This window comes from Rheinheimera sp. (genome assembly GCF_036782235.1).
Taxonomy (GTDB): Bacteria; Pseudomonadota; Gammaproteobacteria; order Enterobacterales; family Alteromonadaceae; genus Pararheinheimera.
Window position 1 is genome coordinate 1 of record NZ_DAIPZL010000001.1, and the last position, 57,671, is coordinate 57,671.

Sequence of the window (57,671 nt, forward strand, 5' to 3'; positions counted from 1 at the left end):
CTCTTTGAGTTAGTTTATCTAACTGAAAGGTGTCTAGGAAATTAGTGGCGATTCATTTTTATTCGCTGAAACGAGAAAAACCAAACAATTGGATTATATGTGAAGGGATAACTGAAAAAATTTACTTAGAGCATTTCCTTAAGGATGTTATTGCAAGGCTTAATCTTAGGATACTTCCGATGGGTGGCTCTAAAAATGTAACTAGACTGTATGAGTACCTTAAAACTCCGATAAGAGAGGATGATCTTAATGGCAAAGTTTTTTGCTTAGTCGATACAGATAACGTAAGACCTGAAGATATTGGAAATGGGTCATCTAATTTAGTTATCAAGAGATTTAATAATTCGGGCACAACTCAACAGACTGCATTGGTGAATTTGAATCATGGGGAAATGTATCTTACTGATGTAGAAAGATCTTTAAACCCCTTAGTGTTTAGAGAAACCATTAATGAATTGGCTCAAGATGATGAATTTAAAGTGACATCTATAGAAAATGAAAGTGGCAATTCTGATTTTATACATAATTTTAGAAATACATACATTCAAGATTTTTTTAAGATCAATGAAGGTGCAAATAAAATTATCTTCGCAAAAAAATACGTTGAGAAAGAAATCGAACTTCGAGAGGTCGGAAATTCAACAAATTTAACTCCAAAGTGGGTATCGACCATAGTTGAGTTATTTGATAAGAAATCATTTGTTTGAATTTGCATTAATTATATTTGGATGTTTTTTCATTTGCGCGAAGTCGAATTTAGTGAAAATCTCAGTAAAGTTACAGAAATGACAAATGTATGCCTAAATTTTGATGGAGGGAACAATATATGGCACTAGCTGATGTTCATTCGCTGGAAGCTGAACTTATTGGGGTTTTTCGTCAGCTTTCAGCGTTGCAAGCAAACATACATAAGCGCTTAGAAGCACAATCTGACGGGAAGACACTGAAGGGAAATGAACTCGTTGGCTGGCTTGGTGAAATTTATGGAAAACTTATTTTAGACGGCAAGCTGGTTAGTGATCGTGAAGAACACGATTTCGAATGTTATGACGGGAGAACGGTATCAGTTAAAACGAGAAAAGGCTGGGGATCTGGTTGGAAGCAAACTAGCGCGATACCCAAGATCGAAGGTGAAGATTGCCCGTCTCACTTGATGTTTGTTCATTTAGACGATGACTATAAGTTAGAGCGAATCTGGTTATACCCATGGTCCGAACTACTCAGTTCTGGAAGATTTACAAGCCACAAAGTTCGAGGTCAGCACAGATCCTTTATCTTCAGGGTTGATGATAAAAAGGACAACGCATTTTTGCTATATCCGCTTATGACAGCTAAAGAGTAGTTTGTTTTCATCTAGCATCACTTGCAATTACTTGGAACCGGGCGCAATTAAAAATGGTAAAAAATCAGTCTAGAATGTAAATATTTATCAATGCTTTACATTACTCTATAACGACAGATAACTGATTCAAAATCCGCCGGTAGAAATATCGTGTCGGTTCGAGTCCGACCCCAGGCACCAAAATCACCACTGCCAATACTGATTAAATATCCACAAATATTTGCCCGGATTAGTACCGACATTTTTCACCCTGACAGCTGTCATGATTTATCTGAACGTTTTACAGCACTTTGCAGTTACCGCTGTGCATACATCAAAACAGCTTGATTCTCAGGCATTTCAACAGCAGCAAAACACATAATTCATCAGCTCCATTTTTATTGAAATTTCCGCTTGACCTCAAGTTAACTTGAAGATTTATGCTGCAACCGAACTTTAACTTTGTGAGGTGATGTGATGCAAAATTCAGCGCTTGAACACTTTATTAGCCAGGTGAAAACAGCCTGGTCCGGACTGAATACTGAAACTGTGGAATCGGTCAGGCAATTGTTGATAAACCTGACCAGAGCCGCCAAAGATGAACCATGGTTTAAGGACATGCTGAGCGGGAAGCCTGCCGCCAAAGAGCTGTATCGGGACCCTGAACATGGCTTTATCTTATTGGCACACACTGAAGAAAAAGGCACTTACCGCCAGCCTCACAATCATGGTGCCGGTTGGGTGTTTTATGCCGTGTTATCTGGTGAAATGGCCATGCGTACCTATCAGCAAGTGACCACTGTGACGGGTGAAACTCATTTGGTGTCCAGAGGCACAGATTTGATGCAGGCTGGCCAGTGCCGGGTATTTTTACCAGGGGATATTCACGACACCCGGTGTTTGTCGGACGCTTTTGTGCAATTGCGTCTTACCAGCACGGATTTTCAAAAAGAAATGCAGGAAGGCCGTTTGGTCAGGTTTAGCAGCCCATCCGCTGCGCCGGTATAAAAATCTGAACCCGGGCTTATAAGGAAACAGCAAAAGTTTATTTTGCCCCTTTTGCTGTTTCCTTTTTAGCTGTAGTACCACTTGTTGTTTTGTGTTTTCTGGCCTGATCTTTACCGGCCACTCTTAATAACTGCTGAAACCTGGGACATTCGCTGTGGCTGGGTGCCGTGCATTTTGCTGCGTGCTCCAGACAATGTTGTATCGCCACCAGCTGTTTAACGCGCTTTGCTATCTCATTGGCTTTTTCTAATAACACCTCTCTGTTTACCTCAAAACGTCCTTTGGTGGTCAACATCGACTGGATATCTTCAAGTGCAAAACCCGCCCTTTGCCCCAGCGCAATAAACTGCAGCTGGTCCAGCACCTGAGTATCAAATAAGCGTTTTAAACCCACTCTGCCCACAGATTTGATCAATGCTTTTTCTTCGTAATACCTGATAGTCGAAGCTGGAACGCCTGATTTTTTGACCAATTGTGAAATATCGATATCACCCATGACAAAGCCCTTGACTTAAAGTTCGCTTGAAGTTGTACCTTACAAAAACGGCCATGCCGCTGCAAGCAGATTGAGTGCTTGTTACATCTTTGAGGTATCACTATGTCTGATAACATCGCCCATCCGTTGAATAACCCGGCGGCAAAAGCAGGTGGCAGCAACGCAGCACTGCTCAGTCTGGCTTTTGCTGTATTGCTGCCGTCGCTTGGTATGAGTATTGTAAATGTCGCACTCCCCACACTGGCCAGCAGTTTTGCCGCTTCTATGGCTTTGGTAAATTGGGTGGTGATTGCTTATTTACTGGCGCTGGTCACTTTTGTCATAGGTGCAGCAGTGCTTGGGGACATTGTTGGCAGAAAACTGCTGCTGTTGAGCGGTATTGGTATTTTTGCCGGTGCGTCCATGATGTGTGCTGTCTCGACAAACCTGTGGATGTTAGTGGCTGCCAGACTTATCCAGGGGCTGGGCGCCACTTTTATTTTGTCGCAAACACTTGCCCTTGCCAGCTCTGTGCTGCCCAAAACACAAACAGGTTCAGCCATTGGCCTGCTTAGCAGCACTGCAGCTATTGGCACTGCGCTTGGGCCTGTTGTGGGCGGCTTGCTGCTGGAATTTTTTGGCTGGCAAGCTATGTTTTGGCTGCTGTGTCTGCTTGCTGGCCTTAGCTTTATTTTGTGTGCCCGTTTGATTGCTGCGGATGAATATCAGTCGGCCCGTTCGCTGAAACACTTTGATATAACCGGAACCCTGTTACTGGCATTAAGCTGTTTGTTTTATGCCATGTCGGTCACAGACAACGGCCAGGTTCTGCCTCTGTCCGGTCCCCTACTGCTGTTATTCGCTTTGCTGCTGTTTATTGTATTTTTGCGAACTCAGCTTAAGCGTCAGTATCCGCTCATCGATCTGCGTTTTTTCCGCCAGCATTTACGTAACCTGACGCTGGCTGCCGGTTTTGTCGTCGATGCCATTGCCATGTCAACATTGCTGATCGGGCCTTTTTATCTGACTTATGCTTTAGCCCTGTCGCCACTTGAAGTCGGTTTATTAATGTCGGTTGGGCCGCTGGCTGCCGCCTGCTCGGGCTATCCGGCCGGCAAATTAGTGGATCGGCTTGGGGTAAAAAATATGATGTTTTTCGGTTTGACTCTGATGAGTCTCGGTGCTTTTTGTTTTGCTTATTTGCCTGTGTTATTTGGGGTTTATGGTTATATCGCAGCTTTACTTATCATGACGCCTGGCCGGCAGTTTTTCCTCAATGCAAACCACAGTTATGTGATGAACAGCGTTTGTGAACAGGATAAAGGCCTTGCATCCGGCATGCTGAACCTGACAAAAAATCTTGGACTGATGACGGGCGCTGCGCTGATCACCGGCCTGTTTAGTGCGCTGTTACACAACACAACAATGGCAGAGGCAAGCCCAGAGCAGTTAGGTTTTGCGTTAAGCACCTGCTTTACGCTAAGCGCCGCTGTGCTTGTGCTGTTGCTGCTCAGCATTTATCTGCTGAACAGGCACCATCATAAACTCCATCAAACAACGGAATAAGCGAAAACCACAATACCCAAGCCCAGGCTAGCAGCAACCTAACCGCAATTGCAGGCGGTTAGGTGATGCTCCGGACACAAACGCAGCAGCAGGCCAGGTTTTAAGCCACCTTAAACTGCGCCGCCAGTTGCTGCAGCTCTGTGCCAAGCCGGCTTAAGTCGGTACTGGCGATGGCGGTTTGTTCACTGGCAATGGCAGACTGCTCAGCCACATCGCGGATGCTGTAAATACTGCGGTTAATTTGTTCGGCTACTGTCGCCTGCTGCAGCGCTGCTGCAGCAATTTGCTGGTTCATATGCTGAATACTGCTAATGGCCTGATTAATGGCGTTAATTGCGGTACCAGCTTCGTCAGCACTTTGTAATGTGTCGCCGGCCAGGTTGGAGCTTTTATGCATATTGGCCACCGCAGCTTCGGCTTTTTGCTGCAGATTGCTAATCAGCTGCTCAATCTGGCCGGTGGATTCCTGAGTTCTAAATGCCAGCGCCCGTACTTCGTCGGCCACCACAGAAAAACCACGGCCGGCATCCCCTGCCCGCGCAGCTTCAATAGCGGCATTCAGTGCCAGCAGGTTGGTTTGGTCGGCAATACTTTTAATCACATCCAGTACAGCGCCAATGTTATTGCTCTGATCTTTCAGCTCAACAATAGCCTTTGCGGAACTGGCCACTTCATGCGCCAGTGCTTTAATTTGACTGGTGGTTTTTTGTACAACCATCCCCCCCTGAGTGGCCTGCTGCGCTGACTCAGTGGCTGAAGCTGATGCTTCTTCGGCATTTTTTGCCACATCCTGCACAGTTGCCGCCATTTCGTTCATGGCCGTGGCCACCTGCTCGGTTTCTTCTTTTTGCTGGCTAACACCGGCAGAGTTTTGCTCTGAAATAGCGGCCATTTCTTCAGTGGCCGCCGCCAGCTGGGCAATACCGGAAGTAAGACTGTTGATCAGCACCCGAAGATTCACCGTCATTTTTTGCATAGCCTGCATCAGCTGACCTGGCTCATCCAACCGGTCTGTCGGTAAATTGCCACTTAAATCACCTGAGGCAATTTTTTCTGCCACCTGCACCACCTGCCGGATTGGAGTGACCACCAGACTGGTGATCACAGAAGCGGCCAGCATGCCAATCATCAGTGCAACCAGCGCACACGCAATAATCAGCCGCTCTTTATTCTTTACTTCATCACGCATAGTGGCAATCTGACGTTCCACCGAACGGGTGCCAGCCCGATCTGCGGCACGGGCCGCTACCCGCATTTTATCTTCAACTGCAAGGGCAGCCTCTTTGTTGTTTTGGATATCAATAGCAGCCAGCTGAGACAACAGCTGCTGGTAAGTGTTGAGCTCAGCTAACAACTCACGCATTAAAGCAATACTCTCAGCAGTGGTAAAAAGAGTCAGGCTGGTTTCACCCAGTTGTTTGGCTTTATTGCTAAGGTCTTGCGCTGCCTGGTAATACTGGCGGTCATTGCGCAACAGAAAGTTTTTTTCCTGCTGCCTTGCTTCGCTAATCAGCAGATTGGTTTCGCTGACTTTGGTCACCATTTCAAAACGGGCACTTAAGCCTTGTAATGATTGATAACTCAGCGCAGAGATAAACAACAGGATCAACAGCACTAAGCCAAAACCGACAAGAAGTTTGATTCTGATACTCAGGTTTTGTAATAAGGTTATGATTGAAAGCATAAAAATCCTCATTCTCGTACATGGTTTAAAACAGAGTGCACTATCAACTGCCGCTGCATGCCATTGCCCGCTATACAGTTCTGTATTGCTTTGTTTGTCGCTCCTTGCCTTGGCACTTTGTTCGTTTAAAGACAACTACTGCGTTATGGCCAGCTGCAAAAGCGGCACGCCCTATGCCTTAGCAACCTCACAACTTGTAACAAACTGTAGTCTGTCAGATGACTGATTGTGTTTTTATTCCATATATTTATGATTTAAAAGCAAAAATTAGTGTTGCAACCAATGCTCAGCCCGCATCGGCTGGCCATACAAATAGCCCTGAAAACGCCTGCAACCAAGCTGCTGCAAACTTTGCCGGTGCAATTCGGTTTCAACCCCTTCAGCTATCACTTCCAGATCCAGACCGCCTGCCATCAGTAAAATAGCGCTGACTATGCTGCGATCGGACATGTTGTCGGGCAAATCTCGCACAAAAGATTTGTCAATTTTCAGCTCATGCAGAGGCAATTGTTTCAGATAAGCCAATGATGAATAACCGGTGCCAAAATCATCCAGCGAAAAAGTGATGCCACAACGATTCAGTTGCTGCATTTTGGCGACCACATCTTTGGGATTCTCCAGCAATAAACGTTCGGTCAACTCCAGATGCACTCTGTTTGGGGCAATGCCTGAGCGCCGAATTTCAGTCAGTACTTCGTCGGTAAAATGGGCACTGGCGAACTGGCGGGCACTGATATTCAGCGACACCCGGCACTGTGCCAGCGCAGGGATACCTTGCGCCTGCCGGATAAACTGGCAGACCTGCTGCAACAACCACTTACCCAACATAAAAATGGCACCATTACGCTCCGCCAGCGGTATAAAAACATCAGGTGCAATGGCTTGCTCCTGATGGTGCCAGCGCATCAGGGCTTCAAAACCTAATAACTGGCCTGCCACGTCGTATTGTGGCTGATACACCAGATAAAACTGCGACAGAATGTCGGGTGTTCTTAAATACTGATCCAGCAGCGCATTTTGCCGCTGATGTTGATCAAGCCGGTGATCATAAAACGCAATACTGCCTTTACCGCCGGATTTTGCATAATGCAGCGCCAGTTCGGCGCTGCGGACCACTTCAGAATAAGTAAAATCTGCCGTCGAAAAACAAAAAGCGCCGACGGTGAAATTACAGCTGACCACATCACCAAACACCTGCTTTGGCCTGGCCAGAGCCTGTACTATAGACCCTAACTGTTGTTCCAGCGCAGGCCGTCCTTGATTGGTTTCCAGCAACAGCGCAAATTCGTCTTCGCCTGTTCTGGCCAGAAAATACAGTTCAAAGTCGCTCAGTACCCGCGCACATTGGCGTAAAAACTCATCCCCATGCTCAAAACCATAACCTTCATTAATCAGCTTAAAATCATCGGCATCCAGGCAAATCAGACAATACTGTGTGGGATTTAATGCAAGATTATCGATGCATTGATTAATTCTGCGGTTCAGCGCGGTTCGGTTTGGCAAAGCGGTCAGCGTATCTTGTAATGTCAGCTGATCAATAGCCTGCTGTTGCATCATCTTGTGACTTAAATCACGCATGACGCCCAGATAACTGCGGCCATGGGTGTTATCGAGTTCGCAGATCCGCAGCTCCACCGGGATCAGCGAATTATCTTTGTGTTTGGCCTGTACCACTCTGTTGCTACCGATAATGCGTTGCTCTTTGGTACTGGCGTAATGTTGCAGATACTGATCATGCTGACTGGCATGGTGTGCACCCATCAAACAGCTGACATTTTTACCAACTAATTCGTGAGCCTGATAACCAAATAAACTTAATGCAGTTTGATTGGCATACATAATGATGCCTTGCTGGTTGATGCTGACCACTGAGTCGAGCATATTGTCCAGAATAGTGCGCGACAGCTCAGAGGATTTAGCCAATTGCGACAGCGCCAGCTCCCTTGCCGTCACATCATAAACAAAACCTGTCCAGACAATATCTCCGTCCGGCGTGACTTCAGGTGAAGAACGCGCCTCCAGCCAGATTTGCGCTCCGTCCGGTTTATGCAATGCAATACAACCATAAAACTCGGTTAAGTGCTGGCTTGAGTGCAAAATGTCGCGCATCAATACGTCACGCTGTTCGGCCGTCATACAGTTAAATAACAGACTGGCATCTTGCAGCAAAGCCGCCACAGGTAAACCGGTGATCAAGCTAAAACGATCACTGAGTTTTACAAAACGGAACTGCTGGGTTCGGCTCATCAGGAACTGGTAAAACACACCAGGCGTAAATTTTGCGAGCGTGTCGAGAGTGTAAAAACTGTCGAGTGTGTCGCGCATAATTACCCTTCCTGAAAAGTTGAGAACTGTGTGCAAAAGCTGCTGGTTTTTAGTCGCGACAAGGTCGTTTGCAGCTGACACCATCGGAAATATCAGCCTGTATTAAATTAATTACGCGTCTGTCTGCAAAACGATCAACCTTTTAGCGGTTTATTTTTTTACGGTGATTTTAGCCGGCCTGCCGGCAGCCTGCTGCTGTGATCTTTAGCATCTGCTAATTTTCAGTCTGCCCCCAGTTGCCACATAAAATCTCAGCAGGCATAGTGCTTAAACGAAAGTGGCCAGACCAACCTGTTATGCAAAAGCCTTACCTGTCTTTTGTCCTGATGAGTATTTAAATGCGTTTATTTTTTCTGCTGTTGTTGCTGTTTTATACAGTATCTGGTGTTGGCTCTGAGCATATGAGCGATCATGAAAGTTTTTGTGCCAACAACAAAAGTATCAGCTGTGATTTATATCTGCAGCAACAGCTGGCTGGAACTAAACCCTATTCGGCACAGTGGTACAAAATCACCGCTTATCAGTTCGACTATTTATTTGATCATCACAAATTTACCGAACTGCAGCAGAGCATAGAACCATTGCTGGCACAGCAGAAGTTGCCGGAAAGTTTTGCGGTGCAGCTGTATTTTTATTACGCCAAAGTGATGAATCTGCAGCAAAAGCGTGAGCAGGCTGAGTTATATGCCAACAAAGCCATGGCGGGTCTGGAACAGATTTACCAGATGTTTGGTGAACCTTTCCGTTTGCTGGAGCTTGCTAATCTGCAGCATCAATTTGGTGCAGCAGATAAAGCAGCTGAAATTTTAACTTACACCGAACAACGTTTTGCCAAAAGCAAAGATCCGTTATTTCGCTTTGAACTGAACGCAAATAAAGCTTTGTTAAGCCACGCTGCCGGCAATTTGGAAAAAGCAGCAGCCGAGCGCCAGCTGTCACTGCAGGCAGCACTTGCCCTGGGCCATAACGGCAAACTGATAGTGGCCTATGGGAATCTGGCCCGCACTTTTCAGTTGCTGGGGCAGCTGGAACAGGCGCGTGATTTGTATCTGACGTCATTACCTTATCTGCAGGCGGAAAATAATCTGATTATGGCGGCTATTTATCAGCTGCGGCTGGCAGAAATTTATTGGCAACTCAAGGACAACACTAATGCCCGCCATTATCTGGCCAGAGTTAATCATCTGAAGTTGTCGGATGCTCATCTTCAGCTTTATCAGCAACTCAGCCGTGCGCTTGAACCGCCGGCAACACTTTAATTTGTGTTTTATCAGCCGAAAAGCTGGAGAGCAAAACCATAGTGCCAGCAACTTAACCAGCTTGCCCTGTTGTGGTCTGGCAGCGACAATACCTTTTTTTGCCCAATAGGATCTATATGGATTTTGATGATGCACAAGACTGGGCATGGTGTGACAGCCAGCTGGCCGCAGTAGAAGCTTATGTAAAAGCACAACAGTTACCACATGGTGTGATTTGTGATAGCCCAGAGTGGTTTACCGCACCTTATGTGGCGCTTTGGGCGGTAGAAGATGTGGCAGACCCGGGTTATGTTGGTTTTTGGGTACTTTGTGGCGACAGCAGCGGCAAGCAACCACAGCCAGTGCCTTTTGATCATTTGCCAGCCACAGACATCAATGAGCCGAGGGAGGCCATAGCAGCTTTTGCCAAAAAATGGGCGCAACTTGCCGCTGCAGCGACCAAAGGACTAGCCTGGCAAGGCAGCCCGGAACTTGACGGCGATCTGCCACAACAAGCTAAACAACTGGCTCGCCAGGCACAGTTGCTGCAACTGTGGGCCAGCGATGATGAACTTTGGGATTTAGATTAATAATGTCAACCCAAACTGAGTGCTCGCGGACAACCAGCTTGTCGTCTGAACAACTAAAAGCCAGCCGCTAAAAGACCGCGGCCGGCTGCGCAGCTTAACGCTGGAAGGTGTTGTAGCTGGTGATCAAATTACGGTAGTCCGGAATATGGTTGGAAAACAAGGTGCCCAAACCTTCCACATCATTGCGCCAGTCCCGGTGCAGCTCACAGGCGGTGCCAAACCAGGTCATCAGCTGGGCACCAGCTGCTGCCATCCGCTGCCAGGCAGCGTCACGGGTCATCGCATTAAAAGTGCCGGAAGCGTCTGTGACAATAAACACCTCATAACCGGCTTCAAGTGCGGACAAAGCCGGAAAAGCCACACAAACTTCAGTCACCACACCGGCAATAATCAGCTGCTTTTTGCCCGTTGCTTTAATAGCCCGGACAAAATCTTCATTGTCCCAGGCATTAATTTGACCCGGGCGGGCAATATAAGGAGCTTCAGGGAACATTTGTTTTAATTCAGGCACCAGCGGGCCATTGGGGCCCTGTTCAAAACTGGTGGTTAAAATGGTGGGCAAGGCAAAATATTTTGCCAAATCAGCCAGCGCTAACACGTTATTTTTGAACTTATCAGGTTCAATATCACGCACCAGCGACAATAAACCGGCCTGGTGGTCAACCAGCAGTACTGCCGCATTGTTTTTATCCAAACGCTTATAAGAGTTGCTCATTTCTAATCTCCTTGCTGTTCAGGCAGGCCAGGCCTGCCCGGTTTTGCCCTGTGCTTTAAAGCACAGAACAAGTGTAGTGCCAATAGCTCATAGGAGCTGCGCTGCAGCGCAGCACTAAGGCCTCAAAAGGCAAAACAATGCTAGTCAGTGGCACAATGTTTCGGTAGATGGTTAAATTGGCACTCATCGTTTTAAATTTGGAACAATCAAGATGCCAGATCTGAATGACCTGTATTTATTTGCCAAAGTAGCGCAAGCCGGTGGTTTTGCCGCCGCCAGCCGGCAGTTACAACTGCCTAAATCCACTTTGAGCCGCCGTATTGCCAGGCTGGAACAACAATTAGCAGTGCGGCTTATTCAGCGTTCGACCCGGCATTTTGTGTTAACCGAACTTGGACAGATTTATCTGGAGCACTGCAAAGCCATGCTGGTGGAGGCTGAAGCGGCGCAGCAGGCCATTGACCGTTTGACCCATGAGCCCAAAGGCATTATCCGGCTCAGCTGCCCTGTGGGTTTATTGCATTTTCATCTGGGGCAGATGCTGGCCGATTTTATGTTGTTGTATCCGGGCGTGCAGATCCACCTCGAGGCCACCAACCGCAGAGTGGATGTATTGGCTGAAGGTTTTGATTTAGCAGTCAGGGTGCGGCCGGCGCCGCTGGAAGATTCAGATTTGGTGCTGAGGATTTTATCCGATCGTGGCCAGTGCCTGGTGGCAAGTCCCTCTTTAGTGCAGCAGCAAGGTCTGCCACAACAGCCGGAACAACTGGCAAGCTGGCCGGCACTGAGCCGCACCAGAGTAAATGAACCCCAGCAATGGTGCCTGCATCATGCCGATGGCCAGATAAAAAAAGTCGATTACCAGCCGAGGCTGATCACCACAGATATGGCTACTTTATTGTCAGCAGCACTGGCCGGTGTGGGTGTGGTGCAATTACCACAACTGATGGTTGGCCCTTATCTGGCGTCAGGTCAGTTGAGCCAGCTACTGCCTGACTGGACGCCAAGGCGGGAAATGATTCATCTGGTGTTTCCAAGCCGGCGTGGTTTATTGCCTTCGGTGCGCAGCCTGATTGATTATCTGGTACAGCGTTACGAAAAAATGCATGAAGACTAATCAACAATGGCATTAAATCAGACTAAAATTAACGATTATTTACAACAACTTAGCTCTAACCATTATCCATCATAAGTTATTTTTGCCCTAGACTGAGTGCAAAGTGCTGCTATGGTCCGCCCGTAATGAAAACACCTGCTGACTGGCAAAAAAACCGTTCATCACCCATAGTAAAAATCCCGATTGCGGGGCCAACTGATTTTTTCATTGATCCAGCAGGAGCAACAGGATGAACAATAAACAACGGATGGTGTTTATCAACTTACCGGTCAGCCACCTTCAAACTGCCATAGCCTATTATCAGGCACTGGGGTTTGACAACAATCCGCAATATACCGACGACACTGCGGCTTGTATGGTGTGGAGCGAAAGTATTTATGTGATGTTATTAACCCACGACAAATGGCGCAGTTTTACCAGCAGACCTATACCGGCGCAAAACAGTAGTGAAGTGATGCTGGCGCTGTCTTGTCAAAGCCGCGCTGAAGTAGACACCATGCTGACCAGGGTACAAAAAGCAGGTGGCGTGATTGATGTCAATCCGCTTCAGGATCATGGTTTTATGTATAGCCGTAGCCTGAGCGACCCGGATGGTCATGTCTGGGAGTTGTTCTGGATGGATACAATAGCCGCACAGGGCTAAATAAAAAAGCAGGCAGCAGCTGCGGTGTGCCTGCTTTTACTCTGGCCAGCAATTGATAATGCCAGCTTAAACCAAATGTGCATCTAAACTGTCACGCCAGATATTGGCTTCCAGCTGCCGTCTTTTTACTAAACCCGAAGTGACAGGCCAGTATCTTTTCATTTCCAGCAACTCATCAGCCACCGGCAGTAACATCTGCTTCAGCTCTGCACCGGTTTTGCCTTGTTGTCTGGCCTGTTCGGCTTGGTCGAGGATCCGGCGGATATTGGCCATTTCTTCTCTGTTATGACCACTGAGTGCCGGCCCCCTGTTATACACCAGACTCACCAGCACCGAAGCACAAAGGCCGGGCAAAGCGGCCAGCGAAGGGTAGGCTATCAGTGTTTTTTTATAAAAACCAGGTAAGGTTTTACGGACAAATACCTGCCAGGCCGCATAAAAAGGCACTTCAATGCCCAGGGCTTTTAGCGCCTCTGCCCTTGCTGCACTGCCCTGTTTGCCAATGTCTTTCTCCAGCTCCTGCAATGTTGCTTTGGGCAAATAATCACTCCAGTCACTGTAAAACTCATCTGCAGTGTGAAAACGCAAATCGTACCCCACGCCAATAGTGATGCCACTCTTTCCCCCCGGATAATGCGGGAACCGGGTCACTCTCTGGTAATAAGCCAGACCACCGGTTTCTTCCAGCGCAATAAAAGCCACACCATTGGTGTCAAGCGGGGCAAAAGGTTGTGGCTGCTTGTGTAAAAAATCCCATAAAGCGGCGTCGGCCACGCCTGTGACCTGCTGGCGCGCCACATCCTGCGCATAACGGATAGCTGCTGTGGTGCCGGGGCCATAATCGCCGTCTACTCTGAGCATAGCGCCCACTTTGTTTAATAATGTCTGTAAAGCACTGACATCTTTGCCTTTACTGCCCTGTGTTAATTTAGGGTAGGTCATTTGCGATCCTCCATAACAATGAATGGAAACACCACAAGGACAAAGCCTGAACCACAGCTCGCGCCAACAATCACCACAATCTGGCTGTTCACAAGAAAACAGGTGTGCCGGCACTGCAGACAACACCAGAGCCGGCATCCTCAACCTTAGTTGTTTTTACTTTTTTGTCCAAAGTGATAGCGCCACGGCGATAGCACTAGAGTTAGTTGCGGCCAATCACACAGGAGTTATTTTCCGGGAAACAACAACACAAAAAACATGCGCCGGCTTATAGCCGCAGCTGCTGCAATGGCTTTTTAGCAAAAGGAGAGCCGTTTATGTTGCATCTGTATTCAAATCCAGGTCCGGGCATTCAGCCCGCTACTGCTGTGCGCCCCACAACCACACTGCGCCGTGCTGTTGTGCTGTTGTTAGGCTTGTTATTGCCGCTGCAGTTAGCAGCCCAAACTTTTAGCCTAAAGTCGCCTGATGGCAGGCTGGAAGTCGACATCAACACCACACCACAGCTGCAGTATCAGCTGAAAGTGGATGGTGAAGTGCTGATCACCCCCTCCGCCATTGGGCTGCAATTTGCCGACGGTATGGATATTGGCAAGCAGCTGGTGGTGACAGGCCAACAACAAAAAACTGTGAATGAACAACTAAGGCCCGAAATAAAGGTGCGAACAGCGGTTATTCAGAATCACTACAACGAACTTATTATTGATTTTAAACAAAATTTCAGCCTGAACTTCCGGCTGTTTAACCAAGGTGCTGCTTATCGTTTTGTCGGTCAGCAAACGGACAAAGCAGAGCTGAAAAACGAACAGGCCGAGTTTAATTTTGTCGCCGGCACTTACAGTTATTTTCCTTTTGAAAAAAACTTCCGAACCGCCACCCAACCTACTTTTACCCCGCTGCCGACCAAAAATATTGATGGTGATGAGCTTGGCAGTTTACCGGCGCTTTTTGTTGCCAAAGGGGTAAATTTATTACTCACCGAAACCGATTTGCAGGATTACCCCGGGCTGTGGTTGCGGGGTCAGGGTGATGGCCGCATTTATGGTGTGCATCCCAAAGATCTCGATCTCACCAAACAGAACCCGCAGAACCCTGAACAAGCCGGCGAGTTCACCACCCGTATTGCCACAGTGTCGCGTGAGCGTAATTTTCCCTGGCGTATTATTGGTGTGGCCCGCTCTGATGCTGAGCTGCTGAACATTCAGCTCAGTTATCTATTGGCAGAACCTTCCCGTATTGGCGCGCCCAGCTGGATAAAACCTGGCCAGATTGCCTGGGACTGGTATAACGAAAACAACTTTAAAGGCGTGGATTTTAAAGCCGGTATTAATACCGAAACCTATAAGTACTATGCGGATTTTGCTGCCAAATTTGGCATCGAAAATATTCTGATCGACGATGGCTGGTCAAGCCACGACGATGTGCTGACAGTGCTGCCAAGCATTGATGTACAAGCCATTATTGCCCATGCCAAAAATAAAGGAGTTGATGTGCAGCTGTGGGTGCCCTGGACTGGCCTTGATAAAAACATGGAGCAGGCGATGGCACTGTATAAAAAATGGGGCGTCACCGGCCTTAAAATCGATTTTATGAACAGCGACAGCCAAAGTATGGTGAATTTTTATTGGCGCGCCGCCGCTATGGCCGCCAAATATCAGCTGATGGTGAATTTTCACGGCTCTTATAAACCGGCCGGTATTCACCGCACTTACCCCAATGTGCTGACCCGTGAAGGGGTTAAAGGGCTGGAAAACCATAAATGGTCGGACTCAATCACACCGGCGCATAACCTGCATTTGCCCTTTATCCGGATGATTGCAGGCCCCATGGATTACACGCCAGGGGCTATGCGTAACGCCCATCGCAAAGATTTTAATGCAGTGTTTTCCCGCCCTATGAGCCTGGGCACCCGCGCTCATCAGCTGGCGATGTTTGTGCTTTATGAAAGCCCGTTGCAAATGCTGGCCGACACGCCCAACAGCTATCTGGCAGAACCTGAAATTCCGGCCTTTATCAGCAAAATTCCAACCGTCTGGGACAACTTTAAAGTGCTGCACGCCAATATTGGTGAATATCTGCTGATGGCAAGACAAAACGGCAACAACTGGTATCTGGCGGGCATGACCAATGACCAGCCACGCACTTTACCGGTCAAACTGGATTTCCTGCCGAAGGGTTCTTACCAACTGGAGCTGATGAAAGACGGCATCAATGCTGACCGTCATGCAGAAGACTACAAACTGGAAAAACGTGTGGTCAAAGCCGGTGACAGCCTGGATATCCCCATGGTGGCCGGGGGTGGTTTTGCCGCTATTTTAACGCCTTTGTGAGCCACATCCGCACACAACAGCTGTTGTAATGGCCTCAAAGCCCGGCATTAGCGCCGGGCTTTTTTCGCCCGCCCCTGCAAAATTTTTGTGCCTATAACATCAGTTGCTAAAGTTAAGTTTCTGAATCATCCTCCCACCACAACTTGTCAGTGACTTTCCTGCACTACTGACAGAGCCAGTGTTTCTGCTGACAATGACAAATAACAGCTGCGAACTTTGGTATATGGTCGTGCTTTAGCGGCCACGGCAATGCACGCCCAAATGCGGGACGCCGCTCAGGACAAAATAAGCCATATTGTTGAAGAAGCCGATATCAGGTTGGATGCGGATACAACGACAGCCGCAACACGCAACTTCCAACAGGCCTACGGCCAGAAATAACACCATAATTTTTTTAAAGCTTTATATCAGGCAACAGCAATGCTGCCTTTTGTCTGTGATATAAGAGGAAAGTGAAAATATAAAAAAGACAGCTTTCTTTTAAAAATCAGTGCTATAACTCTGATGATAACGCCATAATCAATGCGCGCAGCCATGATGCTTAAACTTGGTGCGCAGCAGGTGTCTGACCGAATGGCCACAATAGCCCTTGAGCTGCACTCATACAGGATAAAACAGTGCCCCACAACAACAGGCGTCTTTCCGATATTGCCGTGCGTATCTGGCGTGGCCTCAAAGCACAGTTCTGGCTGCTGATGCTCTGTTGTTATAGCGCCCTGCCGGGCTTTGCCGCAGCCAAAGGCACTTTACCCAGAGTTCTGGTGTTGAGTTACACCAACCATCCGACAGTGCAAAAATATTATTTACCTATAGTGCTGCAGGCTTATCAGGCTTTGGGCATTGAAATTCAGCTGGTTGAAATGGCCACTGAACGTTTTGCACAGTTATACCAGCAAGGCAAAATTGACGGCGATATTGCCCGTATTGAGGCGCTCACCCAGCTGCTGCCCCAGCTGTTGTTAGTGCAGCAACTGGATCAAATGCAGGTCAGCTACCACTGCAGCGCTATGGTGCGATGCAGCGCCGACGACATCAACGACCCCAATCTGCTGATATTTACCCCTGTGGTGAAAAAGGTGCGGCAACTGATTAAGCTGCAGGTGCTGGCCAAAACCTACGAAGTCAACAGCTGGCAGCAATTGCTGGATTTATTTCAGCAAAAAAAGGTCGACAGGTTTTTAATGGTAGATGGCGGGCGTTTTCACACCACTTTGCAGGTGAGCTCACAACGTTTTGAAATCGCCCATATGCCACTACCGTTTTATCATGTGCTGCACCATCAGCACCGCCAGCTGGCTCCGCTGGTGGCGGAACAAATCCAAAAAGTGCTGGCCGGTTACCCGCCTTTGCCTAATCCCTCGCACAACAAAGCTGCCATAGAGGCCACACTCAAATAAAACATTAGATAAAACCACCTGAAAGAATGCCCTGACGCAAACCGGCAGGGCATTGTTGAGGCTGGTGCGCTCAGAGCACTAAATGTAGTGGCCTGATGCCATCCCAGCTGTACTGACGGCTGCCCTGCCCCTGCACTTTCAGTTCCAGCAGATAAGGTTTATCCACAGAAGACTGTCGCTGCACACAAAGGTCAAAATTGCTGGCAAAAGCACGAATTTGCCGTAAACACATGTGATCCCAGCCGGTAGGCAATCTGGGTGCCACGGTAAAATCTTTAAAACCTGTAGGCTCGATGCCAAATAAACCTTCTGTGATCACCCGGGCATACAGTCCACTTTCTGCCGACAGATGACGTTGATCCCCTTCCGGCCAGGCTTCCACCGCAAATGGCACATGCTCACCCAGCAGGCGTTTACGGCTGTAATACTTCAGATATTTCATCGCGGTGTCGGTTTCACCCGCCACAAAAATGCCACGAAAGGCGTATAAGGTGGCTCTGTCCCAGAAGGTCTTCGCGCCGGACTCAGTTAAAATACCGTTTTCAGTCCACAGCTGTGGCGATAACAACGCATCCAGCGTGCCTTGTTTTTGCTCATCAAAACCCATCACCAGTGGCAGTGCTATCCAGGCCCGCAGTTTGCTATTGCCCTGGTAATAACGGTAAGTGCGAAAACCCTCAACTTCGCCGGCAAAATAACGGTGAATGGCAGTACGCAGCTTTGCCGCATCAGCACCTAATGCTGTGGCTTTGTGAGGGTCCCCCAGCGCCTGATATAAATGCGCCGACGACACCAAAGCACCATAAGCCAGCATATTGGTACTTAAATTGACTTTGCCGGCCGGAAAACGGTTTTCCAGTTCATCGGTGTCGGAGGCAATCACCCCATCGCCGGTCATTTTGTGTTTGTTGTAGTCCAGACACCACTGGATCAACGGCAACAATTGCTGAGCCTGCTCTGCGTCGCCTGAGGCCAGCGCATAACGGCTGGCACCATAAGCCACCATGGCACAGTCGCCCCTGTCGCCCACCCCATTCCAGATATCCAGCCCCTCGGCCACAATAGAGGAAGGCAAAGGTTTAAACTGTGGATTGATAAAACGGGCAAAATGAAAAAAGCTGACCCGCGCCGACTCATTGCCGTTGGCATCTCCTAAAAACGGGAAAAACGGATTGACATATTCGGCCTGATCATTGGCCCAGATAGCCGCATAATAACGGCCGCCACCAGGCCCATGCATCAAACCACTTTTGGTGCGGTAAATACTTTCGGCGGCACGCAGCTTGGCAAATTCAAACATTTGGTTGAGCACAGGATCCGGCGTTTCCAGCTGTAACTTTTGCTGCAAAGAGGCCAGATACAACTGGCGTTGCAGCAAGGTATCAGCAGCTTCTTTGGCGCTGATGGTAAAGCCTGCATCCGACTGCCGCACTGCACTGAACGTTAGCTGATAACTTTGACGCCCACCTCTGGCCAGCGTGATGCTGCCGCTAAAATCACTACGGGCGCGGATCAGATAGCTGCCGTCTACCCCCTTGGCTGCTTCTGTGTTGTGGCGATAATCCAGCGGGGCAACCTGCACTGTCAGCGGGCTATTGCCCCCGTTATGCAGTTCATGCTGTTCCACCAGAAAAGCGCCGGTTGGGCTGGGGCTTAAGGTTCTGGTTAATGTCAGGCCAGAACCCAGTGCACTGTGAATTTTCAGCAAACCATCATATTGCACCCAAAGCGGACGTTCCTGAACCAAGGGTTGGCCATTGATGCTGAGCGCGGGCGACAAGGCCAGGTCAAACTGATGGATTAAACTGGCGTGGGTGTCATTGGGAATAGTGCGCAGCATAGGCCAAACCACTTTGCGCTCTAATATCAGATTGCCTTTTGTGTCAGCGCCGTAATAAATAATGGCCGACAGCTGCTCACCACTAAACTCCAGATGGTCCTGATGTGCATCCTGAACCTGCCAGCGGATAGCGCCCCGCTGCAGCTGCCAACGGTCGGTCAGACTATTGGCAAGCTGGTTCAGATCAGATTTGGTAGCTGGATGTGCGGCTGAGTGCACAGCCTCTGCACTGCCCTGCAATCTGGCATTAGAGGCCACAACAGCGGTAGGTTCCTGACTGGTACAAGACCACAAAGTTGTACAGCACCAGAACAAACCGGCACCAAGTGCCAGTAACTTTGGATTTTTCATCTTCACTCCTTAAATACAGCGGCCAGAGCAAGGGCCGGCAGTTCTGGCTGTTATTGCAGCATGGTGTGAAGCGGCCTGACTTATGGCTACAGCACAATTCACTCCCAAATAATAAGCAGCACAACAAACCCAGCGATCCGAGCCCGGAACAGCCTTAACTGCCGGCATCAGGCGCTGATCTTCTGCGTTTTATTGCGATATTGTTGTGGGGTCATCTGCAGTTCTTGCTGGAAAATATCGTAAAACCTGCTGATGGAGCCAAAACCTGCTTCGATGGCAATAGTGAGCACCCCTTGTTCGGTGTCGACCAGAAGCGCCTGGGCGTGTAATAACCGCAACCGGTTAATATATTGTTTAATCGAGATTTTCATCACACGGTGAAATAACTTCATCGCATAATTGGGGTGCAGCCCTGTAACTGCGGCCACATCAGGAATGGTAATTTTTTGGTCATAATGGTCGGCGATATACCTGAGCATAGTGTCGATATGCGACAAACCCGCCACCGGATTTTTTTGCTCTTTGCCTGTGGTTTTGTCGGACACGCCAAGTGTTTGATAACCTTCCACCGACATGCGGCGGATACGGCCGCGGATCTCACTGACCACCTGTGCTGTCAGAGCGTCGTTTTTTTGTGCTAAATCTTTATCCCAGAGTTGGGTCAGAGCCACATCCGCCGCATGGCATTGCTCAGCTACCAGCACTTCGCCCCTTAATAAAGCGCCAATAAACTCACTGGGAAACTTCCACTGCTGAAAGGCCTGCAGCGGAATATAAATATTCACCATATAACCGTCACCAACACTGGCCGTCATCTGATGCGGAATGGAAGCCCAGAACAGGATCATCCGCCCTTGTGGCAGATAAATTTTGCGGCCATTCATTAAATATTCGGCTTCGCAGTTAAACAGGAAATTCACTTCAATATGGCCATGCCAGTGGCTATGCGGCATCACGTCGGGGCTATGAATACGAAAACCAAATTTATCTTCGTTGCCCTGGCGGGTTAACGGGCTGCTGTAGTCAAAAATAATGCGCTGTAACCATTCTTGCATCGCTTGCCTCCTGTGATGGCCCTGTGCTGTATGGCAATAGCAGAGCGCTACAGCGCTGCTAAAGACAGGGTTTTTCCCTCACCCCAGCCTTGTTCCTGCTCAGCCACAACAGCCTGTTCGCCTTATTGTTTTAGTTCAAGCTGATACTACATACTGTATACAGTATCCGCAATTTATAGCTTAGAAAACAGGAATAACTGCGTGTAAAACGGGATGTGGTTTTGCGGTTGTGCCTGCAATAGGGTCTGAGGATGTTTTAGCTTGCAGCTTATGGCGTTATGCCAGGGGTATGTTGCATTTGCTGATATGGTGTTTGTTTTAGCTTGCAGCTAATGGCGTTATGCAGGGGAATGTTGCATTTGCTGATATGGTGTTTGTTTTAGCTTGCAGCTAATGGCGTTATAGCAGCGGGGACTCGCCCCCGCAGGCGAGTCACTTTTTGGGCCGCCAAAAAGTGACATAAAAAACTCCCCCGAGATCGTTCGAAAGCCCGTAGTTTTGACTCGATTTTGAGGCGCCGCCAAAACTCGGCAAGCGCTAGCGTCGCTTGCCTCAAACAGTTGTCGGCTTAAAACCTCAAAACCGGCCAAAACCACGGCTCACTTGACGGGGAGGAAAAGCGCTTACTTGAGGATTTGGTTTTCTGATTTAAGCAGCTGCAACTCGCTTATCCACGCTTTCACGACCAATAAAAATTGAAGCTGTTATAACCACTTGTCGCGAATCATATTTCTGTGTAACTTCAAAACATAGTTAAGCGAAAAAAGGGACGAGGCACGATTTAAAGTGTGGTTTGTTCCATTGAATAAGTTTTTAGTGTGTGAAAGCAAAGTAGGTGCAATTGCGCTTTTACGATACGTTCGGTTGGTTACCTTGTTTGTTGCGGAAACGCCGGTCTTCATCACGCAAATAGCTTGGAAGGGTAATTAAAAGTAGATAAAACCGTTGGCGTCTTGCGCCAACGACCAGAAAACGGCAACGTGGTTTGGTTATCTTACTGTTATTAGTTTTTAAATTACTCGGCTGGCGTTAATTGTTGCACTGTTCGCTAACAAGACACGGCACTCGCGGCCAGCGCTAATAGTTTGAAGTCAGTCAAACATAGGAGAGTTAAATGTCTAATTTGCCATATGTTCAGGCAACAGGAACGCTAGAATCAATGCTTGATAAAATAAAAAGCGCTTCTGTACCTGAAAAGTTTTCGCAGGATTTCGTCTCTACTAAATTACTCCTCAAGGGAGGTACGGCAAGAGCCATAATTCCCTTCGTTAAGAAAATGGGGCTTGTATCTTCAGATGGAACCCCGACTGAGAGATACAAAGAGTTCAGAAATCCTCACAAGTCAGATTTTGCGATTGCGGATGCAATGAGAGAGCTATTTGAACCTTTATTCGAAATGAATGAGTATGTATATGATCTTGATACTCCTAAATTGAAAGGCTTGATTGTCGAGGCTACAGGAGCAGAGGCAAACTCTACCGTAGTACAAAAAACACTTTCAACCTTTCAAGCTTTAAGAAAAAGAGCAAACTTCGATAAAGATGAAATCGAACCTGAAGTAACTCGCGATACAAGCAATGCAGACCAAAATCCAAAACATATTCCAATTGTTCAACATGGCAATGGGCGTTCTGGTGCAAATATCAAAGAGGGTATAAATCTATCCTACACAATAAATCTTAATTTGCCTGCCACTACCGATATCGATGTGTTCAATGCGATTTTCAAGAGTTTGAAACAGCACTTGATACAGGATTAGAAAATGAATCGTGTTGCTGCCATAAAATCATTTGCAATGACCAATATGTTATTGGAAGCCGAACTTGACCAAATTGAACAAAAATTTCAAATTGATTTGGGCCGCCAGAGAGTCCAGGGAAGCCAGATTGAGGATACATATTTTCCTCAGTTTGACGCTACGTTACGCGCAGAAGCAAAGAAAATGTCTGAGCACTATGTCGTGTTCTACTGTCTCGAAAAATCTATAAGGCAGCTAATTGTTGATGTTTTTGAGGCAACCGGAGATTCAAACTGGTGGGATAACTTGGTGCCAGAAGCAGTTAAGCAAAATGCTCAGAAAAGCATTAAACGTGAGAAAGAGGCAGCTGTCACACCAAGATCAACTGACCCAATTGACTATACGACATTCGGAGAGCTAGGAGAGATCATAAAATCCAATTGGCAGCTATTTGGCGGCGTAGTTTTCAACGATTTAAAGGCTATGGAAAAAGTAATGTCTGCACTCAACTCATTGCGAAACCCAATAGCACACTGTTCGGCTCTGGCAGATGACGAGGTTCTGCGTCTAGATTTGGCATTAAAAGACTGGTTTAGAATCACAAGTTAATTGTAGTGCCTTCGGGAGCGGAGCCTGCTTCCAAAAAACATATCCAATTGAAAAATAAAAAAATAAAAGCTCGGGTAAAACGCCCCTTCCCCGTTTAGCCAAGCCGATAAAAATTGAAAGTTTGAGGTTTTAAGACGCCAACTGTTTGAGGCAAGCGACGCTAGCGCTTGCCGAGTTTTGGCGGCGCCTCAAACTTTTGATTTTTAGCGGGCTTTCGAAGGCTTACCGGGGTCGTTTTTTGCGTCACTTTTTGTCGACACAAAAAGTGACTCGCCTGCGGGGGCGAGTCCCCGCTTCCACAGCACCAGCAGCTGCAAGCTGAAAACTCAAAACTGAAAACTGAAAACTGAAAACTGAAAACCAATTTAGCGCCAAGCCGCAGGCTTCAACTAAAAGGCATAGCGCATAAGCTAAAAGGCATCAGGCAACAGCTATGTCCTTTGCAACAACCGCTGTTGCAACGAACCACCAAACACATTCACCAGCAGGCCAATAATAATCACCAGCGCACCGAGCATTTGTTGTGGCGACAACTTTTCGCCAAGGAGCAAAGCGCCGCTGAACATACCCACCACAGGCACCAGCAGCGACAGTGGGGTAACACGCCAGGTTTCGTAGCGGCTAAGCAGGTAACCCCAAATGCCATAACCAACAAAAGTCGCGATATAAGCTAAATAAAACAGTGCCAGCACAGTTGGCAGTTGGATATTGACCACACTGGCAGTCATCACAGCCACACCATCAAATAACCAGGAGCAGGCCAAAAACGGCACTATCGGCACCAGCGCACTCCATACCACCAACGACATCACAGGGGTTGGATGGTCACGCATAATCATTTTATTGCTGATATTACCAAGGCCCCAGCAGAGCGCCGCAGCCAGAATACAGAGAATAGTGGTGAGGGTAATGCCCCCTGTTACATAACCTGGTGTGATCCCGACCTGGCTGGCATCGCTTTGCAAGCCTGCAGTTGCCAGAATCACCATGCCAAACACAGTCACCAGCATGCCCAGGATATGGTACCAACACAGTTTTTCCGCCAGCAGCAGCACCCCAAACAAGATGGTAAAAAACACCTGCGCCTGCAACATCACAGAGGCCAGGCCAACCGGCATGCCAAGCTTGATGGCAAAAAACAAAAATGCAAACTGGCCAAAGCTGATGGTCATGCCATAAGCAATCAGCCAGCGCAGCGGCACCTGAGGGCGTTTGATAAAAAAGATAGCGGGACATGCCGCCAGCACAAAACGTAACGCGGCCAGTAACAGCGGCGGCATCTGCTCAACACCAATCTTAATCACCACAAAATTCAGGCCCCAGACCACCACCACACAGAGCGCTAATAACTTATCTTTAAATGACATCTATCCCTGCATCCTTGTTGGCCCTGTAATCACCCAAGTATCAGCACAGTGTTGCTCGCTGGCAGCACAACAATCATCACCTGCCACAGATAAAAAATCACTGACTTCTTCAACAAAATGGGCAATATATGCAACCTGCTATATTCCTTAGGAAAAATAAGGTTATTATGCTGCTATGGTGGTTATTGCCACTAAGCCTGCAGGGAGCTGACTAAAATGTCTTTGTTTTACCGGTATTTTTTCTTGTTTTTTATGCTACTCGGCGCTTTGTCGGCCAAGGCGCAGCCAGGGCAGAAATTTCAGATTGCAGCAGCTGAACTCAGTGGTTTGTTTAATACGCCTGACATGACTTCACAAACCCCCTCCCAACAAGGAGTGTATTATCAGCTGCTGTCACAAATGCTTCAGGAAACCGGCCTTGCCAGTCGTTATGAGCTGGTGGTGCTGCCGATGAAAAGAGCCAAGGCCGATTTTGCCAAGGGACTGTTTGCCTGTTATGCCCCTGGTCTGGATACCTTTGATGCCCCAGAGCGAGAGCTGCTGGACTCTCAGTTGTTAAGCAGTACCCCCTTTAATTATGCCATGGTTAAAGTGATCAGCAGGCCTGGCACAGCCCTGGTCACCAGCGCTGCTGATGTGACAAACAAAGATCAGGTCAGTATTGTGCGTGGTGTGCCCATTAGCCCACAGATGCAGCGTATCCTGGATAATGCCCAGCATTTTTATACTGTTGGCAGTGAACTGGAAAACCTGCAGATGCTGATGTCCGGCCGGGTGAAATACAGCCTGGTGTTTTATCCGGACGTACTGGCCGCTTACCGTGAGCTTGGCCTTGAGCAGCAATTTCCCTATGACCACAACTATTCACCGTCCACTATCCGCGACAATCTGATTTGCCATCCACAGCACAAAAATGCTTTTGAGAAAATAAACACTGCAATCCAGCGTTATCAACAGCAGGGCAAACTGAAAAAGGTACTGCAGGAATATTATTTACCGCCTGAATTATTGCCTTAACCGCAGCTGATAAGTGCCTGCCGGTAAAACAACAGGCTCAGGTCAGCCGGCCGGTAAAAGGCAAAACAATGCAGAACCTCCTGCCGCCTGCGGCACTTTTGTAACCACAGTTGCCGCCGCACTTCTGACAAATACGCCTGACAAATACCACTGGCAGACAAGACTGGCAGGGCACGACCTCAAACCCTGACTGTCGCTGCACACCTGATACAGCCCGGAAAATTTCGCAAATCATTTATCTTTTTGCCCGTCCGACTGTGCCAATAGCTAATAACAAAAAAGACCCGGCCTAAGCCGGGTCAAACTCTAGGTGTACTACTTGTTTTCACTGCTCCTGAAGTGATGGGAGCAAACAACAATGTGCAGAGATCTCACACAACCCGATTAAAACTTAGCGCGCACCCCCAGTGAAAAACGCCGGCCATAAGTGGCGGCATACTGAATATGCGACCGGTCGCCTAAATAACGGGTATCAATTTTGTCCTGCAGGTTAGCGACATCCCCGCGCAAGGTAATGTTGTCGGTAATGTCATAACTGACCCCCAGGTCCATCCAGCTGGTGCTGTTATTATGCAGCGCTTCGGCCACCCAAACCCCGCCAATCACCGACCAGTTGTCCCAGGCGTAATAACCAGAGCGGTTGTTATAGGCAATACGGGCTTCAAACTTGTCGTTTTCGTAAAAAGCCACCAGGTTGGTCTGGTTTTTTGACAAACCGCGGAATGGCTTTTCATTACCTTTGTCGTCTTTTTCACCGGACACACTGTTGTTGTAGGTGTAGTTGGCCTGCAAACCAAAACCGGCTAAGTAGTCAGGCAATATCTCATCAAAGGTTTGTAAAAACGCCAGCTCATAACCACGAATGCGCGCCGTTTTGCTGCTGTCGTTATAAGGTTTCCACACTTCAAACGGCTGACCGTCAATGGTTTCACTGGTTTTATCCCATTTGATAAAACTGGCCACTTCTTTGTAAAAAGTGGCAAAGGTGACAGTGCCGCTTTCGTGGTAATACCATTCCAGCGCTGTATCAAACTGGTCTGCGGTATAGGGTTTTAAACCCGGGGTGCGGGTTTCGTAATAACGTACACCCTGATCATTAGGTTTAACATTGATGTAGGTATAAGGTGCCAGTTCGTTCAGCGACGGCCGTGAAATCACCTGAGATGCTGCAGTGCGGAAAATCACGTCATCAGTCAGGTTCATTTTAAAGTTCAGGCTTGGCAGAATATCCTCGTAATCCGACTCTTCCTGCACCGGCTGTACCGCTTCCCAGCTGTTGTCGACCGGTTTGCCATCAGCACCAAACTTCAGATTATGAATATTCTGGCTATGGCCGCTGGATGACACATCAGTGCGGGTGTAACGCAGGCCCAGATTGAGCAGATAAGGCATGTCCAACACCTCATCTTCAATATTCATTTCAACAAAAGCATGGGCAATTTCTTCTTTAATAATAAAAGACTGCGATTTAGCGATATCGGTTTTGAGTAAATCGGCAGCAGCAGGATCCAGCTCCCCCAGAAACTTATACAGGTTGTCCATATTGACCGTGGCCCAGTTGGCGGGGATCAGTGCTTTGGTATTGCCCATAAAATTACTGATATTACCGGCATCCAGCGCATTGGCCGGTAATCGCCACCATTCATGGCCATAAAAGTTCACCAAAGCAGATCTTGGCGCGTTAATTTTCGCCAGGTTTTCGCCGGCAAAAATAGAGGCATTACGCGAGCGGTGGGTAATACGCTCTTTTTCCTGACTATCTAAGCCTGCACCAAAGATCACTTTGCTGACCAGACCATCGTTTTCCCAGGTGCCGGTCACAGCGGCATTCTGGGTGGCGTCATTCACACCTGTGCCGTCGGTATTGGTGTACCAGGCACCAAACACACTATTGGGGGTCACTTCTTCCGACAAAATAATATCAGGCACCGCCTGGCCGTTATTCCAGTTGATGCTGGCCGACTCCACACCTGAGCGCGCCACCACATATTTGTTATCACCGTTGTTTTTGTTTTGCGCTTCTGAACTTGAAATATCAAAGGTATAGGTCAGGTCGTCCAGCATCCAATTGACATTCACACCATATTGATAAGTGGTGTTGCGCCTGGGTGCCCTGGTATCCACTATGTCCATCAGCGCCGGGCCTTGCCAGGCCAGCTTATTGGCCCAGCCATCGGCAGCCACATCTACGTCGGTATAAACACCGTTTTTAGCCGGTAGCCAGGACTCAGAATAAGTGACCACCGACAACTGCCGGCCGTGTGAATTAATGTCATACACACTGTATAAAGCGTCAAAATTCACATCAATATTGTTGGCCGGCCGCCATTGCAGCGCCATGGTGCCGCCGGTGCGGGTTCTTTCATCTTCATAAGAAGTCAGCTGGGCATAACCCGGGAAACGTACTGCCTTGTGCTCCACTAAACCGTCGCGGCCAATATCCACGGCCCTTTCGCTAAAACTCCAGGCCTGATAACTGTCGTGGCGGTTGGTGTAATTGGAATGGGTAATAGAAGCCAGCGCACCAAAAGTATCGTCGTTAAAAGTGTCGCTGATAAAAAATGACGCTCTGGGGTCGTGACTTTCTGCCCTTTCGTTGTAAGTGCTGTTCAGTGATCCAGACATCACAAATTTGCCAATATCCAGAGGCCGCGCTGTTTGAACATTGACCACAGCACCAATGCCACCTTCCGGCAAATGGCCTTGTGGTGTTTTATGCACCTGCACACCGCTGATGAGTTCAGAGGCAATCACGTCATAATTAAAATCGCGTGACGGGTTGTCGGACGCCAGTTTGCGGCCATTTAAGGTGGTGATGTTGTAATCGCCGGTTAAACCACGCACTGTCACTGTCTGACCTTCACCATTGGAGCGGGTGACACTGACTCCCGGAATACGCTGCAGCGCTTCAGCCACGTTTTCATCAGGGAACTTGCCGATATCTTCGGCCACTATGGCGTCAATGACGTTGTCAGCCAGTTTTTTAATTTCCTGGCTTTCTTTTAAGCTGCTGCGAATGCCGCTGACGCGGATCACTTCCACCTGCTCATTCGCCACTGTTTTCTTTTTGTTGTTTTTGGCTTTTTTCTCAGTGCTTGCAGTATCACTTTCCTGCACTTGCTGTGCTGAGTTGTTTTGATCCTGAGCCTTCACTGCCAGTGGCCATGCCAGTGCTGAGCTGATCAAAATGGCCAGATAGGTTTTTTTCATGCTGTTGCCTCGTGTAGTCAATGAATCTGGCCTGGCTTTTTTACCCGGCTGTGCAGCAGCGATAAAAACCGTCGGCCAAAAGTTGGGGGCAACCAGACGTCAGGTCTGATTGCTGTTCAACGCTGGAACGGTTTTATTAATCCGCCTTTTTACCGCTGGATGCCTCCTTAAATCCTCCGGCTATTTCTTGAAAAATAAGCACAACACCAACAGCTGCCCAAATGGGCCGGCCGCTGCCACCGTATCAGAAACAAAGCCTTGCCAAAGGTGCTGTGGTCCCTGCCGGGCCTTATCGGCTGCGCTTTTTGGCCGGAATATTCCTGCTTTCTAACCTTTGCGTTTTCTGTCGTTGACGCCGCCAAAGTGCCGGCGCTAAGGTCGCGCCATTCCAGGCCAAAACCAGGGGAACTTATGAATATTTTATTAACCGGCGGCACAGGTTATGTCGGTTCACATTGTGCTGTTGCATTGCTGCAGGCGGGTTATCAGGTAACTTTGCTGGATAACTTATCCAACAGTGATTTAACTGTGGTGGCACGTATCGGCCAGTTAGCTCAGGGTAACAGCGGCAGCAATACCCGGCTGCCGCGTTTTATTAAAGGGGATATCCGCGACGCAGAGTTGCTGGACAAGGTACTGGCCGACGGCAACTTTGCTGCGGTGCTGCACTGCGCCGGCTTAAAAGCTGTGGGGGATTCCTGGCAGCAGCCGCTGGATTATTACCAGCAAAATGTGGCCGGCAGCCTGTTGCTGGCATCTCTGACGCAAAAACACCGGGTGCCTTGTTTGTTATTCAGCTCCTCGGCCACTGTTTATGCCGTTTCTGCCGAAGCCCTGGATGAACAAAGCCCTTGTGCCCCGGCCAGCCCTTATGGCCGCAGCAAATATTTTGTCGAAGCTATGCTGACGGATCTTTGCAGTGCAAATCCGGCTATCAGTGTGATTTTATTACGTTATTTTAATCCGGCCGGCGCCCATCATTCCGGGCTGTTAGGCGAAGCGCCAAGCGGTATTCCCAATAATCTGCTGCCTTTTGTGGCGCAGGTGGCCAGTGGTGAACGCAGTGAAATTCAGATTTTTGGCAATAACTACCCCACAGCAGATGGCACTGGGGTGCGAGATTATATTCATGTCGAAGATGTGGCCAAAGGCCATCTGTTAGCACTGCAGCACCATCTGACAGAGCCTGGCCTGCATCTGTATAACCTGGGTCGTGGCCATGGTTATTCGGTGCTGGAGGTGATCCGCGCTTTTGAACGCTCCTGTGGCCGCACCTTGCCCTACCGTGTCGTGGCAAGACGGCAGGGCGATGTGGCCAGCTCTGTGGCCTGCGCCACCAAAGCCAGGCAACAACTTGGGTTTGTGGCAGAGCGGGATTTACAACAAATGACAGATGATGCCTGGCGCTGGCAACAACAATCAGGTCGCAACAACCATCAGCCGCACAAAGCCGGAGGGGCGGATGAATAAGCCTGTTCAGAGCACAGCGTCAGAGCTGCGGACACCGGTGTTTATGCAACACGAACATCCACACCGGCGCTTCAATCCGCTGACGGGCGACTGGGTGCTGGTGTCACCGCACAGAGCCAAACGCCCGTGGCAAGGTCAGCTGGAAAACCCCGACACTGACGTACTGCCCTCTTACGACCCTGAGTGTTATTTATGTGCCGGCAATGTGCGGATCAGCGGCGAGCGCAACCCCAACTACCGCAGCCCTTTTGTGTTTACCAACGACTTTGCTGCGCTAAAAACCGATGGCCCCTGTTATCAGCATAATCAGGATGATTTGTTTGTGCTGCAGTCGGTGCAGGGCACCAGCAGAGTGATTTGTTATTCAGCCGACCACAGCAAAACCCTGCCTGAACTGAGCCAGGCAGAAATAGTGCAGCTGATCCAAAGCTGGATCAGCCAATATCAGCAATTGTCGGCGCAGTATCGCTGGGTGCAGGTGTTTGAAAATAAAGGTGCGATCAATGGCTGCTCCAACCCGCACCCCCATGGCCAAATCTGGGCCAGTAACTTTATCCCGACTTTGCCGGCCAAAGCCGACCAGGCACAGCGTCAGTATCTGCAGCACCATGGCAAAAATCTGTTAATGCATTATGCCGCTGCTGAACTTCAATCCCAGGAGCGGCTGGTGTTACAGAACGAACACTGGCTGGTGGTGGTGCCTTATTGGGCCAGCTGGCCTTTTGAAACTTTGTTATTGCCAAAAGCACAGGTGGCACGGATGGAACAACTGAGCGCTGCCCAGCAACTGGCTTTGGCCGACATTCTGCAGCGCCTGACCAGCAGGTACGACAATTTATTTCAGTGTGCTTTTCCTTATTCAATGGGCTGGCATGGTGCTCCTTATCTATCTGCAGACCATAAAGAACCGGATAACCCCCAACACTGGCAATTACACGCTCATTTTTATCCGCCGCTGCTGCGCTCCGCCAGCATCAAAAAGTTTATGGTAGGGTATGAAATGCTGGCCGAAGCCCAGCGGGATATGACACCGGAGCAGGCGGCTGAGCGCTTGCGCGCCCAGAGCGACATTCATTATAAAAAACAACGGGTTGATTCCGCCCGCTCAGGAGCAGAACATGGATAAGCAGCCAGCACAGTTTGAGGCATTACAACAGGCTTTTGCCAGCCATTATCAAAAGCCGCATCAGCTGGCCTTTCAGGCGCCGGGGCGGGTGAATCTGATTGGCGAACACACCGACTATAACGACGGTTTTGTGTTGCCTTGCGCCATTAACTTTTACACCTGGGTGCTGGCGAGGCGAAATAACACGGCAACAATCCGCGTGCTGGCGCTGGATTATCAGCAGCAGGATGAATTTGACCTCAGGGCGCCGCTACAGGCTCACCCCTGTTTTGGCTGGGCCAACTATGTGCGGGGCGTAGCCAACACCCTGCTGCAACAGGGTTATGAACTAGAGGGGTGTGATATTGCCATCAGCGGCAATGTGCCCAAGGGTGCGGGTTTAAGCTCGTCGGCTTCACTTGAGGTGGCGCTTGGCCTTTGTTTTAGTACGGTCAGCGGTTTTGTGCTGTCAGGGCGCGACAATGCGCTCAACGGCCAGCAGGCGGAAAATCAGTTTGTGGGTTGTCAGTGCGGCATTATGGACCAGCTGATTTCAGCGCTGGGCCAACAAGGCAAAGCACTGCTGATTGATACCCGAAGTTTAGAGTGCACAGCAGTTGGTATTCCACCGTCATTGTCGGTGCTGATTATTAACTCCAATGTAAAACGTGGTCTGGTCGACAGTGCCTATAACCAGCGGCGGCAACAATGTGAAGCAGCGGCCCGCAAACTGGGGCTGGTGGCGCTGCGTGATATCAGCGATCTGGAGCTGAACCAACAGCAATACAAACTCAGTCCGATTGAAGCCAAACGTGCCCGTCATGTGGTCAGTGAAAATCAGCGCACTAAACTTGCCGCCAAAGCCTTGCAACAGGGTGATATCCGTTTGTTAAGCACGCTGATGGCTCAGTCGCATCAGTCGATGCAGCAGGATTTTGAGATCACTGTACCCGCTATTGATTTGCTGGTGCAGCTGATCAGTGCTGTGGTCGGTGATGAAGGTGGTGTGCGGATGACAGGCGGTGGTTTTGGCGGTTGTGTGGTGGCGCTGCTGCCCACAGCCAAAATAGCGCAGGTGCAGGCGGTGATCGCGGCAGAGTATCAGGCAAAAACCGGCTTACAGGCCGATATCTTTGTCTGTGAAGCCAGTCAGGGAGCACAACAACTGTGACCAGGCCGGGGGCAGCAGATGCTGCATTTCACTGCATCACGCTGTTTACTGAGGCCGGGCTTGAGGTCGATGTGTTGCCTTTTGGCGCTTATATCAGTGCTATCCGCTGTTTTGGCCAGCAGCTGACCTTAAGCTACCCCACACCGGCCCAGTATCACAGCGACCCTTATTATCTGGGCGCCACAGTAGGCCGTTATGCCAACCGCATCCGCCATGGCCGCTTTTGTCTGCAGCAGCAAAGCTATCAGCTTGATAACAATGCCAAGGGCCATTGTTTACATGGGGGCGCTGGCAAGAACGGCGCTTTACACCAGCAGTGCTGGCAGCTGCTTTGGCACACAAAAGACACACTGCAGCTGTATTTATTGTCACCGGACGGCAGCTGTGGTTTTCCGGGTGAGCTACAGATCTGGTGCACAATCAAACTGCAGCACACCAAGCTATTTTGTGAATACAAAGCGCTGAGTGATAAAGACACAGTGCTGAATTTAACCAACCATTGTTATTTTAATTTCAATACTGACGGCAGCTGCATCGACAATCACCTGCTGCACTCGGGTGCCAGTCATTACCTGCCGACAGATGCCGATGTGCTGCCCACAGGTGACATTAGCCCTGTGGTGGGTACCGTCTTTGATTTTCAGCAACCCACAGCACTGTCAGAGCGATTGCAGCAGCCGGCAACGGAACTTTCGGCTAAATCCGGTTTTGATCACTGCCTGGTCTGGCCGGCAACAGCGACGCAAGCCGGGCCTGAACTGACATGGCGCGCCAGCTTATGGTCACCACAAAGTGGGATACAGCTTCGGCTTTTTAGCAATAAAACCGGTTTGCAGCTGTATACCGGCCAGTTTTTAGCCACACCTTTTTTGCCGCGTCAGGCTTTGTGTCTGGAGGCACAACACTGGCCGGATGCACCTAACCAGCCGCACTTTCCACCGGCGTTATTAAAGGCCGGCCAATGGTATCAGCACCAGCTGTGTTATCAGTTTTTACAACATCCGGCTGAGCTTTGGCCCACAGAGCCCAGCAGCCATCAGGTCACAACGGGGACAGATGTATGACACTCAGTACTTTAGATTTAATGATTGTTTTTTGTTATCTGCTGGGGCTGTTGCTGCTGGCTTATCAGGTGTCGCGTGAAAAAAGCGGACAAGCCAAAGGCACCAACGACTATTTTTTGGCCGGCAACAGCCTGCCCTGGTGGGCAATTGGTGCCTCGTTGATCGCCGCCAATATTTCGGCTGAACAAATTATCGGCATGTCGGGTTCGGGTTATGCCATTGGTCTGGCCATTGCTTCTTATGAATGGATGGCGGCCATCAGCCTGATTATTGTGGGTAAATATTTCCTGCCGGTGTTTTTAAAACGACAAATTTATACCATGCCGCAGTTTTTGCAGCAGCGTTTTGACAACAGGGTGCGCACCACACTGGCGTTGTTCTGGCTGGCGGTTTATGTCCTGGTGAACCTGACTGCAGTGTTATGGCTTGGCGCCCTGGCGGTGAATGCCGTGACTGGCCTGGCGCTTTTTGAAAGTATGTTGTTGCTGGCGCTGTTATCGCTGACCTATTCGCTGCATGGCGGCCTGAAAGCCGTGGCCTTTACCGATATTATTCAGGTGGTGTTGCTGGTGGCCGGCGGTTTATTTTTGTCTTATATCACTTTGCAGCAAATTGGCGCCGGTGCCGGTGTACTGGCAGGTTTAGACCGGCTGATGCTGCAGGCCCCGGATAAATTTGACATGATTTTAAGCCCGGACCATCCGCATTATGTCAGCCTGCCCGGTTTATCCGTGCTGCTGGGCGGCCTTTGGGTGATGAACTTATCTTATTGGGGTTTTAATCAATATATTATTCAACGGGCGCTGGCCGCCAAAGACTTAGCTGAAGCCCAAAAAGGCATTGTTTTTGCTGCTTTTTTAAAAATTCTGATGCCGTTAATTGTGGTCTTGCCCGGCATTGCCGCAGTGTTGATCCTGCCTGATTTAACCAAACCGGATCAGGCCTATCCTGCGCTGATGAACCTGATGCCATCAGGAATTAAAGGGTTAATTTTTGCAGCTTTAGTGGCGGCCATTTTGTCGAGCCTGGCCTCGATGACCAACAGTGTCGCAACTATTTTTACCATGGATATCTACCGTCAGCTGCAACCGGCAAAGTCGCAGCTGCATTATGTCAAAACCGGCCGTATTGCCGGTGTGCTGGCACTGGCGCTGGCTTTAGTCACCGCCAAACCGCTGCTTGGCGATTTTGATCAGGCTTTTCAGTATATTCAGGAATTCACCGGCTTTTTTACCCCTGGCATAGTGGCGCTGTTTTTATTGGGCATGTTCTGGCCCCGCACCACGGCCAATGCAGCTTTAGCCGCCGCTATTGGTTCAGCGCTGTTGTCGCTGTTGGCCAAACAATTCTGGCCTGAGCTGCCTTTTATGGACAGGGTGGGCCTGGTGTTTTTAAGTTGTGTGTTGCTGGCTGTGCTGGTGACTTTAGCCGAGCAAAAACCGGCACCACAAACAGCAGTCCAACTGTCGGATATCCGTTTTGACACTAAACCCGCTTTTAATCTGGCGGCAGTGGCGGTGTCGCTGGTGGTGGCCAGTTTTTATTATGCCTGGTGGTAAAAAAGCCGGCTGTTGTCCGGTCAGATAAAAGCGCAGCACAGGGCAAGCGGTCTATCCCCCTTGCCCTGTATTGTGATTATTGGGGTGTGAAAAGCCCGGAGTCAGCGGTTGCAGCTTCATTCTGATGTGCTGACGCCGGCTGCCTTGCTGTGGCAAACAGCTGATAACACAGCGGCAGCACAAAGAGGGTAAACAAAGTGCCTAACAACATACCGGCCACTAACATAATGCCAATGCTGTTGCGGGCTTCGGCGCCGGCGCCACTGACCAGCACCAGCGGGAAATGGCCCAGCACAGTGGCGGCTGTGGTCATCATCACGGGGCGGAATCTGCTGACCGCAGCTTCAATGGCCGCCTGAGCCCGGCTTAACCCGGTCAGTTGCAGATGATTGGCAAATTCCACGATCAGGATGCCGTTTTTTGCCACCAGCCCCACCAGGGTCACCAGCCCAATCTGCGAATAAATGTTCAGCGTGGTGAAGTCCAGATAAGACAATAACATCGCCGCCGACAACGCCAACGGTACACTGCCACACAGCACCACCAGCGGGTCACGGAAACTGTTAAATTGCACCGCCAGCAGCAGATACACCACCAGCAATGACAACATCATGACCTGCAACATCGAAGTGCCTTGCTGGCGCAACTGACGGGACTCACCGGCATAATCCAACAGGTAACTTGGTGGCAGCAACTTGTGCGCTGCAGCTTCCAGTGCCTGTAATGCACTTTCTTTAGTACTGCCCGGGGCTACGCCACCATAAATCCGCACCGCATTTTGCTGGGAAAAACTATTCAGCTGACGGGGCACTGTTTGCCAGTGCAGCTGGGCAATATCAGACAAGGGCAACAGGCTACCATCCGCTGTTTTGATGGGTAAATCCAGCAAGCGGCTGACATCAGCACGTAAGTTCTGGTTCAGCAGCGGGATCACCTGATAGGCCTTGCCCTGTGCATCAAACCTGTTGACATAATTACCCGACAACAACACCGACAACTGCTGGCTGACATCGGCAATCTGCAAACCTAAATCGGCAATTTTTTCGCGGTTTAACCGCAATTCAGTTTGGGGTAAATCAATTTTTAAATCGGTGTCGGCATATAAAAAATGGCCGCTGGCAAAGGCTGCGCCAACCAGTTTATCGGCGTACGCTTTCATCTCCTGATAAGGCGCATTGGCTTTAACCACCAGCTCCACATCAAACTGACCGGCAGTGGGCAATGGTGCCGGCATAATAGGCAAAGGCTGAATACCGGGCTGCGCCGACAATAAACCATACACCTGGCCTAACAACTGCTGGGTACTTTGTTCCCGCTCTGCCGCCGGGCTGAATTCAATGCCGCCAAAAGCGCCATTGATAAAAATATTCTGCCACATCTGGGTTGCCCCCGGCAGTTGCAACAGTGCATCCACCATAGGCCGCATTTGTTGTTCGTTATACAACAAAGACGATTCTGGCGGCGACTGCACCAGCACATAAATACTGCTTTGATCTTCCACCGGCGCCAGCTCTTTTTGCGAGCCCTGATAAAGCGGCAGCAATAACAGGCTCAACAACAAAGCGCTGCTTAATAACTGCAGGCGAAACCGCTGCGCCCACACCAAGGAGCGCCGGTATAAATTGCTAAAGCGACCAAAACTATGGTTCACCCTCTGGCTGAACCTGCTTTCCCGCCCCGCATCGGCAATCACCCAACTGCTCATCACCGGCGATAAAGTGACGGCAACCACTCCGGAAATAATCACGGCAATCGCCAGGGTAAAAGCAAACTCGCGGAACAACACCCCGCTCAGGCCTGACAATAAACCAATAGGTGCATACACAGCAGCCAGCGTCAGTGTCATTGCCACTATAGGCGTAAACAACTGCCGGGCGCTGAGTAAGGCCGCCTGATAGCGTGAATGGCCCTGGCGTACCAGCCTTGCCACGTTTTCCACTACCACAATGGCGTCATCAACCACCAGCCCGACCGACAATACAATGGCAAGCACTGTCAGCAGGTTCAGTGAAAAACCAGCCAGACTGATGGCGGCAATGGCGCCGAGAATAGACACCGGAATAGTGACCAAAGGCACAGCGGCAGTGCGCAATGAGCCCATCATCAGCAGCACCACCAGTGCCACCAGCAAAATGGTTTCGGCCAGGGTGATAAAAATTTCTTTAAGCGCATCACGCATATACAAAGTGCCGTCGTAAGCGTATTGGATCTCAACCCCATCCGGCAGTGTTGGGTTCAGCGCCGCCGTGGCGGCATAAAGTGCATCCCCCACGGCAATTTCATTGGCACCGGGCAAAGGCCAGACCGACAAATACACTGTGTCCTGCTGATCAAGCCTTGCAGTCATTGCCGCCTCTTCATGCGAAAGCTCCACTGTGGCCAGATCCCGCAGGTACACTGTTTGCCCTTCAGCCTGACGCACTATCAGGCTGGCAAAGTCTTCTGCTGTTGCCAGCTGAGTATTGGCAACTAAATCAATACGTTGTTTGCTGGTTTCGGTAAAACCCAGAGTGGCAATACTGTTATTGGCGGCCAATGCCTGCCAGACATCATCAGGGCTTAAATGAAAGGTACTGAGGCGGTCCGCATCCAGCGTGACCCGCATCGCCGGGGTGCGCCGCCCTTCAATATCCACTTTTTGTACACCGGGAATATTGCCAAGCACTGGGGTGACCTGTCGGGATAAATAGTCGGTTAACTGACTCAGTGGAATGCCAGGCGCACTGACATTTAAATAAAACAGCGCATGGGGCCGGTCTGCCCTTTTGACATTGACCAGCGGATCTTCAGCCCCGGCAGGCAACTGATACCGGATCTGGCTGAGTTTGCTATTCAGTTCGGCCAGCGCCCTGGTGCTGTCTTCATTCAGCCGCAGATAAACGGTCACTTTGCTTTCACCTGCTTTACTGACAGCGTCAACATAATCCAGCCCCGGAATAGTGGCGGCCACCCGCTCTACCGGATCGGTAATAAAACCCTTGACTGTGGCCGCCGCCGCCCCTGTATAACGGGTGCTGATTTCCAGCGCCGTGCTTTCCAGACGCGGAAACTGTAAGACGGCAATTTCTTTTGCCGCCCACAAACCACCAAAACAAATCAACAATGAAAACACAATGGCAAGAATAGGACGACTGACAAAAATATCGGTACTGCGCTGTGCTGAGCTGGTCATGTTCAGAGCTCCGCCGCCGCAGTCAGGCTGTCGGGTGCTGCAACCGCCACTTGTGCCCTTAAACCATCGCGCAGTTTAAAAGCCCCCTCATTGGCAATCAGCTGCGCCTGTTGCAGGCCCGCTGTGACCAACACCTGCTCACCCAGTCTGGCGCCCAGCTGCACCTGTTGCCTTCTGGCCCTGAGCACGCCGGCCTGGTCTTTTTCCAGTAAATACACATAATCACCCAGTTGATCACGCACCACAGCAGTGGCCGGGATCACCGGCAACAACCGGCTTTGGCCTGTGGCAAAATCAACCTGCACCAGCTGGTTGGCGCGCAATTGTTGTTGGCTGCCTGGCAAACTGGCCCGGTATCTGAGCTGACGCAGCCTGCTGCTGACTTCTGCTTCCACTGAAACCACCTGCGCCGTCATCGCCTGTGTTTTGCCGGGCAGATAAACATCCACTTTGTCGCCGGCTGCCAGTTCAGGTAACCCCTGGGGTACCGAAAAATCCACCCAACTGTGGTCGGTCAGGCCAACCAGCGTTGTTAACACCAGATTACGTTCTAAAAACTGGCCTTGTTGCAGATCATGAATACCGGCTCTGGCACGAAACGGTGCCCTCAGCACTTTTTTGCCAATGACTGTCTGCAACACCTGTTGCTCAGCCTGCAATTCACTAAGGCGGGCCTGCGCCAGCTCCAGCGCTTCAGTACTGACTTTTTGTCCCTGGTACAGTTGCTGATAACGGCGCACCGTTTTTTGCTGTTGTGACAGCCGCACTTCAGTGGCTGCCAGCCTTGCCAGTTCTTCCTGATGATCAATTTCCAGCAACACCTGATCTTTTTCCACTACAGCGCCTGAACTGAAATTGATCCTGCTGACGGTGCCGGACAATTCATTGGTCAGTTGCAGATATTGGGGCGCTTTGAGCACCCCACTCACCTGACGCCTGGGCTGATAGGGCTGACTGGCGACAGTCTGGGCCGTGACAGTAGCAGATTGTTCAGCGCTGCTAACCGGGCCGTTTTGCTGCCACTGGCGCAACAAAGTAACCACAGCAGCAAGCAAAACCAGCAAAATAACGGTGATAGACCATGGCATCAGTTTCATCGGTGTCCTCCTGACAGGCTGACTCTGACACAGAGCAGCAATGTTTACGTAAAGTATCTTTATGTGAAGATATATAATGAAATTTTTTTTGTCAACCAAAAGCCTGGCTGCCAGCTTGCTGCTGTCGCTGGCAATAACGGGCATGCACCACGGCAAGTTCAGCAGCCACTGCTGTGGTATGGCGCAGCACTGCCGCATTGGCCTGCGCCGATAAACCGGCTGTTGCCTTCTCAACGGCTTTCATAATAAAACGGGTCAGGCCGTTGCCACTGATGCCAGTTTGTGCCGCGGCCTGCGTGGCTTCGCCAATGGCTTGCTCCACCAAAGCGGCGTCTAAAGCGTCAGCCTCTGCTGTGGGTGTACAAATCAGGGTGCTAAGCTGTGGTGCCAGTGCAGCTTGCCATTCAATAGCGGCGGCCAGCTGCCATGGGTCGTCCAATCGTCTTGGCGCTTTAAAACCGGAAGATCGACAATAAAACGCAGGAAAATCATCAAACTGATAAGAAACGACCGGCACATTATGGGTTTCCAGAAACTCCAGCGTCAGTCCCAGATCCAGGATATTTTTGGCACCGGCACAAACCACAGCCAGCCCGTTCCGGGTCAATTCAATCAAATCACCGGAAATATCCATACTCTGTTGTGCACCACGGTGCACCCCACCCAGGCCAGCCGAGGCAAAAAAGCGGATGCCGGCATGGGCCGCAATTTGTAAAGAACAGGCCACAGTGGTGGCACCACTGCTGCCGCTTGCCAGCACAAAAGCCAAATCACGGCTGCTGATTTTGGGGGTTTGCGGCCGGGTGGCCAGATACACCAGTTCGTCGTGCGTCAGACCAACCCGGATTTTGCCATCCAACACCGCCAGTGTGGCCGGCACAGCACCTTTGTCCCGCACTATCTGCTCCAGCGCCAGTGCCGTTTGCAAATTCTGCGGGTAATCCAACCCCTGACAAATCACATTGGACTCCAGTGCTACCACTGCTTGCTGTTGCGCCAGTGCAGCCTTCACTTCAGCACTGTAATAAAGTGGCAGCTGCCGGGTGGCCCTGCCGGTCAAAAGGGATTGTTGCATGATATTTTCCTGATGATTCAATGCAGGCCGGACAAACCGGCCGGCGGGTGAATAACACCCCGTGCTTTTGCACAGGGGGTTTGGCTGAGCCTTTTCAGCTCAGGCAGACTGCAATATTTCCAGTTGCCGGCTCAGCTGCTGGTAACGCTGAATGTAACCACTCAGCTCTTTCATACCACTGGCCTGCAACAGGGCGTAATGACAAGCTTCCAGCTGCACTTCAACTAAGCCCAGCTCGCGGCCAACCGCCTCAATAAAGGCATAATCATCACCTTTGGCTTTAAACAGTACAGGGGCTACCTTTAGCCGGCGCTGACTGAGTTCGGCAAAGGTATAACGGTACTGATAGGTTTGACGCACCAGACTGACAATATTGTCCACCAGCTGTCTTGGCAAAGTGCGGTAGTGCTGACAGATAAAATCGACAAAGGAGTCCTGACAACGGGCCTGTTGCAGACATTGTTGTAACAAAGGCCCACTGATTTTCTGCGCAAAAACCGAATACAACACTGTGACAAAAGCAGCTTCGGTAAAATCAGCCAAACCACTGTGATTTTCACACTGTAGCTTTGGCGAACCCGGTGCCAGTAAAAATAACTGCTCTACCACATCCCCCTGTTGCTCCAGCTGATAAGCGACTTCAAAGGCCACCCGGGCGCCAAAAGAATAACCCCAGATCCGATAAGGCCCCTCTGGCTGCACCTGCTTTAACAACACAATATCCGCCTGCGCCATGGCACTGATATCGGGCTGGATCTGTTCACCAGGTTCCAGGCCTTCAGCTTTTACCCCATAAAAATTCTGCCCGCCGGCAGTGGCTTCGGCCAACAAACGCAGATTCATCGGATAACCACCAAGACCGGGCCAGCAGAAAATATTCTGTTGACTCTGTGCCTGATGCAGCGGCAATAACCGGCTCTGCTCTTTGCCCTCTGTTGCGGCTTGTTGCACCAATTCGGCCAAAGCAGCGATATTGGGGGCAGTAAAAATGGCCTGCATCGGCAATTGCAACGCAAACTGCTGATTGATTTGGTGCATCAGCGCCACCGCTTTTAACGAGTTGCCACCACAGGCAAAAAAGTCATCCAGCACCGACACCTGAGCCAGCCGCAAACTTTGCTGCCACAGGCTCAGCAATAAGGTTTCTGTGTGGTTCCGGGGGGCCAGCATTGGAGCTGCATTGTTGTTGCTTTGCACCTGAGGGGACTGACGCAGCGCCTGCAAGTCAATTTTGCCGTTGGCGGTATGCGGGAAACGGTCAAACACCACAATATTGTTGGGCACCATGTAAGCGGGCAGACTGTTTTGCAGTTCATCCCGCAAAATTTCGGCTGGACCACGCATATGGATACTGTCTTCCTGCATACCAGTGCAGGCTTGCTGCTGCAGGCTCACTTTGCCGCCTATGGCAAAATAAAATGCCGCTTTTGGCATCTGCCGGACGTCACAAAGTGCATCCATCCGAAGCGCGGCATTCAGCGGCGCACCCGATTTTGAGCTATAGCCCGACGACATCAACCCCAACTGCAAGCCATTTTGTTGCAGTTGCTGTAACCGTCGTCCCAGCGCAATGTACTGATACCAGTTGTCCTTGCTCTGACTTAATAAACCAATGCCAAAACTGGCGCGTTGATACACCTGCTGATTGATAGCAATCACGTCCGATTCTTCGATGCGCTCTTCATCGAGGAACTGTAAACTGGTGCCTTGCCACAGATACTGGCCAGCAGCCAAACCCGGCACAGCATCGGGCTGCACCTGCAAAATCTGGGTCACAGGGCAATCCGGTGCCACCCAGCTATCCACAGCAAAAGACCCCAGATACAAGTCCTGTTCATCAACGGCCAACAGCGGTTGCAGCGCCGGCTCAAAACTCTGTGCTGTAATACCAAGGCCAAAACCAGGCAGCACCTGATCAAACAGCCCCAGCATATGGCCGGCTTCCATCTCCAGCACTTCGGCAATATTGTTTTGATACACAGGTTCAATGGCACTCACCCGGCCGAGAAAATGCAATTTCAGGCCAGGTTTTGTCGCTGCTGTTTTAGCCGCCACTAAATACAGGCTGTGCTGCTTTGGCTGGTAATAATAAAAACCACTGTCCAAGCCAAAAAGGCCGTCAATTTCCAGATAAAGCTGAGTGGCGTACAAAGCGCCGGGGGACGCAAAACCATATTTGGGTAACAACCGTTCGCTGCTGTGAAACTGGCCAAAATAACGCAGCAGATAACCAAAATCGGCAAAACTCAGGTTGGATAAAGTCTGCACTTTGGCAGGCTTTGGTGCTGTACTTTGTAATAAAGCGGTTAAATCTTGCTGACTGACGGCGCCGCCCTGAAAAAAGCGGTAAGTTTTACGGGCAAATACCAGCGCTTTTTGCTCAGCCGTTGCTTCTGCGCCCGGCAGCGGTAGCTGACTGTAACCCAACAGCTGATGGCTCTGGCGCAGTCCGGCATCGGACAGCTGAGCTTTAACCTGTAATTTGTTTTGTTTTGACTGATGGTGCGCCCCCTGACGGCCCTGATCCATCAGGCTGGCTTGTTGTTTGTCCAGTTCGATACAAGCAATCAGCTGATCACCGCCGGTACGGCTGTCTTGTTGTACCAGCACAGCAGCATTTTTAATCCAGCGGTGTTTTTCAATCTGCAGCCGAATTTCATCCAGTTCCACCCGGTAACCACGCAGCTTCACCTGATTATCCGCCCGGCCAACAAAATGGGTATTGCCATCCGCTTCCACCCGCGCCAGATCGCCGGTGCGGTACAGGGATTGATGCAGCGGATCAGCACTGTGTGGATTGTCGATAAAACGCTCGGCCGTTAAATCCGGACGCTGATAATAACCACGCGCCAGCTGAACACCACTGATATAAAGTTCACCAATTTCACCGGGGGCAACCTGCTGTAAAGCCGCATCCAACACATAATAACGGGTGTCTGCCACCGGATAACCAATAGGCACCGCCAGCGGGATCTGTGCCAGCTGCCTGGCTGTCACTTCAAAAGCAGAAGAATTAATAGTGCACTCGGTCGGGCCATACAGATTTACCAGCCGGCACTGTGTAAAAGTGTGCAGCAGCTCAGACGCCAATTGCCGGGTTAACAACTCCCCCCCGCTGAAGATAAACTTTAAACCAGTGGCCATAGTGCAGCCCGGTACTTCCAGCAACGCCTGTAATAAGGTTGGCACGCCCTGCAGCACTGTGACCCCAAGCTCAGCCACTGTATCTAATAAAGCCGGTGGGTCACGGTAGATACCCGCTGCTCCAACCACCACAGTCGCCCCCATGGCCGACGCCAGAATTTCCCACTGCGCCGCATCAAAACTAAAAGGTGTTTTTTGCAATATGGCCGTGCTGTGATCAAAACCATATTCTGTTGCCAGCCACAGCAGCTGCGCTGTGATACTTTGATGTTCAATCATCACCCCTTTTGGCTTGCCGGTGCTGCCTGAGGTGTAAATCATATAAGCCAGCTGCCGGGCATTGAGCCGGGGCTGAAATGGCGGCAAAGCTGAAGGTAGATCTTCCACTGTTAAAATCGTCAGCGCCTGCGGTGCCAACTGCTGCAGTTGTGCGCGTAAATGCCGCTGGGTTAACACCACGGACACTTTGGCATCTGCCAGCATGTATTGAATACGCTCGGCCGGATATTCGGGGGACAATGGCAGATAACAACCACCGGCAAACAGAATACCCCAGACACCTCGGATCAAGTCAGTACCAGGTTCCATAAACAAACCAATACATTGCTGCTCTGACTGCATCCGGCCGGCCAGCTGCTGCGCTATATCACCAGCCTGTTGCACCAGGCTGGCAAAACTCAGTTCTTCCTGATGGGTGCGCACCGCCACTGCATCTGGCTGCTGCTGGCATTGCCATAACAATAATGTGGCCAAGTCACTGCAACCCTGTGCAGATTGTTTATGCAACTGTGTCTGAACTGGGCGCATTAAAACACTTGCCCCTGACTGTACTCTTTCCATTCTTTTTGCCTCCTTGTCGTTCGATAAAAACTTACCGGCGGCTGCTTCACCGCCGCTGTTGAAAACTGCCATGTCAAGATAACAGTCAAAATCTTTATAACAAGTATCTTTATATGAAGATTAATAATTTAATGACATTGTCATAAAGCTGAGGACAATCAAACAGAATCATGCCGTTTATCATTGATTTATAATGTCTTTGTTAAGTTTTTATGCCCTGCCGCCAGCTATTGCTCAGTGATCAATCACAAGCTAATATTCCTTCCTATAAAGAAACTTCACGAGAAGATAAAAATGACAGATGATTTAGTGGATCTGGTGATCCAGCAGTGGCAGCAGGAGCGTCCTGACCTCAACCCGGCACCTATGGCGGTGATGGGCCGGCTGGTACGCAGTTGTGCATTATTTGACCGGGAACTGAGCACAGTTTTCAGTGAATTTGGCTTAAATGGCGGCGAGTTTGATGTGATTGCCACCTTACGCCGCTCAGGCAAACCTTATACCTTAACGCCCAATCAACTGTTGCAAACCCTGATGCTGACTTCGGGTTCTATGACCAACAGAATTGATAAACTTGAAGAAAAACAACTGGTCATGCGAAGCCCGGATCCACACGACCGTCGTGGTGTGCTGGTGTCTCTAACGCCAAAAGGGCTGGAGATTATTGATAAAGCGCTGGTCAAACATCTGGCAAAAGGCGACCAGCTGCTGGCAGCACTGAGCCTGGCCGAGCGGGAGCAGTTGGCGCTGTTGCTGAAAAAACTGTTGCAGTCGCAGGGGATGTAAATAACAGGCCCTGTGACCGGGCCTGTTGTCCGCACCAAAGCCGGTAAAGCCCGGCTGTTTTATTCAGCTCAGACTTTCAGGCTCGGCCCGTGGCGATAACTGCAAAGTCGGATAATCGGTATAACCTGTGGCATCCCCACCATAAAAAAAGCTGGGATCAGGCTGGTTATAAGGCCCGCCACGCCGGCTTCTGGCTACCAGATCCGGATTGGCCAGAAATAAAGCGCCAAAGGCCACCGCATCTGCCAGATCCTGCTGCAGAACTTCTGCGGCAATTTGTGGGGTCACAGGGCCGGACTGGGCACTGTGGTGCGGGTTCAGGATCAAACAACCCTGCCATAACTGCCGTATCAGCAAGGTCATATCGCGGTTTGCCGCTTCCATCAGATGCAGATAAGCCAGATCTGCTGGCAACTGACGGCATAAGGCCGGATACAGCGTCGTTGCATCCGCTTCCTGCATATCATTGTATGGATTTTGTGGCGACAAGCGCACGCCGGTGCGATGGGCGCCTATGGCGTCAGCGACAGCAGCCACCACTTCCAGTGTCAGTCGCAGCCGGTTTTGCACTGAGCCACCATACTGATCGGTCCGCTGGTTACAGTGTTGTGTCATAAACTGGTGCAGCAAAAATCCGTTACCGGCATGAATTTCCACACCGTCAAAACCTGCTTCGATGGCAAAACGGGCGGCAATAGCAAAATCATCAATACATTGCCGGATATCAGCACCTGTCATAGCCCTGGGCACCGGATAAGGTTGCGGGCCAGCGGCGGTATACGCCAAACCATTGGCCGCAATAGCCGAAGGTGCCAGTGACTGATGGGCACTGGCATATAAAGACGGATGACCGATCCGGCCGGCGTGCATCAGCTGAGCCACAATACGGCCCCCCTGACGGTGGACAGCTGCGGTGACAGGCCGCCAGCTGTCGGCCTGTTGCTGGTTGTGTAAACCTGGTGATTGTGCAAATCCCTGGCCTGTGATACTGGGCTGAATGCCTTCACTGATCATAAGGCCGGCACTGGCACGCTGGGCATAATATTGCGCCATCAGCGCTGTCGCCAGACCATCGGCTGTGGCACGGTTGCGGCTCATCGGAGCCATCACAAAACGGTTTTGCAGCGCCAGAGCGCCTGTTGTCAGCGGACTATATAAAGATGCCATCAGAATTTTCCTTTAGGTAAGGGGGTCAACGAAGTGTCAGCAGCCGGCACCCCAGGTGCCGGCGGACGTTGTGCCAGCACTATCGCCAGCAAAATAGCCACAGCCCCCAACGATTGCTGCAAAGTAAGCTGCTGATTTAAAACAAGGTAGCCAAACAGCAAAGCCGAAACCGGGCTGGTAAAGGTTAAAAATGACAAAGTCACTGCCGGCAAACGCTGTAAAGCTCGGAACCACAACAAATACGCCAGCACAGCACCAATCAGGCAGAGATAACTGTAACCGGCCAGATTTTGCAGGCTGATCTGTGCAGGTAAACTTTCCTGATACAAAGCAAGCGGCAACAACAACAAACCGCCGGCCAGCAGTTGCCAGCCGGTAAAAGTCACCAGGCTGATATGGGCTGGCTTGGGCCATTTTTTGCTGAGCACTATGCCAAGCGCCATTGAAGCAGCGCCGAGAACGCCGGCCACCACACCTGTCAGCGACAACGCCGCCCCCTGCACCGAAACCAGCAAAGCAACACCCCCACTGGCAATACCGGCGGCAAGCACAGGCCGCAACCGCAGTTTTTCATGTAATAAAAACACACTGAACAACATCACCAGCACCGGCTGACAAGACATCACCAGCGCCGCTACCCCACCCGGCAAATGATAAGCAGCCACAAAAAGACAATAAAAAAACAAACCTATATTCAGGCTACCCAGCAAGGCAGAGCGCCACCACCAATGGCCTTGTGGCAACTGGCGTTGCCATAACAATAACAACAGCCCGGCCGGCAAGGCGCGGGCAAGCGAAGCCAGCAAAGGTCGGTCCGGCGGCAGCAGTTCTGTGGTGACAACATAGGTGCTGCCCCAGATCACTGCAGCCAGCCCCCCACACAGCAGCGCCAGCGTGTAAGACCTGCTGCTCATACTGCCTCCGCCTGCCAGGTACCAAAATAACGATCACCAAAGTCACCAATACCCGGCAGCATATAAGCATGCTCAGTCAGCCCCTGTTCAATGCTGCTGGTGATGATCTGCACTGCAGGTTGTTGCTGCGCAATGCGGGCAAGGCCGGCCGGTGATGACAATAAATTCAGTAACAAAATACGGTCCGCTCTCACGCCTTCTTCCAGCAAAACATCCAGCGCGCATAAGGCCGAGCCACCGGTCGCCAGCATAGGTTCAAATAACATCACATAACCGTCAGCGATATTTCCCGGCAGTTTGCTGTAATACAAATGGGGTTGTTTGCTTTGTTGATGGCGCTGCACCAGAATTTTGCCAATAGGGATGTCGCGGTTAATACGTTGCAATTCAAATTCCATACTCTCACCGGCCCGCATCACAGAAACGGCGCAGAGCCCGGTCGCCAGACGTTTGCCCTGATAGGGCACTCCCAGTGGCGTGGTCACCTGATAATCGCTAAAGGGCAACAAGGCATAAGCTTGCTCCAGCAACAAGCGGATCACCTGATCAGCATAAAAGGTAAAAGTAGACTGACAGGCTCTTTTATCCCGCATCTGGGCATGCAGAGCACGCAGGCGGTCAGTTTGTGCCAGTTCGATTACAGGCAGTGCCGGGCCGCAATGCAGCGGGGTCACCGGCAGAGTTTGTGCAGACATAAGATGCTCCTTGCAACAAAACAGCCCACCGGCAAAGGGCGGGCTGACAGGGGTTAGGCGGCCAATTCGGCAAAAGCCTGACGGGCTTGTGCAACAAAACGACGGATCCTCGCCACATCCTTGCGCCCATCCGGCCCTTCCAGCCCGGTATGGGCATCAACAGCTGCCGGACGGACATGACGGATGGCTGCAGCCACATTATCCGGGTTCAGACCACCGGCCAGCATCAGTGGTTTTGGCGAGCGCCGCACCAGTTCAGCACTGACATCCCAGTTGTGGGTTAAACCTGTCGCCCCTTTTGCCCCCGTCTTCGGGTTATAGGTATCGGTAATAAACATATCGACATATTCTGCACACTGATCCACCAGTTGCAGCAGCTCGTCAGCGTTATCCTCTTTCACCACCAGGCTTTTCAGAATGCACAGATCAGGTCTTAACTGACGCAGTTTTTGCATTTCAGCAACACTGATATCACCATGTAGCTGCACTGCGGTCACACCAAGCTGGCGGCAAAATGTACTCACCTCTTCAGCGTCCGTCATATAACTGATCAGCACACCGGCATGTGGTTGTTCCAGCCCGGCAATAATATCGATAGCAGCCTGCTCGCTGATATCGTCACGACCCGACGGCAGCCGCAATGGAAAACCCAGCCACTCCACGCCTTCATCGACGATCAGTTGTGCTTCCTGCCGGTCGATAATGCCGGCAACCTGGATCAGATGTTTCATTTTGCTCTCCCTTCGAGTTCTTGGCCTGTATCTCAACACAATGTATCTTCACCTGAAGATACATTTATTTAATACATGAAGAATCTTTATGTCAAGACATAATCTGATAGCAAGAACAAAGGCAATACCCCACGACCTGAGCCGGCAATAACGACATTTGGCCTGAACTGATAACACAGCGGTGACGGGAGAATAAGGACAACAGCGCCTGAGGGCAGAACAAAAAAGTGGCTGCAGCAAAGCGACCCGGCTTGCCTGACTCAGGTCGCTTTACTCTTTGTGGTTATTCAGCTGCCGACAGCGGCAAAAAATCAGCGGCACTGTGGCGCTCCGGCAGCTGCTCGTGCGGCTCTCCCCAGTTGCGGTTCACTTTAACACCGCGTTGTACCGCAGGACGGGCATCGATGGTTTTTGCCCAGCGCTGCAGATTGGGATAACTTTGCACATCAAGAAATTCAGCGGCGTTATATAAACGGCCTAATACCAGGGCACCATACCAGGGCCAGATGGCGATATCGGCAATGCTGTATGCTTGCCCGGCCACATAAGGCTGCACCGCCAGCTGGCGCTCTAATACATCCAGCTGCCTTTTGCTTTCCATCGCATAACGGTTAATGGCATATTCGAATTTTTGCGGGGCATAAGCGTAAAAATGGCCAAAACCACCGCCTAAAAAAGGCGCACTGCCCATTTGCCAGAACAACCAGTTCAGCACTTCGGTGCGCTCTGCCAGAGTGGTTGGTAAAAAAGCGCCAAACTTTTCTGCCAGATACAACAAAATATTGCCGGACTCAAATACCCTAAGCTCAGGCTGTACCGACCTATCCACTAAAGCCGGAATTTTGCTGTTGGGGTTAATGGCAACAAAACCCGAGCCAAACTGATCTCCGTCGCGGATACTGACCAGCCAGGCGTCATAGTCAGCGCCGGAAAAACCAGCCTCCAGCAGCTCTTCGAGCATAATGGTCACTTTGACACCATTGGGGGTGGCCAGCGAATAAAGCTGCAGCGGATGCTGGCCTGTAGGCAGCGTTTTTTCATGGGTGGCGCCGGCAACAGGCCTGTTGATACTGGCAAAAGCACCGCCGTTTTGTTGATCCCAGACCCAGACTTTGGGTGGTATATATTCATCTTGTTGTTGCATCACCTATCCTCGTTGTTGCGCGCTTTGCTGCACTATTTACTGCACCCGTTGCTGCACTTTTTACAGCACTTGTGCTGCACTTTATCCGCTGTTTAGCACAGCTGCTGTTATTTGGCCTGTAATAACTTCACCACTGCGGCACCTACTTCGGCGGCTGATTGTGGGTTTTGTCCTGTCACCAGCCGTTCATCTGTCACCACTTTCACCTGCCAGTCGGCGGCTTTTTCATAACGGCCACCTCTTTGACGCAGTTGATCTTCCAGCGAAAATGGCACCACTGTTGTCAGTTTTACGGCATCTTCTTCAGTGTTACTAAAACCGGTCAGCCTTTTGCCGTCAATTAAATATTGGCCATTGTTCAGCCGGATATTTAATAAAGCCGCAGGACCGTGACACACAGCAGCCACCACACCATTTTGCTGATAAATGGCAGCGGCCAGCTGCTGCAGCGCTGTATCAGACGGGAAATCCCACATGGTGCCGTGACCGCCGGCAAAGAGCACAGCTTTGTAAGCTGTTGGCGTTAACTCATTGAGTTTTTTACTGTTGTTCAGTTTATCGGCGTGTTGTTTATCTGCCAGAAACCAGTCATTGACCGCATCTTTTTCCGCCACACTCCGTGCATCCAGCGGTGCTTGTCCACCCTGAATACTGGCAATATCCACCTCAAAACCGGCTTGCAGCAGTTTTTGGTATGGATGGGTGACTTCGCCCAGCCAATAACCGGTTTTTTCACCACTGTTGCCAAGCTGTTGGTGGCTGGTGACCACGATCAGCACTTTATCTGCCGCCAGCGCCAGCTGACTGCCAAGGCTGAGCACTGCAGCCAGCATTAATTTTTTTACCATTAAAAAGTTGTTCATCTGTCACTCCGGCGCCGGCGCTGCCGGCATTGTGGTTCAGGTTGTTTACCGCAGCGGGGTTTTGGCCCGTCCAGGCTGCGACTGGTGCAAAGTGTAGACAGCAGCTAACATCACGGGAAATGAATAGATTAAATCTGTGTAATTCAAATTATGAATATTCAAAACAAAGATCTGAACCTGCTGCTGTTATTTAAGGTGTTATTTGAAGAGCTGAATGTTACAGCTGCGGCCGAGCGTATGGCACTGAGCCAGCCGGCGCTCAGCCATAAATTAAATAAATTGCGCCACGAATTTGCGGATCCCTTGTTTGTACGTTCGGCCCGCGGCCTGACAGCCACTCCTAAAGCTATCCGGCTGGCACCGCAGGTGCTGGCCCTGGCCAGTCAGCTGGAAGCTTTTTATCAGGACAGTCAGAGCCTGGATTTTTTGCAGCAGCAACGCCGCTTTTATCTGTACAGCACTGACTATATTGAAAGCCTGTTATTACCGCCGTTATTACAGCTGTTGCTGGAAAAAGCGCCCGCTGTGCAGCTGGTGACCCGCAATACAATGGGATTATTACCCAGGCAGGAGCTGGAGCGTGGTGAATGTGATTTGGCCATTGCCGGTTTTTATACCGATTTGCCCCAAACCTTGTATCAGCAGCAGCTGTATCAGGAAGATTTTGTTGTACTGTTGCGCCGCCAGCACCCGCTTGCCGGTGCACCGCTAACGCTGCAATCTTATTGTCAGGCGCAGCATATAGTCACCACCCTGACCGGCGATTTAGACGGTATTGTGGACAAAGAGCTGGCTAAATTCGGGCAAAAACGCCATGTGTGCGCCGGCATTTCCAGTTTTATGGCTCCGCCTGCGCTGGTGCTGCACAACGATGTGTTATTAACCTGCTTACGCTCTGTGGCTGAAACCGCAGTGGCACAGCATGACAGCTTACAGCTGCTGCCTTGCCCTTTAACGCTAAAACCGGTGCAGATCAGCCAAATCTGGCACTCCCGCTGTCAGGACGATTTGTTGCATCAGTGGCTGCGCCGGCAAATTGCCACTTTATGCGCCAACAGATACCAAAAAACCGCTACTGCCGCAGTGCCAGGTTAAAGCTCAGTAAACACAAGCCCGGGCAACAGCAGACAGACCCCGGCACGGGCGCTATCAGCCGTAGCGGCTCAACCGGATTGCACCCGCAATTTTTCGGTTTTCTCCAGTTGCACCAGACGGCCCTGATGAAATACCAATTCCACTTTGCCAAATTCAACAGGCCCTATCAGCGACTCCAGTTGCTTCAGCAGCTCAGCCACCAGCCGCTGCTGTTCAAGCGACTGATTTTGTTGCCATTCCTTCATCATTATTCCATAGCTGGTTGTCAGATGACTGTTATTAAAACAGAAAGCCATACATAACCATAAATAATATATAACTAATTTAATATTCCAAAAAAGAATTAAAAGCACAACATGTCAGTTTTTATGTCCCGAAATAACATATTCTTTTTTGCAATATTTATTTTTATTGTAATTCTTTTTTGATCTAACTAAATTAACCACATCACAGCAACATTGCCCTGTTGTTGTGTGTTGCGACAGTGGCCGATCCATTCCGGGCCAGCCGCTGCAGCGAACCTTTCCTCGTCCTGTTGGAATTTTAGCCCGCCTTGTTGCGGGCTTTTTTTTACCACAGCCTCCAGTCAGCCAATCAGCCAGACCACAACAAACGCCAGCTGTTATGCAACCGGCTGAGCCAGCCTGCAACAGCAATTTACAGCGAGCTCGTTATATTCCATTTAGGAATAATAAATCTTATTTAGTTACTTTTTTATTATGGTTAATCCACCTAACATCCAGTGATGCACTTAAGGAAGTGCAGACGTCTAAACGGCGTTAGCCAAAGTTTGGCATCGATGCACTGACCGGATCACCGGAAGTCGCGCAGTGACAACTGAACGATAAAACGACTTAACACAAACGGAGTAAACCATGTCAGTGCAATCTGATTTAAATCTGTATTACGGCACAAAAAGTAAAAAGCTGGAGTTGCCAACCCGTCGCTATCGCGCCCTTAACCCTGTGGCGCTGGCTGCCAGTCTCGCCATCATCACCAGCCCCGCCCTGCTGGCAGACAACAATAGCAGCAGCGCTGTCACTGAGGTTGCAACAGGCGCTGCAGTGGCAACAGCTGCGCCGCTGGAGGTGATCAAAGTCACGGCCCGTAAAAGAGAAGAAAATGTGCAGGACGTGCCTATCGCCATTTCGGTGCTGACTGCGCAGGATTTAGATAAAACCGGCACTTATTCCACTGAACAACTGACACGCTTACAACCCTCTATTCAGCTGATTTCTTCCAACCCACGCAATACTGCGGTGACCATTCGCGGCCTTGGCAGTGTGATTGGCCTGACCAACGACGGTCTGGAATCCGGTGTTGGTTTTTATGTGGATGAAGTTTATTACGCCCGGCCAGGCTCTGCGGTCGTTGATCTGTTAGATATCGAACGGGTCGAAGTATTACGCGGGCCACAAGGCACCTTGTTTGGCAAAAATACCACGGCTGGTGCGCTGAACCTGAGCACTGCAGCCCCGACTTTTACGCCGGAAGGCAAAGCTGAAGTGACTTTAGGCGAAGATGGTTATACCCAGGGCAAAGCCATTATCTCTGGCGGTTTAACGAAGAAAGTTGCAGGCCGGCTGGCTGCATCCAGCACTCGTCGTGACGGCACTGTCTATAACGTCACCACAGGCGCCAAACAAAATGATACCAACAGCCAGGCGCTACGTGGCCAGCTGCTGATTGAAGCAGCACCGGATTTAACCATTAAGTTATCGGCTGATTATGCTTACCAGAACCCCAATGCCAATACCCAGGTGTTTGTACGTTATGGTGCCACCAAACGTTCTGCCGCTTCGCAGTTCCCGGCATTAGCTGCAGCGCTGAATTACCAACCAGCCAGCGAAAACCCTTATGACCGGCTGGTGGATGTCAATTCAACCATTCAGGCGCGGCAAATTCTTAAAGGCAGCAGCGCTAAAGTCGACTGGGATTTAGGTGATTACAGCTTTACCTCCATCAGCGCTGTGCGCGCCTGGGACTGGACACCCCAAAATGACCGCGATTACACAGCACTGGCCATTCGCACCAAATCAAATAACCCTTCGGCGCAGGAGCAATGGAGTCAGGAATTCCGCCTCGCTTCAAATAACAGCGCTAATGGCAGCGGCGAACTGGACTGGGTGGCAGGTTTATACGCCTTTGCGCAGGACGTGGAAACCCACGGCACTGAACAATGGGGCAAAGACGGCGCCCGCTGGCTGATTGGCCAGACCCTGTCAGGAGGCATAAGCGTCCCGTCGAACCTGATTGATGGTTACACTTCCAACACTGACGTGTACTCCAGCACAGATTCTTACGCCGCTTATGCCCAGGCGACCTGGCATATCACAGAGGATTTTCGTGTCACACCGGGTGTGCGTTATACCAAAGAAGAAAAAACCGGTGATTTTACCCAGGTGGCAAGCGGCGGTCTGACAACCACGGACGCTGCACTCATCACCGCCAAACGTGGTATTGCCCGTAACCAGAAATATGATGCCGAGTTCTCTGATTCGAGCCCGACCGGTCAATTAAACCTTGCTTATGACTTCAACGATGACCAGCTGGTTTATCTGAACTGGGCCCGCGGTTATAAATCCGGTGGTATTAATGCGGCCGGTATTCCAACCGACGCTGCCGGCAATCCGTCGCTGGTCAGCGCCACAGTGCAACCGGAAAAATCCACCACAGTCGAGCTGGGGCTGAAATCACAATGGCTGGGGCGACGCCTGACCACCAACTTTGCACTTTATGACACCAAAGTCACCGACTATCAGGCCAACGTGGTTGATGCAGGCCCGGGCGCTTTACGCGGTTATCTCGCCAATATCGAAAAAGTCAGCGTGCGTGGTTTTGAATTTGATAGCCGGGCGCAGCTGACCGACAGCTGGTCGGTGTACGCCACTTACGCTTACACCGACGGCCAATATGATTCGTTCCGCAATGGCCCGCCACCACTGGAAGAGCTGGCATCCGGCACAGCCGCCTTTGATTTGTCCGGCCGCGACTTGCCTGGCGTGTCAAAAAATGCCGGTTCACTCGGCACTGAATACGGCTGGGGCGGTGGCTTCAGTGGCCCCTCTTTTCATATCCCCGGTGAATGGTACAGCGCGGCTGATTTAAGTTACCGCTCAGACTGGAACTCAGATGCGTCAGTGTCGAAATACCTGGTGGTGGAAGCCTCAACGCTGGTCAACCTGCGCCTGGGGTTCAGAACCGACAATGGCACCGATGTGTCGATTTATGCCCGCAACGCCTTTGATGAAGATTATTTAAGTTTCCTCAGCATTCAGGCCGGTAACTCGGGTGCTGTGTATGGCCATGTCGGCGACCCGCGCAATATCGGTCTGCGCGTCAAAGCTGAATTTTAACGCTGTTTTTAACCAGGCCCGGAACATGAAGCGCCGGGCCAGAACACCAATTGACCAAAACAACGGACAGAACCATTGAATCAGGAACACAGGTTCCACTGGAGCACACTATGAGCAAATCCCGTATCGCATTTTTGGTGCTTGCCCTTGGCACTGTCTTTGCCGGCCAGGCGCAAGCCAAAGAAATCACCCTACTGAACGTGTCCTACGACCCAACCCGCGAGCTGTATCGCGACTATAACCAGGCTTTTGCCAAACATTATCAGGCCAAAACCGGCGACACCGTTAAAATTGAACAATCACACGGCGGCTCCGGCAGTCAGTCACGCGCTATTATCGACGGCCTGAAAGCCGATGTGGCCACTCTGGCGCTGTCCGCTGATATTGATGCCGTGGCCCGTATTGGCAAGTTGCTGCCGGATAACTGGGTCAGCGCCCTGCCAGAAAACAGCGCCCCTTATACCTCCACCATTGTGTTTCTGGTGCGTAAAGGCAATCCAAAAAACATCAAAGACTGGGGTGATTTGGTCAAAGACGGCGTGGAAGTCATTACTCCCAATCCAAAAACCTCGGGAGGTGCACGCTGGAACTACTTAGCCGCCTGGGCCTGGGCGCAGCAAAACACCGGCTCATCAGAAGGCGCCAAAGCCTTTGTCAGTAAACTTTATACCCATGTGCCTGTGCTGGATTCCGGCGCCCGTGGCTCAACTACTACTTTTGTCCAGCGTGAGATTGGTGATGTCTTGTTGTCCTGGGAGAACGAAGCTTATCTTGCGGTTAATGAACTGGGTGCCGACAAAGTTGAAATTGTGGTGCCTTCAGTGTCAGTGCTGGCGGAGCCTTCAGTAGCCGTGCTGAAGAAAAACACCGATGCCAAAGGCACCACAGCTGCAGCCACTGAATATCTGCAATATCTGTACAGTAAAGAAGGCCAGGAAATTGCCGCCAAACACTATTACCGGCCACGCGATGCTGAAGTTGCAGCCAAATACGCCAAACAATTCCCGGCCATCAAACTGGTGGATATCCAGAGTTTTGGCGGTTGGGACAAAGTGCAGCCAGAACATTTTGGCGACGGTGGTATTTTTGATCAGATTTATCAGCGCTAACTCAGTGGCGTTAACTCAGCGGCGTTAACTCAGCGACTGGCCAGAGGCTGTAAAAGCCTCTGCTCAGGTTGTGTTGGCCATATTGCTTAAGCCATTTTACTCAATGTGGCGCGGAATCTGGCCAGTGATAACCAGAACAGGGTGGCCGCTATCAGGCTTAATGCCAAAAGCTGCGGCCATACCACAGCAAAACCGGCACCACGGTATAAAATGGCCTGTGACGCCTGCACAAAATGGGTATTGGGTGCAGCCAGCATCAGATACTGCACCAGCTGCGGCATACTTTCTCTGGGGGTCATCCCGCCCGACAACAACTGCAGTGGCAATAACACCAGGATCATCATCAAACCAAACTGCGGCATGGAGCGGGCAATGGTGGCCATAAAAATGCCCATTGAGGTGGTGGCGGCCAGCTGCAAAGCGGCACAAGCTAAAAACAATAATACTGAACCTTCAATCGGCACCTGCAGCACACCCTGAATAACAAAATGCAGCGACAATGCAGTGGCAATCAGCACCACAGCGCCCATCGACAGAATTTTTGCCAGCATAATTTCCGCCGGTGTCACCGGCATCACCAATAAATGTTCTATGGTGCCATGCTCACGCTCACGGATCAGCGCAGCGCCTGTCAGCACTATTGAAATCATCGTCACCATATTAATCAGCTCCATCACAGCGCCAAACCAGGCACTTTTCAGGTTTGGATTAAATCTGGCCCTGAGCACCAGCTCCACCGGAAGCGTTGTGTTGCTGCGGTGTTTTTGCTGATATTCACTGATTTGTGCTGTCACTATCTGCTCTATATAACCGGCGCCGCTAAAAGCCTGACTGATACGGGTGGCGTCCACACTTAACTGCAGTGCAGGCGAACGCCCGGCCAGCACATCCTGCTGAAATTCAGGCGGAATATTCAGCACAAAACTATAACGACCGGCATCCAGCGCAGCGTCGGCTTCATCCAGTGCCAATAACGCCGGTTTGACAAAATAAGGGGGGTAAAACGCACTCTGGATACGCAGTGACAAAGGCGACTGATCTTCATCCACTATGGCAATAGCGGCTTTATGTAAGGTTTCGGGTAAAGACGAACCGGCCAGGTAAATGCTGAGCGAAAAACTCACGCCAATCAGCAACAACATCACAGGCTCCCGCCACAGGCTCCATAACTCTTTTTGTAATAAAAACCAGATATTTAACAGCTTTTGCCGCCAGCCCTGTTGTGTTGTTGTCTGCTGTTGTTTCATCTTAGCGCTCCTGCTTTTTTAACAGCAACAGCGCCGATAGCAGCACCACAGGCACTGCAGCGGTAATCGCCAGTAACGAAGGGTAAATATCGGCCAGCTGCAGCCCTTTGCTAAAAACCCCGCGGCTGATGGTCAGCATATGGCTGGCCGGATGCAGTTCACCAATCAAACGCCCGCCGCCTTCGAGCGCCGACACCGGGTTGATCATGCCGGCAAACTGCACCGCCGGAATAATAGTGCCAAGTACAGTTAACAAAATGGCGGCTATCTGGCTGCGGGTAAAAGTAGAAGCCAACAGGCCAAAAGCAGTGGCAAAAATCACAAATACC

Annotated in this window: 45 protein-coding genes (1 of these 45 running past the window's edge); 23 read left to right on the top strand and 22 right to left on the bottom strand. The window is 50.4% G+C overall.

What is annotated here, in order from left to right; genetic code table 11:
- The first annotated feature begins 44 nt into the window (after positions 1–44).
- The 3 genes from V7P87_RS00005 (at position 45) to V7P87_RS00015 (ending at position 2,329) form a co-directional block, all read left to right on the top strand.
- A complete protein-coding gene (locus V7P87_RS00005; RefSeq protein WP_333795592.1) occupies positions 45–707 on the top strand; it encodes a TOPRIM nucleotidyl transferase/hydrolase domain-containing protein in 663 nt (220 codons plus the stop codon).
- A gap of 119 nt (positions 708–826) precedes the next feature.
- Positions 827–1,342: a DUF6998 domain-containing protein gene (locus tag V7P87_RS00010; RefSeq protein ID WP_333795593.1), complete on the top strand. Its 516-nt coding sequence runs from the start codon at positions 827–829 to the stop codon at positions 1,340–1,342.
- Positions 1,343–1,798: 456 nt separating this feature from the next.
- Entirely contained in the window at positions 1,799–2,329 is a 531-nt protein-coding gene (locus V7P87_RS00015; protein ID WP_333795594.1) for a hypothetical protein, read from the top strand.
- 37 nt (positions 2,330–2,366) lie between these two features.
- Here V7P87_RS00015 and V7P87_RS00020 read toward each other — a convergent pair whose 3' ends face one another.
- Positions 2,367–2,825, bottom strand: coding sequence for a helix-turn-helix domain-containing protein (locus V7P87_RS00020; protein ID WP_333795595.1), 459 nt, complete (start codon positions 2,823–2,825; stop codon positions 2,367–2,369).
- Between the two features lie 102 nt (positions 2,826–2,927).
- On the opposite strand from V7P87_RS00020, the gene V7P87_RS00025 reads away from it, so the two are divergent.
- Positions 2,928–4,370, top strand: coding sequence for an MFS transporter (locus tag V7P87_RS00025; protein WP_333795596.1), 1,443 nt, complete (start codon positions 2,928–2,930; stop codon positions 4,368–4,370).
- A 100-nt stretch (positions 4,371–4,470) separates the two neighbouring features.
- Here the strand turns inward: V7P87_RS00025 and V7P87_RS00030 are convergent, their stop codons facing one another.
- Positions 4,471–6,054: a methyl-accepting chemotaxis protein gene (locus V7P87_RS00030; protein ID WP_333795597.1), complete on the bottom strand. Its 1,584-nt coding sequence runs from the start codon at positions 6,052–6,054 to the stop codon at positions 4,471–4,473.
- A 267-nt stretch (positions 6,055–6,321) separates the two neighbouring features.
- On the bottom strand, positions 6,322–8,379 hold the full coding sequence (locus V7P87_RS00035) for a putative bifunctional diguanylate cyclase/phosphodiesterase (protein WP_333795598.1): 2,058 nt from the start codon (positions 8,377–8,379) through the stop codon (positions 6,322–6,324).
- A 338-nt stretch (positions 8,380–8,717) separates the two neighbouring features.
- On the opposite strand from V7P87_RS00035, the gene V7P87_RS00040 reads away from it, so the two are divergent.
- Both V7P87_RS00040 and V7P87_RS00045 read left to right on the top strand, forming a co-directional pair.
- A complete protein-coding gene (locus tag V7P87_RS00040) occupies positions 8,718–9,638 on the top strand; it encodes a hypothetical protein (protein WP_333795599.1) in 921 nt (306 codons plus the stop codon).
- Positions 9,639–9,754: 116 nt separating this feature from the next.
- A complete protein-coding gene (locus tag V7P87_RS00045; protein WP_333795600.1) occupies positions 9,755–10,207 on the top strand; it encodes a DUF4826 family protein in 453 nt (150 codons plus the stop codon).
- A gap of 94 nt (positions 10,208–10,301) precedes the next feature.
- On the opposite strand, the gene ycaC is transcribed toward V7P87_RS00045, so the two are convergent.
- Positions 10,302–10,922, bottom strand: coding sequence for an isochorismate family cysteine hydrolase YcaC (gene ycaC, locus V7P87_RS00050; RefSeq protein WP_333795601.1), 621 nt, complete (start codon positions 10,920–10,922; stop codon positions 10,302–10,304).
- A gap of 211 nt (positions 10,923–11,133) precedes the next feature.
- Here ycaC and V7P87_RS00055 point away from each other — a divergent pair, with 211 nt between their 5' ends.
- The gene (locus V7P87_RS00055) at positions 11,134–12,039 is read left to right on the top strand and encodes a LysR family transcriptional regulator (RefSeq protein ID WP_333795602.1); all 906 of its coding nucleotides are present in this window, start codon (positions 11,134–11,136) and stop codon (positions 12,037–12,039) included.
- Between the two features lie 229 nt (positions 12,040–12,268).
- Complete coding sequence (locus tag V7P87_RS00060; protein ID WP_296300368.1) at positions 12,269–12,682, top strand: VOC family protein; 414 nt, start codon at positions 12,269–12,271, stop codon at positions 12,680–12,682.
- Positions 12,683–12,748: 66 nt separating this feature from the next.
- Here the strand turns inward: V7P87_RS00060 and V7P87_RS00065 are convergent, their stop codons facing one another.
- Positions 12,749–13,624 carry a peptidoglycan-binding protein gene (locus V7P87_RS00065; protein ID WP_333795603.1) on the bottom strand — a complete coding sequence of 292 codons (876 nt, stop codon included), beginning with the start codon at positions 13,622–13,624 and terminating at the stop codon, positions 12,749–12,751.
- 317 nt (positions 13,625–13,941) lie between these two features.
- On the opposite strand from V7P87_RS00065, the gene V7P87_RS00070 reads away from it, so the two are divergent.
- From V7P87_RS00070 to V7P87_RS00080, 3 genes are all read left to right on the top strand, one after another.
- Complete coding sequence (locus tag V7P87_RS00070; RefSeq protein ID WP_333795604.1) at positions 13,942–15,954, top strand: glycoside hydrolase family 97 protein; 2,013 nt, start codon at positions 13,942–13,944, stop codon at positions 15,952–15,954.
- A 249-nt stretch (positions 15,955–16,203) separates the two neighbouring features.
- A complete protein-coding gene (locus tag V7P87_RS00075; protein ID WP_333795605.1) occupies positions 16,204–16,335 on the top strand; it encodes a hypothetical protein in 132 nt (43 codons plus the stop codon).
- A 236-nt stretch (positions 16,336–16,571) separates the two neighbouring features.
- Positions 16,572–17,351, top strand: a complete 780-nt coding sequence (locus V7P87_RS00080; protein WP_333795606.1) for a hypothetical protein — start codon at positions 16,572–16,574, stop codon at positions 17,349–17,351.
- A 70-nt stretch (positions 17,352–17,421) separates the two neighbouring features.
- On the opposite strand, the gene V7P87_RS00085 is transcribed toward V7P87_RS00080, so the two are convergent.
- Together V7P87_RS00085 and V7P87_RS00090 are read right to left on the bottom strand one after the other, a co-directional pair.
- Entirely contained in the window at positions 17,422–19,542 is a 2,121-nt protein-coding gene (locus V7P87_RS00085) for a hypothetical protein (RefSeq protein ID WP_333795607.1), read from the bottom strand.
- A gap of 167 nt (positions 19,543–19,709) precedes the next feature.
- The gene (locus V7P87_RS00090; protein ID WP_333795608.1) at positions 19,710–20,597 is read right to left on the bottom strand and encodes a helix-turn-helix domain-containing protein; all 888 of its coding nucleotides are present in this window, start codon (positions 20,595–20,597) and stop codon (positions 19,710–19,712) included.
- Positions 20,598–21,711: 1,114 nt separating this feature from the next.
- On the opposite strand from V7P87_RS00090, the gene V7P87_RS00095 reads away from it, so the two are divergent.
- Complete coding sequence (locus tag V7P87_RS00095) at positions 21,712–22,356, top strand: DUF5343 domain-containing protein (RefSeq protein WP_333795609.1); 645 nt, start codon at positions 21,712–21,714, stop codon at positions 22,354–22,356.
- Between the two features lie 3 nt (positions 22,357–22,359).
- Positions 22,360–22,944, top strand: a complete 585-nt coding sequence (locus tag V7P87_RS00100; RefSeq protein ID WP_333795610.1) for a Swt1 family HEPN domain-containing protein — start codon at positions 22,360–22,362, stop codon at positions 22,942–22,944.
- Between the two features lie 431 nt (positions 22,945–23,375).
- On the opposite strand, the gene V7P87_RS00105 is transcribed toward V7P87_RS00100, so the two are convergent.
- Complete coding sequence (locus V7P87_RS00105; RefSeq protein ID WP_333795611.1) at positions 23,376–24,311, bottom strand: EamA family transporter; 936 nt, start codon at positions 24,309–24,311, stop codon at positions 23,376–23,378.
- A gap of 216 nt (positions 24,312–24,527) precedes the next feature.
- Here V7P87_RS00105 and V7P87_RS00110 point away from each other — a divergent pair, with 216 nt between their 5' ends.
- The gene (locus tag V7P87_RS00110; RefSeq protein ID WP_333795612.1) at positions 24,528–25,328 is read left to right on the top strand and encodes a hypothetical protein; all 801 of its coding nucleotides are present in this window, start codon (positions 24,528–24,530) and stop codon (positions 25,326–25,328) included.
- A gap of 384 nt (positions 25,329–25,712) precedes the next feature.
- On the opposite strand, the gene V7P87_RS00115 is transcribed toward V7P87_RS00110, so the two are convergent.
- Positions 25,713–28,538, bottom strand: coding sequence for a TonB-dependent receptor (locus V7P87_RS00115; protein WP_333795613.1), 2,826 nt, complete (start codon positions 28,536–28,538; stop codon positions 25,713–25,715).
- Between the two features lie 411 nt (positions 28,539–28,949).
- Here V7P87_RS00115 and galE point away from each other — a divergent pair, with 411 nt between their 5' ends.
- From galE to V7P87_RS00140, 5 genes are read left to right on the top strand one after another with little or no spacing between them, the layout of a single operon-like run.
- Positions 28,950–30,008, top strand: coding sequence for a UDP-glucose 4-epimerase GalE (gene galE, locus V7P87_RS00120; RefSeq protein ID WP_333795614.1), 1,059 nt, complete (start codon positions 28,950–28,952; stop codon positions 30,006–30,008).
- Positions 30,001–31,134, top strand: a complete 1,134-nt coding sequence (locus V7P87_RS00125; RefSeq protein WP_333795615.1) for a UDP-glucose--hexose-1-phosphate uridylyltransferase — start codon at positions 30,001–30,003, stop codon at positions 31,132–31,134. The genes galE and V7P87_RS00125 overlap by 8 nt, the downstream gene beginning before the upstream one ends.
- Positions 31,127–32,284: a galactokinase gene (gene galK, locus V7P87_RS00130; protein ID WP_333795616.1), complete on the top strand. Its 1,158-nt coding sequence runs from the start codon at positions 31,127–31,129 to the stop codon at positions 32,282–32,284. The genes V7P87_RS00125 and galK overlap by 8 nt, the downstream gene beginning before the upstream one ends.
- Positions 32,281–33,348: an aldose epimerase family protein gene (locus V7P87_RS00135; RefSeq protein WP_333795617.1), complete on the top strand. Its 1,068-nt coding sequence runs from the start codon at positions 32,281–32,283 to the stop codon at positions 33,346–33,348. The genes galK and V7P87_RS00135 overlap by 4 nt, the downstream gene beginning before the upstream one ends.
- The gene (locus V7P87_RS00140; RefSeq protein ID WP_333795618.1) at positions 33,345–34,907 is read left to right on the top strand and encodes a sodium:solute symporter family transporter; all 1,563 of its coding nucleotides are present in this window, start codon (positions 33,345–33,347) and stop codon (positions 34,905–34,907) included. The genes V7P87_RS00135 and V7P87_RS00140 overlap by 4 nt, the downstream gene beginning before the upstream one ends.
- 76 nt (positions 34,908–34,983) lie before the next feature.
- Here the strand turns inward: V7P87_RS00140 and V7P87_RS00145 are convergent, their stop codons facing one another.
- The 4 genes from V7P87_RS00145 to V7P87_RS00160 all read right to left on the bottom strand — a co-directional run bounded on the left by V7P87_RS00145 (position 34,984) and on the right by V7P87_RS00160 (position 44,202).
- A complete protein-coding gene (locus V7P87_RS00145; RefSeq protein WP_333795619.1) occupies positions 34,984–38,079 on the bottom strand; it encodes an efflux RND transporter permease subunit in 3,096 nt (1,031 codons plus the stop codon).
- A gap of 2 nt (positions 38,080–38,081) precedes the next feature.
- A complete protein-coding gene (locus tag V7P87_RS00150) occupies positions 38,082–39,176 on the bottom strand; it encodes an efflux RND transporter periplasmic adaptor subunit (protein WP_333795620.1) in 1,095 nt (364 codons plus the stop codon).
- A gap of 91 nt (positions 39,177–39,267) precedes the next feature.
- Complete coding sequence (locus tag V7P87_RS00155) at positions 39,268–40,251, bottom strand: pseudouridine-5'-phosphate glycosidase (RefSeq protein ID WP_333795621.1); 984 nt, start codon at positions 40,249–40,251, stop codon at positions 39,268–39,270.
- A 99-nt stretch (positions 40,252–40,350) separates the two neighbouring features.
- Positions 40,351–44,202 (bottom strand): amino acid adenylation domain-containing protein, encoded by a 3,852-nt coding sequence (locus V7P87_RS00160; protein WP_333795622.1) that lies wholly within the window; start codon positions 44,200–44,202, stop codon positions 40,351–40,353.
- Between the two features lie 327 nt (positions 44,203–44,529).
- Between V7P87_RS00160 and V7P87_RS00165 the strand changes: the two genes are divergently transcribed.
- Positions 44,530–45,021, top strand: a complete 492-nt coding sequence (locus tag V7P87_RS00165; protein WP_333795623.1) for a MarR family winged helix-turn-helix transcriptional regulator — start codon at positions 44,530–44,532, stop codon at positions 45,019–45,021.
- Positions 45,022–45,084: 63 nt separating this feature from the next.
- Here the strand turns inward: V7P87_RS00165 and V7P87_RS00170 are convergent, their stop codons facing one another.
- From V7P87_RS00170 to V7P87_RS00195, 6 genes are all read right to left on the bottom strand, one after another.
- Positions 45,085–46,188, bottom strand: coding sequence for an alkene reductase (locus tag V7P87_RS00170; RefSeq protein WP_333795624.1), 1,104 nt, complete (start codon positions 46,186–46,188; stop codon positions 45,085–45,087).
- The gene (locus V7P87_RS00175; protein ID WP_333795625.1) at positions 46,188–47,102 is read right to left on the bottom strand and encodes an EamA family transporter; all 915 of its coding nucleotides are present in this window, start codon (positions 47,100–47,102) and stop codon (positions 46,188–46,190) included. Before V7P87_RS00175 ends, V7P87_RS00170 begins: the two co-directional genes overlap by 1 nt.
- Complete coding sequence (gene upp / locus V7P87_RS00180; RefSeq protein WP_333795626.1) at positions 47,099–47,797, bottom strand: uracil phosphoribosyltransferase; 699 nt, start codon at positions 47,795–47,797, stop codon at positions 47,099–47,101. The genes V7P87_RS00175 and upp overlap by 4 nt, the downstream gene beginning before the upstream one ends.
- 53 nt (positions 47,798–47,850) lie before the next feature.
- The gene (locus V7P87_RS00185; protein WP_333795627.1) at positions 47,851–48,528 is read right to left on the bottom strand and encodes a phosphoribosylanthranilate isomerase; all 678 of its coding nucleotides are present in this window, start codon (positions 48,526–48,528) and stop codon (positions 47,851–47,853) included.
- Positions 48,529–48,811: 283 nt separating this feature from the next.
- Positions 48,812–49,672: a glutathione-dependent disulfide-bond oxidoreductase gene (gene yghU / locus V7P87_RS00190; protein ID WP_333795628.1), complete on the bottom strand. Its 861-nt coding sequence runs from the start codon at positions 49,670–49,672 to the stop codon at positions 48,812–48,814.
- Positions 49,673–49,779: 107 nt separating this feature from the next.
- Entirely contained in the window at positions 49,780–50,535 is a 756-nt protein-coding gene (locus V7P87_RS00195; protein WP_333795629.1) for a type 1 glutamine amidotransferase domain-containing protein, read from the bottom strand.
- A 150-nt stretch (positions 50,536–50,685) separates the two neighbouring features.
- On the opposite strand from V7P87_RS00195, the gene V7P87_RS00200 reads away from it, so the two are divergent.
- Positions 50,686–51,630 (top strand): LysR family transcriptional regulator, encoded by a 945-nt coding sequence (locus V7P87_RS00200; protein WP_333795630.1) that lies wholly within the window; start codon positions 50,686–50,688, stop codon positions 51,628–51,630.
- Positions 51,631–51,698: 68 nt separating this feature from the next.
- Here the strand turns inward: V7P87_RS00200 and V7P87_RS00205 are convergent, their stop codons facing one another.
- Complete coding sequence (locus V7P87_RS00205) at positions 51,699–51,875, bottom strand: YezD family protein (protein WP_333795631.1); 177 nt, start codon at positions 51,873–51,875, stop codon at positions 51,699–51,701.
- Positions 51,876–52,505: 630 nt separating this feature from the next.
- On the opposite strand from V7P87_RS00205, the gene V7P87_RS00210 reads away from it, so the two are divergent.
- Together V7P87_RS00210 and V7P87_RS00215 are read left to right on the top strand one after the other, a co-directional pair.
- Positions 52,506–54,986: a TonB-dependent receptor gene (locus V7P87_RS00210; protein WP_333795632.1), complete on the top strand. Its 2,481-nt coding sequence runs from the start codon at positions 52,506–52,508 to the stop codon at positions 54,984–54,986.
- A gap of 110 nt (positions 54,987–55,096) precedes the next feature.
- Positions 55,097–56,095, top strand: coding sequence for a sulfate ABC transporter substrate-binding protein (locus V7P87_RS00215; protein WP_333795633.1), 999 nt, complete (start codon positions 55,097–55,099; stop codon positions 56,093–56,095).
- An 86-nt stretch (positions 56,096–56,181) separates the two neighbouring features.
- Here V7P87_RS00215 and V7P87_RS00220 read toward each other — a convergent pair whose 3' ends face one another.
- Together V7P87_RS00220 and rbbA are read right to left on the bottom strand one after the other, a co-directional pair.
- On the bottom strand, positions 56,182–57,342 hold the full coding sequence (locus tag V7P87_RS00220) for an ABC transporter permease (RefSeq protein WP_333795634.1): 1,161 nt from the start codon (positions 57,340–57,342) through the stop codon (positions 56,182–56,184).
- Between the two features lies 1 nt (position 57,343).
- On the bottom strand, positions 57,344–57,671 hold the 3' end of the coding sequence (rbbA, locus tag V7P87_RS00225; RefSeq protein ID WP_442967907.1) for a ribosome-associated ATPase/putative transporter RbbA. The gene runs 2,474 nt beyond the window's last position; 328 of the gene's 2,802 nt are visible here — the last part of the coding sequence; its start codon lies off the right edge, out of view — the gene reads right to left on this strand; the stop codon is at positions 57,344–57,346.

Bases quoted from the DNA above. Each gene is read 5' to 3' on its own strand.
- V7P87_RS00010 (WP_333795593.1), top strand. From the start codon at position 827: ATGGCACTAGCTGATGTTCATTCGCTGGAAGCTGAACTTATTGGGGTT.
- V7P87_RS00015 (WP_333795594.1), top strand. From the start codon at position 1,799: ATGCAAAATTCAGCGCTTGAACACTTTATTAGCCAGGTGAAAACAGCC.
- V7P87_RS00020 (WP_333795595.1), bottom strand. From the start codon at position 2,825: ATGGGTGATATCGATATTTCACAATTGGTCAAAAAATCAGGCGTTCCA.
- V7P87_RS00025 (WP_333795596.1), top strand. From the start codon at position 2,928: ATGTCTGATAACATCGCCCATCCGTTGAATAACCCGGCGGCAAAAGCA.
- V7P87_RS00030 (WP_333795597.1), bottom strand. From the start codon at position 6,054: ATGCTTTCAATCATAACCTTATTACAAAACCTGAGTATCAGAATCAAA.
- V7P87_RS00035 (WP_333795598.1), bottom strand. From the start codon at position 8,379: ATGCGCGACACACTCGACAGTTTTTACACTCTCGACACGCTCGCAAAA.
- V7P87_RS00040 (WP_333795599.1), top strand. From the start codon at position 8,718: ATGCGTTTATTTTTTCTGCTGTTGTTGCTGTTTTATACAGTATCTGGT.
- V7P87_RS00045 (WP_333795600.1), top strand. From the start codon at position 9,755: ATGGATTTTGATGATGCACAAGACTGGGCATGGTGTGACAGCCAGCTG.
- ycaC (WP_333795601.1), bottom strand. From the start codon at position 10,922: ATGAGCAACTCTTATAAGCGTTTGGATAAAAACAATGCGGCAGTACTG.
- V7P87_RS00055 (WP_333795602.1), top strand. From the start codon at position 11,134: ATGCCAGATCTGAATGACCTGTATTTATTTGCCAAAGTAGCGCAAGCC.
- V7P87_RS00060 (WP_296300368.1), top strand. From the start codon at position 12,269: ATGAACAATAAACAACGGATGGTGTTTATCAACTTACCGGTCAGCCAC.
- V7P87_RS00065 (WP_333795603.1), bottom strand. From the start codon at position 13,624: ATGACCTACCCTAAATTAACACAGGGCAGTAAAGGCAAAGATGTCAGT.
- V7P87_RS00070 (WP_333795604.1), top strand. From the start codon at position 13,942: ATGTTGCATCTGTATTCAAATCCAGGTCCGGGCATTCAGCCCGCTACT.
- V7P87_RS00075 (WP_333795605.1), top strand. From the start codon at position 16,204: ATGCACGCCCAAATGCGGGACGCCGCTCAGGACAAAATAAGCCATATT.
- V7P87_RS00085 (WP_333795607.1), bottom strand. From the start codon at position 19,542: ATGAAAAATCCAAAGTTACTGGCACTTGGTGCCGGTTTGTTCTGGTGC.
- V7P87_RS00090 (WP_333795608.1), bottom strand. From the start codon at position 20,597: ATGCAAGAATGGTTACAGCGCATTATTTTTGACTACAGCAGCCCGTTA.
- V7P87_RS00095 (WP_333795609.1), top strand. From the start codon at position 21,712: ATGTCTAATTTGCCATATGTTCAGGCAACAGGAACGCTAGAATCAATG.
- V7P87_RS00100 (WP_333795610.1), top strand. From the start codon at position 22,360: ATGAATCGTGTTGCTGCCATAAAATCATTTGCAATGACCAATATGTTA.
- V7P87_RS00105 (WP_333795611.1), bottom strand. From the start codon at position 24,311: ATGTCATTTAAAGATAAGTTATTAGCGCTCTGTGTGGTGGTGGTCTGG.
- V7P87_RS00110 (WP_333795612.1), top strand. From the start codon at position 24,528: ATGTCTTTGTTTTACCGGTATTTTTTCTTGTTTTTTATGCTACTCGGC.
- V7P87_RS00115 (WP_333795613.1), bottom strand. From the start codon at position 28,538: ATGAAAAAAACCTATCTGGCCATTTTGATCAGCTCAGCACTGGCATGG.
- galE (WP_333795614.1), top strand. From the start codon at position 28,950: ATGAATATTTTATTAACCGGCGGCACAGGTTATGTCGGTTCACATTGT.
- V7P87_RS00125 (WP_333795615.1), top strand. From the start codon at position 30,001: ATGAATAAGCCTGTTCAGAGCACAGCGTCAGAGCTGCGGACACCGGTG.
- galK (WP_333795616.1), top strand. From the start codon at position 31,127: ATGGATAAGCAGCCAGCACAGTTTGAGGCATTACAACAGGCTTTTGCC.
- V7P87_RS00140 (WP_333795618.1), top strand. From the start codon at position 33,345: ATGACACTCAGTACTTTAGATTTAATGATTGTTTTTTGTTATCTGCTG.
- V7P87_RS00145 (WP_333795619.1), bottom strand. From the start codon at position 38,079: ATGACCAGCTCAGCACAGCGCAGTACCGATATTTTTGTCAGTCGTCCT.
- V7P87_RS00150 (WP_333795620.1), bottom strand. From the start codon at position 39,176: ATGAAACTGATGCCATGGTCTATCACCGTTATTTTGCTGGTTTTGCTT.
- V7P87_RS00155 (WP_333795621.1), bottom strand. From the start codon at position 40,251: ATGCAACAATCCCTTTTGACCGGCAGGGCCACCCGGCAGCTGCCACTT.
- V7P87_RS00160 (WP_333795622.1), bottom strand. From the start codon at position 44,202: ATGCGCCCAGTTCAGACACAGTTGCATAAACAATCTGCACAGGGTTGC.
- V7P87_RS00165 (WP_333795623.1), top strand. From the start codon at position 44,530: ATGACAGATGATTTAGTGGATCTGGTGATCCAGCAGTGGCAGCAGGAG.
- V7P87_RS00170 (WP_333795624.1), bottom strand. From the start codon at position 46,188: ATGGCATCTTTATATAGTCCGCTGACAACAGGCGCTCTGGCGCTGCAA.
- V7P87_RS00175 (WP_333795625.1), bottom strand. From the start codon at position 47,102: ATGAGCAGCAGGTCTTACACGCTGGCGCTGCTGTGTGGGGGGCTGGCT.
- upp (WP_333795626.1), bottom strand. From the start codon at position 47,797: ATGTCTGCACAAACTCTGCCGGTGACCCCGCTGCATTGCGGCCCGGCA.
- V7P87_RS00185 (WP_333795627.1), bottom strand. From the start codon at position 48,528: ATGAAACATCTGATCCAGGTTGCCGGCATTATCGACCGGCAGGAAGCA.
- yghU (WP_333795628.1), bottom strand. From the start codon at position 49,672: ATGCAACAACAAGATGAATATATACCACCCAAAGTCTGGGTCTGGGAT.
- V7P87_RS00195 (WP_333795629.1), bottom strand. From the start codon at position 50,535: ATGAACAACTTTTTAATGGTAAAAAAATTAATGCTGGCTGCAGTGCTC.
- V7P87_RS00200 (WP_333795630.1), top strand. From the start codon at position 50,686: ATGAATATTCAAAACAAAGATCTGAACCTGCTGCTGTTATTTAAGGTG.
- V7P87_RS00205 (WP_333795631.1), bottom strand. From the start codon at position 51,875: ATGAAGGAATGGCAACAAAATCAGTCGCTTGAACAGCAGCGGCTGGTG.
- V7P87_RS00210 (WP_333795632.1), top strand. From the start codon at position 52,506: ATGTCAGTGCAATCTGATTTAAATCTGTATTACGGCACAAAAAGTAAA.
- V7P87_RS00215 (WP_333795633.1), top strand. From the start codon at position 55,097: ATGAGCAAATCCCGTATCGCATTTTTGGTGCTTGCCCTTGGCACTGTC.
- V7P87_RS00220 (WP_333795634.1), bottom strand. From the start codon at position 57,342: ATGAAACAACAGCAGACAACAACACAACAGGGCTGGCGGCAAAAGCTG.